Here is a 57671-nt window from a genome sequence, read left to right as displayed (position 1 = left end):
TGTGACTCCCAAAAGATTTTCTGCCTCTGCAAAGCCTTCGTCTGTCAGTAGCACGTTACGAGCTTTTTCATCCACCTCATAATGCTCGTCTTTTTTGAGTGTGACGGCTATTTCAGAAGCTTGGAGATATTTTTCTGTAGGTCTTTCCACCTGTCCTGAAATAATCAGCGGTGTCCGTGCCTCATCAATTAAAATCGAGTCTACCTCGTCAATGACACAGTAGTTAAATGGGCGTTGCACCACATCTTTCATATCTGTGGCCATGTTGTCCCGCAGGTAGTCAAAGCCTACCTCACTGTTCGTCACATAAGTGATATCACAGTTATAGTTTTTCTGACGTTCAGTGGGGGTCATGTTTGCCTGGATTAGTCCCACACTCAACCCCAAGAACCGATGCACCTGTCCCATCCATTCGGCGTCCCGACGGGCCAGGTAATCGTTTACAGTGATAACATGTACACCTTTACCAGTAAGGGCATTCAAATAACTCGGCAAGGTGGCTACTAGCGTTTTACCCTCACCCGTTTTCATTTCAGCAATTTGCCCTACGTGCAAAATGATACCGCCAAGTAGTTGGACATCAAAGTGCCGTAAGCCTAAGACTCGCCGTCCTGCTTCCCGGACAACGGCGTAAGCTTCTGGCAAAATATCATCCAGAGTTTCACCTTTAGCGAGTCTTTGTTTAAATTCTGCGGTTTTACCTTTTAACTCATCATCGGAAAGAGTGTTAATTTCTTCCTCTAAAAGGTTAATTTCAGTAACGGAAGGTTGGTATTTTTTCAGCTTACGAGCGTTGGGATCGCCCAACAAAAGTTTTAGCATGGCAGGTTATCGAACTGAATCAAGGGGGATGGCGATTAAAGATTTGGCATTGATTATAAACATTTAACCCACTCAACAGTCTTAGTTGTGGATGGGTACTAAATGAGAATTTACTCAAAAACAGGAGAAAAACTAGTCAATCAGTTTCTTAAATGATTGGTTTTAACTCTTATCTTATATTTACTCTTTCTTCATAGTATCATTTTGCCTCCAGATGGGGCGTTGAGGATTGGGGATTGGGGATTGGAACAGGCTGGGAGGCAGAGGAGAAAAACTCTTTTCCCCTGCTCCCTGCCCCCTTGCTCCCTGCCTCATCTCCCCAGTCCCTAATTTGAATTCTCCCACTCTGGGCTAAGGCGGCGGAAATTATAGTCACCCGCACTGGGATGACAGCTCACACAGCTACCAATTTCGAGGGGACGTGGCAGCTTAACTTTCGGATGCAAAGCTTTGAAATAACGTGAGTTACTGAGGCGATAGGGTGTTTCTTCATCGTTGAGTTTGACGCGGGAGAAAGTCGAAAGATATTTCCACACTAAAATGCGGGGCGGATCGACTAGAGGCTTGAGTTGTGCGCCGTAGTGCTGGGAGTCTTCCAGGAGATTTTTCCAAGTTTGGGTGGGGAAAACGGACGGTGGTAAGCCAATGTGGCATGTAGAACAATTTTCCAAATACAGTTCTTGCCCCAGTTGGTATTGTGCAGGTACTAGATCAACTGTGCCAATTTCGGAGGGGGGAGTGGCACTTTGGGCGTTAGTTACCAAGGCTAGAAGCCAGCCCATAGCTAGACTCCATGTGATAATTACCAAAAGTAAACCGAAAAATTGGCGTTTGAATTCGCGTTCGCTGCTTTGTCGTAGCACTTGCCGTTGACGCAGCCCGCCGTTGGCATCGCTCTTTGGCTTTGGCGATCGCTTTTCGCCATCACGAGATTTTCGCTTAACAAAAATTGACATTCCTCACATTCCCAGATTTTTAGAAGTGGCGCTTGTGTTAATCATAGGACTTACGTAGTATTGGGAGTGTTTCAGATTGCGCGTAAGGAGTTTTAACAAGAAATATAGCGATCGCAATTTTTTTGCTGGGTTTTCTCCGCGAAGAAGGTGCTAAGGATGACTGTTATGAGATATTTACTAAAATGGTAGCGCGAGGAACTTTCCCTGATAGTTTGGATGAATTTATCGTGGAGTGCGAACTGACGCAAGATGAACTGGAGTAGAAGCACAAACAAATATCCTCCACAGCAAGAAATACAGTTACCGCCACCCCAGATAGCTGTTTTTTAGTTCATCGAACTTACCTTGCATTAAGGAATAGGAACTGAGCGCAATAATCGCTCAACAATGGTTCTAGCGTTGCGTCCTCCTCTGGGAATCAGACGATGGCAAATAACATAAGGGACGAGAAATTTCACATCATCGGGAATGGCATAATCACGCCCTAATAGAAAAGCTAATGCTTGGGCAGCTCGTTGTAATGCTACTGTGCCACGCGGACTAACACCAAGGGCGATTTCCTCATCTTGGCGTGTCGCCCGCACTAATTCGAGGATGTATTGTTGCAAGGAGGTTGCTACTTTGACTTGAGAACAGAGGTAACGCAATTCCTGTACTTCTGCCAAGGTAATACAAGGCTGTAAATCAGCAACCTTGACACCATTTTGGAGATTTTGCAGCATTTGGAGTTCTTCTGCTTCGGAAGGATAGCCCAAACTCAAGGACAACATAAACCTATCCATTTGCGCTTCCGGCAGGGGAAAAGTACCTTGATATTCAATGGGGTTTTGAGTAGCAATAACAAAAAACGGTAGAGGAACTGCACGAGAGACACCATCAACCGTTACCTGATGTTCTTCCATAACTTCCAGCAAAGCTGACTGAGTGCGGGGTGTGGCGCGGTTAATTTCGTCAGCAAGTAACACATTGGTAAAAACTGGCCCAGGAAGAAAAGTAAATTCGCCACTTTTTGGGTTCCAGATGTTAGTACCAGTGATGTCAGTTGGCAATAAATCGGGGGTACATTGTAGCCGTTGAAACTTTCCATCCACTGAACGAGCTAGAGATTTAGCGAGTAGGGTTTTGCCAACGCCAGGAACATCTTCTAAAAGGGCATGACCACCACCTAACAGGGCTACTAGCATTAAGCGTATTGCCTCAGTTTTGCCAACGATGGTAAGAGTCAGATTTTGTGTTAAAGCGTCAATTTTTTCTCTCATGCAAGTGGGGAGTGGGGAATAGGGAATAGATAGTGGGGACTGGGGACTGGGGACTGGTTAAGAGTTTTCCGAACCCAATGCCCCATGCCCAATGCCCTATCTATTGTTCCCACTCAGCACTCAGCACTCAACACTCAGAACTTGTCTAGCGGCTACGCAATCGAGTTGAATTTGTGTTTTCAGGGCTTCGAGAGAGGGAAATTTTTGTTCAGGGCGTAAAAATTTGACTAGTTCTACAGCCAGTTTTTTACCATACAAATCACCAGACCAATCGAACAAATGTACTTCCACAGATGCAGAAACACCGTTTACAGTTGGGCGGTTACCAATATTCATGACGCCTAAGTTGGTACTGGGGGATAGATCTGGTGTTTCACTGAGAGTGAAAACTCGCACAGCGTAAACTCCTTGACGGGGTAAGAATTTTTCTTTTGGTAGCTGGAGATTTGCGGTGGGAAAGCCAATGGTTCTGCCCAGTTGCTGTCCTTGAACAACTAAACCAAGGAGGGTGTAGGGGCGTCCTAGTAGGAGATTTGCATTTTCGATATCCCCATGTTCAAGGGTTTGACGGATGAATGAAGTGCTAATGCGGGCATCCTGACTTGGAGTATTACTGGTGCAACTGGTTTGGGTAGGTGAGTCACCTGTATAAGTTTGCAAGGGAACGATGGTAACAGGAATATTGTATTTGGCGGCGAATAATTGCAAATCTTTAGCAGTACCACTGCGCTTTTTGCCAAAACAAAAATCTTCCCCGATACTAATTCGCTGGCATTGGAGTTGTTGGACGAGAATTTTTTCTACAAATTCTTCAGGGGTCAAAGCTGATAATTCTTTGTCGAAGGGTAGTAATACCAGTTGTTCTACTCCAAGCGATCGCAATTGCTGGACTTTTTCATCGAGTGGCGTTAACAAAGTCCGGGGTTGCCCCGTAAAAAACTCCTGTGGGTGGGGATCAAAGGTGACAACTGTCGAGTAAATATATTGTTGATTTGTCAGTTGTTGATTTTCATTAGACTGTGGACTACTGACCACTGAAAACTGACCACCAGCGTGCAATACTGGCTCAATTACCCTTTGATGACCAAGATGTACACCATCAAATTTGCCAAGTGCAACAGCAGTCGGCGTTAGTAGCCCTTCGCTGGAAGAAGCAACCCACACAGAACACCCATTTTGAGACAAATTTAGCACGTGGATTTTGAGATTTTAGGTTTATTTTAGCTATCAGCAGGAAGCTACCTTATGGTAAACCGCTTTGAGGAGGACAGCTTTTGACTAACTAGTCATTACTCATTACTCATTACTCATTAGTCGTTAGTCATTAGTCATTAGTCATTAGTCTAATGCCCAATGCCCAATACCCAATGCCCAATGCCAATGTGTGTTGTCGCTCTTATTCTGTAGTTGGCGCTGCGACAACTTGCTTGGGCAGCACTGTCTCAACGTATAGCCAACAGGTACAATCTCCTGCTGAAAGCTTCTGATCACCAATCTAATCTAAAATCTACAATTGCTTTGATCGCAAGCTTTAGACAGAAAACTTGCTAACAGGAAAAGATTCTGATAATGAAACTGAGGTAGAAACTTGAAGTACGATTCCTTCCCGTGCCATGATCGCACCAGGGAATTTCGCAGCTGCTTGTTTGCCTACACGATCCAAAAAGTCGTCATTATGTGCTGGGTCATGGTGGTAAATCACCAAAGTTTTGACATTAGCCGCTTGTGCCACTTTCACAGCTTCTTGCCAGGTAGAATGTCCCCAGCCAATTTTCGGGGACGTTGGCGAGTGATACTCCTCGTCAGTGTAGGTGGAATCGTAAATTAAAACGTCGGCATTACGAGCTAGCCAAAGCACATTCTCATCGAGTCGGTCGGGAAAATGTTCGGTATCAGTGATATAAACAGCAGCACCATCGCGCCAGTTGACGCGGTATCCTACAGCTTCACCAGGATGATTTAAAGGTGCTGTTTCAACGGTAATATCATCAATATCTATTGGTTGCCCCGGTCGAATATCATGGAAACTTAAATTGGCTTGCATGATTTGTAAGGGCACGGGAAAATTCGGGTGGAGCATCTGGTCATTGAGGCGCTGTTCTATGGTAGAACCATCAGGAGCGATCGCGCCGTAAATATGAAAGTCATTCCCCCTAACAAACCCTGGAACAAAGAAGGGAAAACCCTGCATGTGGTCCCAGTGGGAGTGGGTGAAAAATATATGAGCTTCTAACGGCATCTGGCGCAATAAAGATTGCCCCAAAACATGCAGCCCTGTGCCACCATCGAAAATTAAGCGTTTACCGCCCACTTGCATCTCAACGCAAGGGGTATTACCGCCGTAACGAACGGTGTGTGGTCCTGGACTGGGGATGCTGCCGCGAACCCCCCAAAATTGCACGGTAAATTGATTCTCTATCCTAGACATGGGTGTTGCTTGCTGGACTGAGCGGGCGATAAATGGAAAAATTGTTACCTGTGTGGTTTAAGTTTATGCTGTCTGATCGATTTTAGTAGGGGAAGGATTAGAGGGAAGATTTCTTGGTAAAACAGCATACCCTGTTTCCGGCTGATTGTGTAAATATCGATGAGGTACTCTAAGCTATTATTTTCAAATTTTTCAGGTGTATGTGTATCCATTATCTCAAAGGTGCCCCTACGTTATAGCCTACATTTTGATGTGATGCATTTAATTAATTCCAGTTTTTTCCTAATAATTCAATGATTCAGGAAAACTTGAATTCCCACTGAGATAATTTATCTAGTCCAGTTCCGTAGGTAAGATTGTACTGTAAGGGAGTTATACTGATGTAGTTATTACGTACAACATGCACATCTATAGGTACATTTTGCGGCAAATTTAACCCGATTGGCGGTTCCACATCCTCAATGACTTCTCCAGTTAACCAGTAGTACGTTTTTCCACGAGGATCGACTCGTTTATCGAATACATCTATATAACGCCGCACTCCTTGACGGGTGAGAGTCACTCCAGCAATTTCTTCCCACTCAACAGCAGGAATATTGACATTAAGCAACATCAAATCTGGTAGTGGTTTTTGGGCTAACTGGTCTAAAAGAATTTTGGCAAACTTAGCAGCAGGTTGAAAGTTTTTTGAGGTATGGCTGGTAAGACTCATCGCGACACTGGGAATGCCTTCAATTAAACCTTCCATTGCCGCAGAAACAGTGCCAGAATACAAAATTTCAGTTCCCAAATTGGCACCTTGATTGATGCCAGAAAGAACGAAATCTGGGGGAGTCTCTAGCAAAGCCCACAGCGCCAATTTGACGCAATCTGAGGGCGTACCATCGCAAGCCCAAGCTTTCACAGCCGGATCAAAAACAGACTCAATAATTTCAGCGCGAATTGGCTGGTGCATAGTTAATCCATGTCCAGTTGCCGATCGCTCTCGGTCTGGGCAAACTACAGTAACATCATGGCCTGCTTGTGCTAAGTAGTTGGCTAGGGTACGAATACCCAGAGCAGAAATACCGTCGTCGTTGCTAATTAGTAATTTCATATGCATTAGTCATTTATCATTAGTCATTTGTCATTGCTCATTGATCATTTGTCAATGACAGTTGTCACAAGCATCAGGCAAAAGAACACACTTACCGACCCAATGTTCTCTAACTGATAAACAGAGGTTTGGTTTCCACCATTGCCTTTGGTTTAATTCATGCATAGCTGTAAGTTTATCGATCGAGCAGTTCACAGCTTTTGACTATAGACTAATGACTAATGACCAATGACCAATGACCAATGACTAATAATTTAGAAGCTCAACTTTTAGCACTGCGGCATCAAGGAGAACAAGCGATCGCCGCCGCTGATACCCTAGAACGTCTAGAAGAACTCAGAGTTAGCTATCTGGGCAAAAAAGGAGAACTGGGGGCGCTATTGCGAAGTATGGGGCAGCTGAGTGCAGAGGAACGACCGATAATTGGGGCGATCGCCAATACAGTCAAAGAGTCCCTGCAAACTAGTCTAGACCAACAACGTGCCGCCTTGGAAGCCGCGCAAATTCGCTCCCAGCTGGAGGCTGAAACTCTCGATGTCACTATGCCGGGAATTTACCGCCCCCAAGGTCGTATTCATCCCCTGAATGGCATTATTGACCGGGCGCTGGATATCTTTGTCGGTATGGGCTACACCGTGGCTCAAGGGCCAGAGATGGAAACAGATTACTACAACTTCGAGGCGCTTAATACCCCGCCTGACCATCCAGCGCGTGATATGCAGGATACTTTTTATCTGCCAGACGGCAACCTTCTGCGGACTCATACATCTTCGGTGCAAATTCGCTACATGGAAACAGAGGAACCACCAATTCGGGTTGTGGCTCCAGGGCGAGTTTATCGGCGAGATAATGTAGATGCCACTCACTCAGCAGTTTTCCATCAAATAGAACTTTTAGCCATTGATGAAGGATTAACTTTTACAGACCTCAAAGGCACAATTAAGCTGTTTTTACAAGCAATATTTGGCGATTTACCTATTCGCTTCCGTGCTAGTTATTTCCCGTTTACCGAACCTTCCGCTGAAGTCGATTTGCAGTGGAATGGTCGCTGGCTGGAAGTAATGGGCTGCGGTATGGTCGATCCAAATGTACTGAAATCGGTGGGTTATGACCCAGAAATTTATACTGGGTTTGCTGCGGGTTTTGGTGTAGAACGCTTTGCAATGGTATTACATCAAATCGATGATATTCGTCGTTTGTATACCAGCGATTTGCGATTTTTGCAGCAATTTTAAGTAAGCGATCGCTTTAAATAATCAGGCATTTACTAAAGAGAATTGCATTTCGTAAAATTGCGATCGCACCCAATCTCATAAAACAGAAATAACTAACCGTGGTGTTTTCTAACGCTGACCGTTGACTGTTGAGTGTTAACCGTCAACAGTCAACGTGAAATCCCATCCTTTTTTAGGGGTGGGATGAACTTAATTAACAATTCCTGAATGACCTGGAATCTCTGTCAAAGGCTCAAATCTTCCACCTAAATATTGAGCGAGAAATTCTTCGGCGATCGCAAAAAAATGCAAGCGATTTTCTGGTCTGGCAAAACCATGTCCTTCATCGGGATAAAGTACATATTGCACTGGTAAACCAGCTTGTTGCATTGCTTTAACAATTTGGTCGCTTTCTGCTTGTTTCACTCGCGGATCGTTTGCACCTTGACCGATGAGTAAAGGTTTTTGAATTTTGTCAGCGAAAAATAAAGGCGATCGCGATTTCAAAAAATCTTCTTCTGTTTCTAAATTCCCAACACGGTGATAAAACATTGCCTTGAGTGGTTCCCAATAAGGCGGTATAGTTTGGATTAAAGTAATCAAGTTACTAGGGCCCACAATATCCACACCAGCAGCAAAAATTTCTGGTGTAAAAGTCAACCCCACCAGAGTCGCGTAACCACCATAAGAACCGCCCATAATCGCAATCTTTTGCGGATCAGAAATACCTTTTTCCACTAGCCAATTAACAGCATCAATTAAATCATCGTGCATTTTGGCAGCCCATTCCCGGTTTCCAGCATTCACGAATGCCTTACCATAACCAGTGGAACCCCGATAATTCACTTGTAAAACAGCATAACCCCGGTTAGCTAGCCATTGCGCTTCCGGATCTAAACCCCAGGTATCCCGCACCCAAGGGCCGCCGTGAACCAGCAGTACTGTTGGTAAATTCTGGCTGGGTATTCCCACAGGGATTGTTAGGTAACCGTGGATAGTCAAACCATCCCGCGCCTCATAGGAAATCGGTTGCATTGAAGCTAACTGCAACCCTTCGAGTTTCGGTTGGTTGCTAAACAGGAAAGTGCTAGTTTTTGACTCTCGCTTGTAGGCATAGTAATAAACTGGGCCATCGTCAGTGTTATAAGCCACTAACCAGTTTTTATCTTCTAAGTCACGGCTAATTATGGAGAACTCCCCAGAACGCACCTTGGCAATTTCTTCAAAATCAGCAGCAATACTCTGGTCAATTATCCGCCATTCCTGCTTGTCTTTGTAGAAAGAAACTGCTTGGATAACTCGCGTCACGGGCTGAATTACTACACCCACAAGATCGTACTGCTCATCTTCAGCCATGACGGTTTCTTGACGGGTTTTTAAGTCAACAGCTAGCAAGCGTTGGGCATTAGCATCATGATTGGCTTCGATATAAAGTGTTTTGCCATCAGCAGAAAAACTAACAGGACTTCCTTCTTCTTCTGGCCCCCAATGGCGCAGAATTTCCCATTGTTTATCTGTGGTTTCCCGTAATAACAAATCATAACCACCATCAGGAGTACCAGCCGTTGCTGCACGTACTAGGAAATCAGCGTCAGCTGTCCAGCTAATAATGTTTCCGGGGTTGTCGGTGTCAAACTCCACCGCACCATTTTTTAAGTTAATACGGTAAACGTCGAACTTTTGGGGATTGTTTAAGTTCAAACCTACCAGTACTTGGTCTGGAAATTTAGGGTCTATATCTACAAAGCCTACTTTTACACCCTGGAATGGCGTTAAATCACGCACAATCTTTGACTCAATATTGACTAAATAGAGGTGAAAGTTTTCATCACCGTCTGAGTCCTGCATGTAAATTAACTGGTCAGCATTATAAGTCCAAAAGAAAACACGGATACCACGTTTTTTATCCGCAGTCAGTATTTGGTCGTCTTCTTGTCCCACAGTTCGCAACCATACTTGCAAGACATTTTGTTCATTGGGGGCGATATATGCCAAATATTTACCATCTGGCGACAGCCTTGGGCTAGTTTTTTCGGGATTTCCAAAGAGAATTTCACGCGGAATCAGCGGTGGCAGTGAGGTTGCTGTTGCAGATGACATATTTTATCCTCTACTTGAGTGAATAATTCGTAATTAATTTATTCAGGTTTCATGCCTCTAAATAAATTTAGAGAAAAAGACAAATATTTTTCCTAGTTTCGAGGAAACGGATTTATCAGTGAGGTAGCAATTACGAATTATGCTAACTACCCCATTGTTACTTGCTGCTGAAAATGACAATTCATCCTATTGGATGAACCTAGCTGGGAAATAAAAGAGGTAAACAAAGATGGAAAAATGATTTGTATTTTTAATTTAGATGAGTTGTTTGTAGGGTGAGCATTATAATGTCCAGTCTAGCGTAGTCGTTCACTCGTGAATAAGTCTTTGATACTCGGCGACGAGTCTTTGATACTCGTGAACGAGTCTTTGATACTCGTGAATAATAAATTATGACACTTCTAAATAAAAAAATATTCAACTTTTCTTGTGGGGTGGGCGTCTCGCCCGCCGATAACAAAGGGCGGACAGGATGTCCACCCCACAAGATTGGATAATTAATTTCTTAGTAATCGTAATTAACTTTACAACAGCAACCCTCAACCAAGCGCAGGATAGGCGGCACAGAACAAAGTCTAGGCTAGCGACAATTATCGCAATGTCCGCAACGCCAGTTGGCTGCTTCTTTATCAAAACCAAAGGCGTGTAACAAAAACTGCCAACGACACTGCTTGCTTGTGAGATATTTATGCATTTGTTTGGCGGCGTGTAATTGCGTCCCTGGCTGATTTTTCGCTTTTTCCTCAATGGAGTAATGAAAAGGGTCAAGCCAGTTTAACTGACCGTTGCTGTGGAGTAAAGCTAAGGCTGTAGCAGCTTCGGGAAATTGTCGAGTTACTAGGTTTACTTCTCCCTGCTTTGGTAATTTTTTCATAAGTTGCTGCGCTATTTGTTGTTGCGATCGCATTTGTTCTTGAAAAAACTGCTGTCTTTGCTTATCTTCAGGATCTAACCACCCCGTAGGTTCACTTATCAATGTCAACGCTTGGGCCGGTTTGCCATCTCTGCCAGCACGACCAATTTCTTGCACATATTCTGAAAGCAGATGTGGCGGCTGAAAGTGGACAACCCACCTGACATTACTTTTATTAATCCCCATCCCAAACGCACAGGTACAAACCACAAATGGCATTTTCCCACTTAACCAGCTGGCTTCCACTGCACGGCGTTCTGTTGCACCTAATCCTGCATGATAACTCGCTGTGGCATAACCCATGTCTGCTAACCATTGGACTAAATCTTCACTATCTCGCCTGGTGCGAACATAAACTAACCCCGATTGTTGCGGTCTATTTTGAATAAACTTTAATAATTGTTGTTTTCTACCTCGTGGCGTCCAAGCGATGCGAACGCTAGGATGCAAATTAGGGCGGTAAGGATTCAGCCGAAAAATCTCTGGTTGCTGTAATTGTAAAACTGTTTGAATAATTTTTTGTGCCAAGGGGTCAGCAGTAGCGGTAAAAGCAGCAATGCAGATTTTTGTTCCTGGTGGTTTTGATTTTAGCAACGCAGGGCGCACCGCCCCTAATCTGCGGTAAGCTGGGCGAAAAGTATCACCCCACTGCACTAAACAATGAGCTTCATCTAAAATCAAACCATTAATTTGCAATTGCGGCTGAGATAATCTTTCCCATACTGGCGCACTCAACAAAGTCTCTGGCGATAAATAGAGTAATCTTAGCTGCTGGCGTTCCAAAGCTTGCAGAGTTGCACGGCGTTGAGATGAAGATAATTCACTATGCAAAAGTGCTGCCTTTTGGTGGTTTTCTCGTAGTTCCTGTACTTGATTTTCCATCAACGCCACCAAAGGAGAAACTACCAAAGTTAATCCTGTTTGTAGTAGTGCGGGAAGTTGAAAACAAATTGACTTTCCTCCACCTGTGGGCATAATAATCAGCGCATCTTTTTGCGCTAACAAACTGCTGACGATTTCTCCCTGTGGCGGACGGAAATCTTCATAACCCCAAATTTTTTGAAAAGCAGCGAGAACTTCTTGCCAAGATTTTGTTATTGGCTGATTCATAATTAATACTAGATGCACCTATATCCTTGAACACTGAATATAGCTTCTGCTTTGCAGCTAATGGTTCAGTAGTTTCATCATCTGAATATTGCAAGCCACTGAGTGCAACAATGAATTATAATTAATTATTATTTTTAAATTATTAAATAAAATATGAACGAAGAGTTAAAACATAGGTTTTACATCAACACAGATAAGTCTAAGTTAGATATTAAAATGATTTATGATTTTTTACAAACTTCTTATTGGGCGGAAAACATCTCATTAGCAATTGTAGAAAAATCAATCAACAATTCTTTATGTTTTGGATTGTATGAGAGCGAACAACAAGTTGGCTTTGCAAGAGTCATTACTGATTATGCGACTTCTGCGTTATTAAAAGATGTTTTTATTTTAGAGCCTTACCGAGGACAGGGTTTAGGCAAATGGTTTGTAGAATATATTTTAGAATATCCAGAATTGCAAGATGTTCAAAGGTGGATGTTAGGTACAAGAGATGCTCATGGGCTTTATCGGCGTTATGGTTTTAAAAATTTGACTGAGCCGGAGAAAATCATGATGCGTTTAAATCCTAATTGCGATCGCCCTTAATATCATGTTCGGTTGAAAACTTATTATTAGGACTACGCAGTGACGCAAAATAACCCGCAGCAGAGGCGATCGCATTGATGTAAGCATAGCTAAATTCCTCTTTCTGGGTAGTGATATACATTCAACTGAACTTTATTATTTATTCCTTATAGCAATTATCAATTGAATGGATACTGGGTAGGGGCATTCTAAATCCCTGTTAAATTACCTCCACCATCGCGCCACATCCACAATTGCACGGGCAATTTCTGCCGTTGCTGCTTCACCACCTAATGCAAAGATAACTGGAAACAATGCCTTGATATCTTGCAGCAAAACAGGGCGAGTCCGAAGAGATAGTTGATGAAGTGTATCTTGCCAAAGGGGAAAAAGTTCGGTGGATGGCATTTTTGACAAACCGGAAGCCAAGGCACTCAAGACTTTAACGCGATCGCTATCATCCTGAATTTCTCTAGCAACAACAAGGGCTTCTAGCAACAATTCTGGTGGTAGTTTCTCTGCTAAGGCACTCAAAGCATTGGCACGATTGCTCTCAGACTGAATCTCCCTGACAGCAGCAAGAGCTTCTGGCAACAAGTCTGGTGGTAGTTTCTCAGCTAAGGCACTTAAAGCATTAGCGCGCTCCTTCTCATACTGAATCGCCTTGGCATTAGCGAGGGCTTCTGGTAACAAGTCTGGTGGCAGTTTTTTTGCTAAGGCATTCAAAGTATTGGCACGATAACTTTCAACCTGAATTTCTCTGGCAGCAGCGAGGGCTTCTGGCAACAAGTCTGGTGGCAGTTTCTCTGCTAAGGCACTCAAAGCATCGGCGCGAGAGTCCTCATTATGAATTTTCCTGGCAGCAGCGAGGGCTTCTGGGAATAACTCTGGCAGTTTTTGTGCTAAGGCACTCAAAGGATTAGCGCGATGCTCCTCAAACTTAATCTCCCTGACAGCAGCAAGGACTTCTGGCAACAAGTCTAGTGGCATTTTGTCAGCTAAGGTACTCAAGGCATGGGCACGAGGATATTCATGCTGAATAGCTCTGACAGCAGCAAGGGCTTCTGGGAATAACTCTGGCAGTTTCTGTGCTAAGGCACTCAAGACATTGGCGCGATAATACTCATCCTGAATCTCCTTGGCAGCAGTCAAGGCTTCTTGCAACAACTTTCGTGGCAGTTTCTGTGCTAAGGCACTTAAAGCATTGGCGCGATACGCCTCATGCTTAATTGCCCTGACAGCAGCAAGGGCTTCTGGGAATAACTCTGGTGGCAGTTTCTCTGCTAAGGCACTCAAAGCATTGGCGCGCTCCTTCTCATCCGGAATCGCCATAACAGCAGCAAGGACTTCTGGCAACAAGTCTGGTGGCAGTTTCTCTGCCAAGGCACTCAAAGCATTGGCACGATACTTTTTAGACTGAATTTCTCTGGCAGCAGCAAGGACTTCTGGCAACAAGTCTGGTGGCAGTTTCTGTGCTAAGGCACTTAAAGCATTGGCGCGATACGCCTCATACTTAATCGCCCTCGCTGCTGCTAGGGCTTCTGGAAATAAGTCTGGTGGCAGTTTTTCTGCTAAGGCACTCAAAGCATTGGCGCGATACTTCTCATCCTGAATTTCCCTGACAGCAACGAGAGCTTCTGGCAATAATTTTGGCAGTTTCTGTGCTAAGGCACTTAAAGCATTGGCGCGATACTTCTCATCCTGAATTTCCCTGGCAGCAGCGAGGGCTTCTGGCAATAACTCTGGTGGGAGTTTCTCTGCCAAAGCACTTAAAGCATTGGCACGATACTTCTTATCCTGAATTTTCCTAGCAGCAGCCAGAGCTTCTGGAAATAACTTCGGCAGTTTCTGTGCTAACGCACTTAAAGCATTGGCGTGATAGCTCTCATTCTGAATTTTCCTGACAGCAGCGAGAGCTTCTGGCAACAAGTCTGGTGGCAGTTTCTGTGCTAAGGCACTTAAAGCATTGGCGCGATACTCCTCAGACTGAATTTCTCTGGCAGCAGCGAGGACTTCTGGGAATAACTCTGGCAGTTTCTCTGCTAAGGCACTCAAAGCATTAGCGCGATACTTGTTAGAGTGAATTTTCCTAGCAGCAGCGAGGGCTTCTGGGAATAACTCTGGCAGTTTCTCTGCTAAGGCACTCAAAACATTGACGCGATCATTTTCATCCTGAATTTTTCTGGCAACAGCAAGGACTTCTGGCAACAAGTCTAGTGGTAGTTTCTGTGCTAAAGCACTCAAAGCATTGGCGCGATAATACTCATACTTAATCTCCCTGGTAGCAGCAAGGACTTCTGGCAACAAGTCTGGTGGCAGTTTTTCTGCTAAGGCACTCAAAACATCGGCGCAATAGTTTTGATACCTAATCTCCTTGGCAACAGCAAGGGCTTGTGGGAATAACTCTGGTGGCAGTTTCTGTGCTAAGACACTCAAAGCTTTAGCGCGATCGATCTCATCTTGAATTTCCCTGGCAACAGCAAAGGCTTGTGGGAATAACTCTAGTGGCAGTTTCTGTGCTAAAGCACTCAAAGCTTTAACGCGATCGCTCTCATTGTGAATTTCCCTGGCAGCAGCAAGGACTTCTGGGAATAACTCTGGTGGCAGTTTCTGTGCTAAGACACTCAAAGCTTTAGTGCGATCGCTCTGATTCTGAATTTCCCTAATAGCAGCAAGGACTTCTGGTAAAACTTGTGGCAGTTTCTGTACTAAGGCACTCAAAGCATTGGCGCAATCGCTCTCATTCTGAATTTCTCTGGCAGCAGTAAGCACTTCTGGCAATAACTCTGATGGCAGTTTCTCTGTTAAGGCTCTCAAGGCATCGGCGCGATCGCTTCTCCCTGGCAGCAGTAAGGGCTTTTTGCAGCGCTAGTTCTTTAAGATTTGGTGGCAAATAGTTGACTAGTTCTGTCAGCGAGTTGACTTTCTGCTTTGGCTGTGGGTTTTGCAGGGCGTAAGCTAATCCTTGTTCAGGAGTCCAGAAATTATTTTTGACCAACGCAACCAGCAGCTTTACTGGTAAATTACCTGCCAAACTATTCAGAGATGCAGTCATCAAAGCATAGCGACACTGCAAACCTACAACTTGAGGCAAAGTTGATTCAGTCCAATTCGCTTCTACTAATTCCCAAGCACGAGAAATATCTGTTATGTAACCCCCAGCTTGTCCTAATTTTTCTCGCGTTTCAAACCAGCCATTGTTTGTTGTCTGCGACTCCTCCCGCAATAACTGATGAATTTCTTCTACCCGTTCAGCCTTCTCCAAATGCCAAACTAAATTTTGATGACTGTAACCATCATTAGGTAGGGTATGCCAAAGGTTTTTTTGGGTTTTTCCTTGATACCGTTCTAGCAGTTGGTTGTGAGCATCGAGTAAATTCAAACCCATTCCTGTAGGCGGAGATTTAATTAATCGGCCACGAGCTACATCATGCAATAAGTCATGTATCTTGTAGCCTTTCCACTCAACACCCCCGAGAGATATAGGTGAATCAGACTGAAGTAAGGCATCATTCCAAAGTAGCTCTAAACGCTCATTAGCTTCATCCTGCGATTCCATATCCCATAATGTCACTGCCATTGGTGCGGCTATGGTGACATCTTCCGGCAAAACTCCCAACCAAATAAAATTTTCCCAAGCTTGTTCGTCATAGTCCCACAAAGCTTTCAGGCTTAAATTAAAGGTTGCTTCTAAAGAGTTTTTTTGACGTGCCCCGTATAAAACTTTTAAGTTTTCAACCTCTTCTTTCAAAGCCGTTTCCAGCTTCACCCATGTAATTCCCCATTTAACTCTTGCTGCTACCAAATTCAGCGCGATGGGTAGGTATCCCACAGTCTGGGCTACTCTCAAAGCCTCTTGTTTCTCTACTTCTTTTATTTCTCGTCCTAAAGACTTAGAAAGTAATTCCAGAGATTCTGCTGGCGTCATCAAATTCAATTGTTGCAAATAAGCACCAACACTATCAGCCACATCAGCCCGCCGCGAAGTGATTAATAGCTGAGATTGGGAACTTGCTACCAGAAATGGTTTAACATGATCTGGTTCCCAGGCATCATCAACTACGAGTAAAACTGCCTTTTCATGTAGTAAACTTCGTAAATGGGCTGAGGTTGCTTCTATATTGATGGCACGAAATTCATAATCTCCCAATGCTTGCACCCAGCTACTCAGCAGCGCCAGAATATCTGGTTGTTGTCCCAAAGTTGCCCAAAGCAGACCACCAGAAAAACGTTTTTGGATATCTTCATCATGGGCAAGGGCAGTAACTAAAGTTGTCTTGCCAATGCCACCTAAACCGTGAATTGCACTGATGAGCAAAGCACCAGCATTAGATATATTTTCCAGTAGACGAGGTTTGATTTTTTTAGTAACTTCTGGGCGATTAACAAAATTGGCAGGTAAACTCGGTGCTTGAAAAGGTCTGTCAATCGGGCGACGATAATTAATAGTTAGGTGATCTGCCTTACCTATAATAATATTCTTGTCACCCGTGCTGCTTTGAGCAACATTGTCCTTCCCTGAAGTTGTTTGTTCAACCTGAGACGCAATATTGCGATCTAAACTGGTCACAACTGTTTTAACTCCTTATCTTCTGGCTTTTGGACTAATTGATAGTTGCACCACCTTCTACTTTTACAATCGACTTATTACCATCACCCAGAATATTCTGCGCTTGGTTGTCATTGCCAGATATTGTTTGATTAAAAGTATTAACAACCGGAGAAATTGCTTCTGAATCTTCCTGCATCAAATTGGCAATTTCAGCAGCTAAATTTTTATCTCTATCAAGCAATTTCTTGAGTTCATTCTGGAGTGTTTCTTTCGCATCCGGCTCATTAGGAGAGTTAGCTAATTCTTCAGCCGCAGCTTTTGCCATTGGCTTTGCCTCTACCTTTGGTTGCAGCTTAGTCCACAAAGCTTTGGCTTTTTCCCAGGCACTAGCGCCAAACCCTTCACCCAGTTTCTTACCAGCTTCTTCGGCTGCTTTCTCTCCTGCTTTCAGTAAGTACGGTAAAAAAGGAGTCAAGAAAGTAGTTAAAGTTACTATATCCATTTGCTTATTCTAATTTTGTATCAACACCTGATAATAAGCGGTCAAATAAGCGGTCAAACTCAGGGTAATCACTTAATGCAATAATTTTTTATGGCGATGCCTATGGGGGCAAGCTACGCACCGCTTGTGATAAATGCGGGTACAGCGTATTTCAAGTAAATTAATTACACGGGTAGGGGCACAACATGTTGTGCCCCTACGATTATCTGTACCTTACGCCTGTTGCAATCTGATGTATATTTATCTGTGGTTAACTATTTTTTTCTGTAGCTTACCCATGCCAGAATTACGCAGATTTCTTATTTTCATCTGATGTCTGCCGTGCATTACTTTTCAAGCGACTCAACCTGCTTTTGCGTATACGTTCGCTGTCACGAACGCCACCTGCTACTTCATATTCGCTGCTGTCTGTGCCATACTTGAAACCAACTCCCTTCAGCATCTTATCTGAAAGTTTACTCAACTTTTTTTCCATTTCATCGATTTTAGTTTTAGTAGAGTCAACCACAGCTAAAGCGTTGTTATAAGTATCAAGCATAGTGCGAAACTCCTCAATTGATTGAGTCAGATTTTCCAAATCGCAACTATTACCAAAATCCATGTTTGAATCAATTGCTTTGAATCCAGACGTTCTCAATTCAGCTTTTTCTAGAACCCGCGATGTCCGCTTTGTACGAGGCATAAATATACTCATTGAAGATATTTCTAGAACTAGCTTGCCTCAATTAAGCTATATTCTGTATCAGAAAAACTCGCAAATAATTATATTTTTTCTCATAATATTTATAGGTAATTGCAGTGATTTTGCTGAAGTCTAGAACTAGATGCTGATTTTGATTAGAGATAATATATTTTAACTTCATACAAGCTTCAGTTTATTCACGATCGCTTTCATGTTGATGACTAATGTTGTAATGTTGTTGACTGATGTCGTAATGTTTGATGACTAATGTCGTAATATTACTCACTAATATCGTAATGTTGGTGACTAATATTGTAATGTTGGTGACTAATGTCGTAATGTTTGATGACTAATGTCGTAATATTACTCACTAATATCGTAATGTTGGTGACTAATGTCGTAATGTTTTGGCAGTTGCTTAAGTCAGATTGACAGTAATAAGGATCTGCCTTGGTAATTAATTTCTAATATTGTTTACGATAACACTGGATGGGTGGGCGATCGCTGCGATCGTGAGTTAGGTGAATCAGATTGCTGCAACGGGCCGTCAACAATTCAAGGTGCGTTATAGTGTTTCACTTTAATTAACGTGAGTTCGATGAACCTCTCCCCAACCCCTCTCCGAGGCGGAGAGGGGCAGAAATATTTCCAGTTTGGAACTAAAAATCAAGGTTTCAAAGCCTCTTCCCCTGTGGGAGAGAGGTTTGGAGAGAGGTTTTTTGCATCCGTCGAATTCACGTTTAATTATGATACAAATACGTTGGTAGGGGCACAGCCATGTTCCCTACGCGAAATCTATATGTATCAGGGTTTTAGTGAAATGGTATTAGCCTACGGCGTAACGCACACTAGATCTACTGATTTTAGGAATGGAAGGGACAACCACCACTCGTTAATTTTTGCAGAAAAGCATTGTTATCAAAATAATGCTCTAAAGACTCAATCTTCAAATCATCAGTGACACGAGCAATACTAACTCCTACCATCTCTACTGTTTCTCCGGTAGGTGCATAGTCTTTATAGGAACCATTAAATGTTCCCCAATGTCGCCACTTAAAGGTAACATTAGGCGGCCCAGAAAGGACTTCTGTTAATTCCCAAAGAAAACCATTAGGAAAGGCTGTATGAAAAAGTTCAAATGAAGATTCAAAGGTTTCGGATTGAGAACTATACTGCTCACTTTCACCCAGAAATAAGTTATAAGTACCTTGTTCTGCAACCTCTTGGGCAGTGTATTGTTGTCCGCCGTTGCTAGTCATTTTAAACTTATCAGTAACAATCGAAAGCCATTGTTGAGGATTAGATTTATGAGAAGCTTCCATTTCAAAAGTGCGGACTAAATTTTGAGCGATCGCTTCTAAAGAACCTTCGGGATGCTGAAATTTCCTCTCTCGCTCGAGAAATTCATTGGTGAATGAATAATCTGGACGTTTTCCTTCTCGCCACTGTACTTCTTGATCGTGAGTAATGACTATATCTCTATCTTGTACCCACAGCGGCAATTCTGTAGTTTTTTCGTTAACCATATAAATTGATTGATATAAACATCACTTCTTAGAATAAAATTTTCTGGATATTAGGTAAATCACAAAATATACAAAGTAAAGAATATTCATAATAAACAGAATTCAGGATATAGACAAAAAAGGTAGGGTAGTACAGTTGTGCTACCCTACTTTTGCTTTCCAACTAACTGCAAATCAAGACAGAAGTGTTTTTACACCTTCTGTGCAGATACACCTTCTGCTTTTTCTTGACTTTGCAATCCTACATACAACCTATTTAATGCATTTACATAAGCTTGCGCTGATGCCACGATGATATCTGTGTTCGCCGCATGACCAGAAAATACTCTCGATTCATAGCGTAAGCGAATTGTTACTTCCCCAATGGCGTCAATACCTGCTGTTACTGATTGCACAGAAAACTCTATCAATTCGTTGGGCACATTCACCACACGGTTGATTGCTTTGTAAACTGCATCCACTGGCCCAGTACCAATAGCTGCATCGGTCAATTCTTGACCCTCTGGGGTACGCAGAGTAACTGTAGCGGTGGGACGGGCGTTACTACCACAGGAAACTTGCACCAGTTCTACACGGAACAAATCTGGCGCTTGTTGGATTTCATCGTTAACGATCGCCTCTAAATCGCGATCGGAAATTTCTTTCTTTTTGTCTGCAACTTCTTTGAATCTGACGAATGCTTTATTTAATTCAGTATCTGACAATTCAAAGCCCAATTCTTTTAACCGGGTACGAAAAGCATTTCTCCCTGAATGTTTGCCCAAAACTATTTGATTGTCTGTTAAGCCAATCAATTGGGCATCCATAATTTCATAGGTGAGTTTATTTTTTAATACCCCATCTTGGTGAATGCCAGATTCATGGGCAAAGGCATTTGCCCCAACGATTGCTTTATTCGGCTGCACTAGCATTCCTGTTAAATTGGAAACTAGGCGTGAAGTTCTATAAATTTCACGGGTGTCAATATTTGTCAGGGATTCTTGAGATTCCTCTGGTCTTCCCAAATAAGGATTAAAATATTGTCGGCGCACATGCAACGCCATTACCAATTCTTCTAATGATGCATTTCCAGCGCGTTCGCCAATCCCATTAATCGTACATTCTAGTTGGCGTGCGCCATTTTTTACGGCTTCTAAAAAGTTAGCAACTGCCAAGCCTAAGTCATTATGACCGTGAACTGAAATAATCGCTTGATCGATGTTGGGGACATTTTCTTTAATGCCTTTAATAATCGCTCCAAATTCGCTAGGTGTGGTGTAACCAACTGTATCGGGGATGTTAACCGTTGTTGCACCAGCAGCGATGGCAGCTTCTAATACTTGGTACAGAAATTCTGGATCGGAACGGGCTGCATCCATCGGCGAAAATTCCACATCTGCCATGAAGGATTTAGCATAAGCTACCATTTCTTGGGCGATCGCTAATACTTCTGCCCGTGACTTCCGCAACTGATATTCTAAGTGAATATCTGAAGTCGAAATAAATGTGTGAATTCTCCCATGAACTGCTGGTTTTAATGCTTCGGCAGCAGCTTCAATATCTGCTTTAATCGCTCTTGCCAAACTGCAAATTACAGGGCCATTTTCTGTTCCTACAATTTCAGCAATTTTGCTAACTGCTTCAAAATCTCCGGGACTGGCAAAGGCAAACCCCGCCTCAATTATATCGACACCCAATCGTGCCAATTGCTTGGCAATGACTAACTTTTCGTCTATATTCAGGGTTGCTCCTGGACACTGCTCTCCATCTCGCAATGTGGTATCAAAAATCAGGATTTTATCTGTTTTACTTGTCATTTGCGCTTTGTTGTTTAGTTTTTACTTTTGGCTCAAAATATCTTCAAACTTAGTTTTTCTTTTACCTTTGTAAATAATTGTTAAATCTACTAGCCATCGGTTTTTTCTATTTGATCTCTGATATCATTTAAATCTATATATCTATCCGTAGCATTCCGTAGTTCTCTAGCAATCATTCCTTCTGTTGATACTACTGTAATATGTGTATTTTTGGAACGTAATAGTTCTATTGCTCTTTCAAAATCTCCATCACCACTAAATAATACCACTCGATCGTACTGGTCTACTGTATTGAACATATCGACAACAATTTCAATATCTAAATTTGCTTTTTGCGAGTAACGACCAGAAGTATCATCATAGTATTCTTTGAGAATTTTAGTTCTAACTGTATATCCCAGACTAATTAGAGCATCTCTAAAACCTCGTTGATCTTGTGGGTCTTTTAAGCCAGTGTACCAGAATGCATTGATTAATGTTGTTTCTGACTGCTCATGTTTGAAGTATTCTAAGACTCGTCGCGGGTCAAAAAACCACCCATTTTTTTGTTGAGCATAGAACATATTGTTTCCGTCTACAAAAATAGACAGACGATTCATTGGAGAACCCATACAAATTTACACCTAATAATATAAATGAATTTAGATCGAACAATAGATTATAGCAATTTTCAAATGCCTTGTTTGCTAATATCTATAAAGTAGCTTTTCATCTATAGCTTTGATGCTACATGTTTCAAAGCATAAAAACGGCTGCAACATTAGAGTTGAGAACTTGGGTGCTAAGCCTTATTCACCTCCGGTACTGCAAGAGCCACCCTGTAATCAAAATCTACCAATAAAATTGACCCAGTAACAGCATTCATAGCTGCATAACACTAAAGTTTACTCCTAAAGAGGTATGACATAAGCTCATGGAAGAATATAAGTTAATGCCCATCTATAAGTAAAGCTTTTAGTATCAGGACATACTTTATGGGGAATACCAATAGTTGCGCCAAAGACAGAAGACGGACTTGTAACAGCTTCCGGTAAAGCACCCAGTTGAGAGTATACCTGTTGGTTAGGTTGGGAGAAAATCTCACAGTAAACAAGTGTACAGTCAGAATATATTAGCTCTGATCTGTGGGACAATCACTAGTTATAACTCACTCAACAGACAAGAAATAACTTAGGCAGTGCCTGAGAAATAATCTCTTGGGGGCTAACTTTGCTGAGGGAAGTTTCTTGATGAATAGAAGATACTTTACAAATGTATAAGATTAACATTTTAAGTCTTATTTCAATGTGCTTGTAGTAAAAGGTGGTTTTAATAAATAAAAATGTTGGACTTAAATCAATCAGTGACATGATATGGCAGAAGAATCTACATCTACCTTAACCAAAAATTGTGTCTCTGCTGCCAACAGACTGTCCAGTAAACCCACAAAAGTCACGTCTACAGCAGCAGCACGTCGGTCTAGGTGGATAGTTCGTTTAGGTCATCTACTAGCTGGCACTTGGGCAATAGGAGCAGCATTGCTAACTGCTTCTGGTTGGGATTTGGTTCAATTAATGGAAAATCAGGCACTTTCTCTGTTTTTTCAAGTGCGTGGGCCGATTGTGCCTCCAGAAGACATCGTAATTTTAGCAATAGACGATCAGTCAATATCAGTTCCAGAACAGTACTATAAAACAGATCCGCAACAGTATGCCTACCTAGAAACACTGAAATCTTTTCCTTACAAACGTGCTGCATATGCCCAGGTAATTACAAAGTTAATGAAAGCAGGTGTCCGTTCTGTAGCGATAAATCTTGTTTTTGATACACCAAGTAGTTATGGAGCAAGTGACGATCGCCAACTCCAAGCAGCGTTGGAAAAATATGGCAGCAAAGTTACCTTAGCAGCCCTCTACGAAAATTTTGAGACGCACCAAGGGTCATTTACTCAACTGACACCGCCACAACAGATGTTTCACAGAGGGTCAGTATCCATTGGTACAGTTAATTTTCCTGTGGAGGTTGATGGTAAAGTTCATCGATTGGCCAATGAGTTTCCCAAGTTGTTAGATCTAGAAAATTTATTTACAAACAGGCTACTTTCTTTTGATGAAGCAGTACTGAGGGCAGCACAAGTAAATTATCCGCGACCAAAAGGCGATCGCATTCATTTTTGGGGGCCTGCGGGGACATTTGAGCAAATACCCTTTTGGCACGTACTTGACCCAGAAAACTGGAACACTTATTTGCAACAGGGAAAACTATTCAAAAACAAAATAGTTTTGATTGGTTCAACAGATAAGTTGAACAATGATTATTATCCAGTAGCAGCGAGTAAGAGTCCTGAACCAATGTCGGGGGTGGAAATTCACGCCAATGCCATTGCAACTTTAATGACAGGTAAAGCCATCACCCAAGAAATTCAGACTCTACCATTGCGTGGTTTCTTTGTGCTAGTCTTAGTAGGCACTACAGGCTTAATTATTAGTAGAAGTAAGCATAGTATCAATCGATTTCTGTATAGTCTAGTTTTATCTGGCACTTGGTTAGGAATTAGCTATGGGTTATTTGTCTACGAGGGGTTAATTTTCCCTACTAGTGTACCAATGGTGGCGATCGCTTTTTGCGGACTGAGTTACCTGGGAACCTCAGTGGTTAGAGAAAACATTAGAAAACGCCAATTAGTAGATATATTTCAGAAATATAAAACTTCTCCTGTTGTCCAAGAAATTATCAGCCAACAAGATGACCTGCAAGACCTAATCGAGGAGCGAGATTTAGCTTTATCAGGTAAAATGTTGGCTCTACGCTACAGAATTGTCAAAGTTCTCGGTGCAGGAGGATTCAGTGAAACTTACATTGCTGAAGATATCCAACGTCCTGGTAATCCGCGATGTGTTGTCAAGCAACTAAAACCAAGCAACACCAAATCAGGAGGATTGCAACTTGCTAGACGTTTATTTAATTCAGAAGCGCAAACACTAGAAAAATTGGGAACTCATCCTCAAATTCCGCAACTTCTGGCGTATTTTGAAGAAGATGAAGAATTTTATTTAGTACAAGAATACATACTTGGGCATCCTCTGAGTCACGAACTACCACCAGGCAGAGCAATTGAAGAAATTGCAGTTATCAAAATTGTCAAAGACTTATTGCAAACATTAACATTTGTCCATGAAAACAACGTGATTCACCGGGATATTAAACCCAGCAATATCATCCGGCGACACTCAGACGGAAAACTCGTACTAATTGACTTTGGCGCAGTTAAAGAAGTCAGTGCCAAATACTTTGAGCCTCAAGAGCAAACTGCCTTCACCATCGGTATTGGGACTCAAGGTTACGCACCAACCGAGCAATGTTTCGGCCGTCCACAATACAGTAGTGATATCTATGCAGTGGGTATGCTTGGGATTAAAGCCTTGACTGGCATCACACCACGTGAGTTAGAGAGAGATGCTGATGGACAAATTCAATGGAGCGATCGAGCGCAAGTCAGCCACTCTTTAGCTCAGATTCTCAGTAAAATGGTGCAGGATGACTTCAGAGTGCGATATCAGTCTGCATTGGAGGCTCTTAAAGCTGTGGAAGCTGTTGAAGCTTCTGGTGATTTGCTAAATCCCCAAAGCGGATACCCTATGTTACAACATGACTCATTGATGAGTACTTTAGGCGAATTAAACGCTCCCACAAAATCTTACCCAGCACCATCGTCAGAAACAACTTGACGGAGACACGGGGACACGGAGACGCGGGGACGTTGGGAGAACATTTGATAATTTCAACGCATCAGAGCCTCTCCCATTTCCTACATCTTCTTGATTTTCCGCGTCTCCCCCTCCCCGTGTCCCCGTGTCTTCTTCAATTTAACGACAGAAACTCTTCTCCTGCCGTGGGATGAATGCCTATTGTTTCATCTAGTTCCTGCTTAGTAATGCCCTTACGAATTGCAACACCAAGAGTTTGAATGATATCTGCTGCATTTTCACCCACCATATGAGCGCCCAAAACTTCCTCAGAATCACCATTTACTACTAACTTGATACTTGCTTGCTTATCTTTTTCGGTTAGCTGATAAAACAGTGGTTGGAATTCGCTGTAGTAGGATTTTACAGACTCACCAAATTTTTCCCGTGCCTTGGCCTCAGTCATCCCCACACTAGCCGCTTCTGGACGGCAAAAAACAGCAGAGGGCACATAATCATAATTTAGTTTTTGTGGCTTGTTGCCAAAAACTGTATTGGCAAAGGCAATACCTTCTGCCTTTGCCACAGGAGACAATTGGATGCGGTTGGTACAGTCACCAACAGCAAAGATATTTTCTTGGTTGGTGCGGCTTTCTTCATCTACTTTGATTGCACCATGTTCGCCAATTTCAACATGGGCATTTTCCAAGCCTAGATTTTTAGTATTTGGGGTGTAACCCGTGGCAACTAGGATGGTATCTGCTGCAACTATTTCTCTACTCTCGCTATTAATAGTTAACAACAAAGACTCTTCTGAATATTTGATTTTTTGAACGGTGGTGTTGGTAAATAACTTAATTCCGCGTTTACTCAAAGCCTGTTGCACATGAGAGCGAATGTCATCATCAAACCCTGATAAAATCATTTTCTCTTTTTCAATTAGCGTCACCTGACAGCCAAAAGCGTGCATCATGCTGGAAAATTCGACGCCAATGTAGCCACCGCCAATTATGGTCAAACGTTTCGGCAGATAGGGTAGCTGAAACATCTCACGGGATGTAATGGCATATTCTATACCGGGGATATTCGGCTTGAGGGGTTGGCCGCCTACAGCAATTAAAATTTTGTCTGCTGTAACTTTGCGTTCACCAATACTGATAGTATGAGCATCAATAAAACTGGCACGTTCAGAAATTATTTCAACTCCAGCTTTCTGCAATTGCTGAAAATAGGATTCGTTGATGCTGTCAACATGCTTGTATACAGATTTAATAAATAATGTCCAGTCAAAGTATGTTGGACAATCACTCCACCCGTAAGTTTGCGCCATTTTATTTTGCAGCGCGAAGTCAGCAGCACAAACAATCAGTTTTTTGGGAACGCAGCCACGATTTACACAAGTTCCACCAAGGGCTTCTTGTTCGGCAATGGCAACACGCACGCCATAACTAGCTGCTTTTTTAGCTGCTGCCAATCCCCCAGGCCCAGCACCAATGACAAACAAATCATAATCAAATGTCATAAAAATCTGTTCCTTTTCAACTTTTTGGAAAGCAGAGCTATTTCATCCCTTATAGTTATTCAGACAAAACTTCATCTACTGTCTTTGGGTGGACAAATCGATACTGAAACAAGCTGATATGTAGCAGATTGCCGCTTCAACTGCAATTACTACAAAAATAACAGCGTAGGCGCAGCCCCCCGTAGGCATCGCTCCATTATTGCTAAGTTACATGACATTTTGTTGTGGAACAGACAGCATACTCATTCTACAAGAGGTCGATGTTGGCGATCGCTTTTCCCTGGGCGTAGTTCATTGCCTAATTTGGCCCAGTAGGTGATTAAATAACACCGTAATTTTCAGTATACTTTATTAAGTACTATTGCTAATATTACTTAAACTACGTATAATTTCTTCTGACTAAAACTTGGGAATTTTTAAGATAAATTTTTGTATTCCTAGGCAGAAGAGTATATAATCATACCTTGGTAAAAGCGATCGCTTAATTACGGAAAGAAGAAAGCGATCGCTTTTAGCGGGCGGGGTCACACTTTTATGCAGCAGCCACACTGTAGAAAAACTTCAGCCGACAAAGCCACTGATTCCAGTAATGAATTAGTCTTGTACGATCAAATTCAAAAATCTCTGCTTGTTCATGTGGCAAAGCTACGACAATGAGAGCATGTTGAATCTTGGAATTAAAGAGGCGATCGCTATAATATCGATTTATTCCACCAGTATAAGCAGCTACTTGTAAAGGCTTATCATAAAGCTTATCAAATCTCAGTTTTGGTTGCTCTGCTGTCGTCCATTCAATTAGATGGGGAACACCTTGATAACGAGCAACTAAATCAACTTTCCCAGCGTAGAGTTCTTGATAGTTAGGCACAACTTGTTCAACCAATTGAACATCGCTAAGTTGATTTAGCACAGATTGAACGCTATCCCAGTAAGGTTGAATTAGGCTGTTATCAGGTTTGGGTGAATAGCCTTCCAGGTATTCCTTAATTAACTGATGCAAAGCATTTCCTCGACGACGACTGTTAGCTGCAATTCGATTTGCTTCTGTGTTGCCAACTTTATTACGCCAATAGGAAAGGGCGGCTAGAGACTCCGGTGGTTGTGTTGCTTTTAAAACTGTGGTGACCGCAGGAAGTAGAACGCCACCATTGCCTTGATAGTAGCATCGTCCGTTGATGTAAGTAGATTTCATAATTTGTGAGTAATGAATTACTACATCAACTTTTGCGTTAGCTTAGTACACAAGTAATACACATGCTGTGAGTCTTTGTGACTATATAGAGTACACAGATGTGTACTGTGGTTGTGATGCGTTAATACTTATGAATCAACAACATTTCAATGCAGTATTTAATGGCTTAACTGAAAGGCGGCGAGAGGTACTGCTAAAACTACTGGCTAACGAAACAGATGAAGCGATCGCTAAATCTTTGCATATTCAGAAATCAACTGTCAGAAAACATCGTGAGGAAATTTGTAAATTATTTGGTTTGAATAATGAATTTCCAGACGAACGCCGTTCAAAGCTTCCAGAATTAATCGCTCTATTTGCTAAGTACAAGCCTGAGTTATTAAATCAAAATACTTCAGAGTTATCACAAACTGAAAATTTCAGTCAAGATAAAACGACATTTGAAGATCCTAATTTTGTGGGGCGTGAGGAAGCGATCGCACCTGTTAATTCTCAGGAGTTTTTTTTCGCTGAAGTTATGAGAATTGAGGCTCGAATAAAACAATACGAACAGAAGCCTAATTCTTCGGCTAACTTAATTCACTATCCACCAACGCTTAAAAACTGGCAAGGCCGTGACGAAGAAATCCACCAAATTACTAGTTGGTTAGCTGATAACCATATCAACATTATTGGAATCCAAGGTTTAAGTGGTATAGGTAAATCCTGTCTAGCAGCCAAGGTGTATGAATCTCAGCTATTTGAAGCAAGATTTTGGGCTGATGTTAGAGAAGGCACTGATTTCAGTGTGTTTGCCAAGAAAGCTTTGACTGAACTAGCTGGGAAATCTTTAGAAGAGTTGGTAACACTGCGGGAACCAAATCAACTCATATTTGCTTTGTTGGACATTTTGAGACAGCGACCATGCTTGTTAGTATTCGATAACTTAGAAACATTACTTGATAAGGAGCGTAATTTTCAGGAAATTTACAAATACTTCTTCAATCGCTGGATTGAACATGGAACAACCAGCAAAATACTGCTGACAACTCAGATTCAACCAGAACTCATGGAAGGTCATGGTCATTGGCTATCGTTGTCAGGACTCAAAGCTACGGAAGGAGCAAAATTATTATCAGATTTAGGTATTGTCGGATCTGAGGAAGAATTACAAGATTTTTCTAGATATCTTGATGGACATCCAATGATGTTGCGGTTAGTGGCATCAAAGTTAAAACCAGGCACTCATATCCTGAAGTCCAAAAAACTGGGTTTTACGGAACTTGACTTATTGTTGAATAAGGTTCATATGACTTATCGAGATCAAGAAAGATTTCGGTTTATCTGGATTTTGGAACCACATTTTGAAGATTTAACACCGAAGCTGAAACGTTTTTTTCTCAATCTCAGCATATTTCGTAATGAATTTGATCTATATACAGCATCTGAAGCTTTAATTGAGACAGAAGAACTTACTAGTATTTGGGAAAGTCTAAAAAATGATATTTCTGTTGAGCTAAAACCTTCAGATAATCAAAATATAGAAGAACCTGCTAATGCTTGGGAAACTCAACAAGCTTTAGACGATCTTATCAGTCGTTCATTACTAGATGTCTTGCCAGAAAGACATAAATATAAGTTACACCCGTTTGTTGTACAGTATGCCAAACAGAAAACATCTAATGAACAAGAAGCCTTCTACAAAAAAGCATTTGCCCGAAAATTGATGATTTATTATCTGTCAATTACTCCAACTTTAGATAGTTGGAGGACACTAGAACATGCAATGCCATTTATAGAAATTTTTTATCTTTCGTGTGAAGTAGGGGCTTTTTGTCACGCTTATGAAATACTTGTTGTATATATCGATCAATATTTATATTTAAGAGGTGATAATATTTTACTAAGTGAAATGTATGAAGATTTGTTACAGATATTCGATAAAAGTCATTTAGGAATAAAAAAAATGGCAGTACTCTTAAACAAATTAGGTAGTGCCTATTTTTATAGTGGACGACCTCAAGAAGCTATAAAAACTAGTTTACAGGCACTTGAGATTGCACGGGAATTAGGCGATTGCCAAACTGAGACGGATGCATTATGTAGTCTGGGTAATGCATATGAACGTCTTGATAAATATGAAGAAGCATTACAGTGGCATGAGCAACATCTGGCAATAGCAAGTAAGATTAGCAATCAATCATGGGAAGCAGTTTCACTTCATAATATAAGTAATATTTATTTGCGGCAAAATAATTCGGAAAAAGCAATTGAATATGCAAACAAATCTTTAAGAATTTGCCAAGAAATTAGTAATTTAGAATTAGAGGCAACTGCACTCGCAAGTTTGGGAAATATTTATCTTTTTATCAAGGAACATCAGCAAGCAATTGATTACTATAATAACTCATTAGAAATGCTAGAAAAAGTTGGTACTCAGTTTATAAATAACGTTGGTAATTATTGCTTTAAGGGTGCTATTTTGAACAATATAGCATCTACTTACAATCAAATTGGACAATACGAACAGGCAATTCAATTTTTTAATAAAGGCTTAGAAGTTGGACAAGATATTGGTGATAGTAGCATAGTTTATTTTGCTCTAGAAGGTTTGGGTGAGGCTTTAATTGCTCAAGCTAGCCTCCTTAACAACCTAGCTTTTAAATTTAAACACACTTTGCTTAATCTGTATAACCAAGCGATTGATTTTTATGAAAAAGCATTGGCAATTGCAGAAGATATTAGTAACTTGAACCTTAAAGCTTCGGCACGACAGGGCTTACATATTACTTTTTGTAATTTAAGTCATGCTTATCGTGCTTTAGGAGAATATAAGCAAGCAAATGATTACTATCAAAAGGCTATAGAAATAATAGAATCAAAAACTGTTTAATAAAATTCTCGATCAAAATATTTAATAAGTAATATAAAATTCTAAAACACCCTACTCTTACCCATCGCTGAAATAGAAAAACGACGATTTAAAAATTAAATCGCCTTCTTCTTTGCGCCTCTGCGCCTTTGCGTGAGATAAAAAAGGCGGGTGCGGGGATTGAACCCGCTAATCCCCACAATGGTGGAGATGTAACCGATAACCCTAAATTCTTCGTCCCCGAAAGGCAAGTTGCGAACAAGGGTAACCCGCCATAAAGTATGAAGGATAAAGGAAAACTTTATCCTCCACAAATGTCTACAACTCACCCGTAGCCAGCATTTGGATAATGCGAGGTGTACCCGGGTCGAATCCCGCCAAATCCCAAGACAGCGGATCTTGAGGATCTACCAAGGTAATTTGGTAAGGTGTCAGGGTGACATACACCGCCTTAGCCTCAGGATTTACCTTTTTGCGGTACTCCTTCAATGCTTGACTTGGATGCTTATACCCAGCCCATGACTCGCTGTCAGTCCAAAAGCAGACAACATCTGCCTTAAACTTATTCTTAATCATCCACTCGTAAGCCACAGATGCATCTGTCCCGCCGAAGTTCTGATTTCTAGCTTTCGCTACAGCAGAACTAAAACTATCTTTGGCAGTGATATCCAATTCGCGGAATTCTGTAGCAAAGCCGCGAATCATGTAGTTTTTCTCTGCTTTTGCTGTGACTAATGCCATTGTGGTGGCAATTTCACAACAACTCAGCCCCATATCTGCAACCAAGCTACCCATAGAACCAGAAACGTCTACAGCGTGCATGAAGACTTTGCCTGTGGGTTGTACAACATCAAAAGACAGTTCAACCGCCTTTTCTAAGATGTCTACAATCCGAGAAACTGGGTTCCAAGTCTTCTGGCTGCGTCCTAATCTACCACCAGATTGATATGTTTTGAGTGCTTTCAAAACATCAATTGGATGAATGCGACCTTTACGCAGATGTTCTTTGTTGTTGAGAACTGCTTCCACTCGCTGCAAGTTGGCAGTTTCGTCAGTTCGCAACACACCCAGTTCAGTCAAAGAACCCAGGTTACGCAGCATTGCACCTATTGGCATTTCCTGAAATAACAACTGCCAAGCAGCTTTGTCCATTTTGCCCACGGGTGCAGCCATTTCATGGGTTAGGCGTCCTTGCAAAATAGCTTCATGGGTTTGGGTAGGGTTCTGCTTGAGCCACTCATACCACCAAATCTGCGCTAACGCTTCTGAGGGAATGTCGGCTGGCAATTCTTCCCAGCCTCTAACCACCCACTCAAATAGTTGACGGTGATTTTCTGTAGGCGGTTTGACATGGAACAACCGCAATGCATCTCGGTGGGTAAAGCCTTGACGCTGTTGATATTTCAACAGTTGATAAGCTAAACCTTTGACATCTTCCCGTGAGAGCCAAGTTTTACCAGCTTCTCGCACCACTTTGCCAAATCCCCGCAGAGATTTGGTGTAGTTCAGCCATTCGTAGAAGTGGCTACCTGTGCGGACAACTTGGGGGAAAATTTCACCAAATGCTCGTTTTGCCTCTGGTGTTTCACCCATTGACAGCAAAACTAAAGCCAAGATAGGCGCACTGTTATTGATGGCGCGTCCATCGCTTGCATAAAGAATTTCTTCTGCCACATGGCTGGGATTTTCAGCAACAGCTTGTCTGACAACTGCCACAAAATCTTCAGTTAATTCTTGTTTCCCAGCATAGTAAGTGCTTTTCGCTGTGCCAACCAAAAGACAACGGCGCAGCATTTTCCAAATGCCAGCATCAAACATCCAACCACCGGAACGTCCCTGAATCATCTCGGCTTCTCTTCCAGGGATAGGCTGATTTTGTGGTGTAGTTGTTTTCTTTTTAGTGAAGAAGTTGTAATTCATCGCTTCATCTCCCGGCCTTTGCAGGCAAAAATCAAAGGTGGCGGAGCAGGATTTGAACCTGCGACCTCTCGAACCCTAATCGATAACCCTAATTCGTCGGCCTTTGCAGGCAAGGGGTGAACAAGGATGTTTTAGCGCTCTACCACTGAGCTACCCGCCACATAAAAATTCAAAATTCAAAATTCAAAATTAAATACAGCCACCCACAAGGGTAACTCTTTACTGAATTTGGTGTAGTGGAGCGGGATTTGAACCCGCGACCTCCCGCTTGGCAGGCGATAACCCTCAATTCGTCGGCCTTTGCAGGCAAGGGGTGAATAAGGATATTTAGGCGCTCTGACCACTGAGCTATCCACCACATAAAAATTCAAAATTCAAAATTCAAAATTCAAAATTTAAATTTCAGGACTAGATTTGGTTTAGCGGAGCAGGATTTTCACCTGCATCTCCAGAAGTTGTATCAAGGGTGTTTTAGTTATCTGTATGCGATAACCCTCGATATATCGGCCTTTACAGGCAAGGTGGGGACTCTATTATTTGAGCTATCCGCTACTGACAAAAGCTAACTCCTTGATGAACATCAGCTTGTATTATTAATGTAGTTTATGTAATACGAGGTGTCAAGTGTTTGGCAAGCTAATTTATTTGTATTGGTGTACTCAGGTGCGTAGGCGTAGCCCGCCGCAGGCATCGCTACAGCTCACTACACAAGGCAAACTATTTTTGCCGGATTTTTCACTTTTAGTGTTCAATTTGCTGGATTTTGGTGACTATAACACCTATCAAGGAAAATTTTTGCCGACAAATTTGCCAAACTATACAAAAAAACGTCCCAATTTTTGCCAATATAATAATATTATTTTCCAAAATTCACTTGGCAAAAATCGGCATGAGTGAAAAATCCATAGAAGGTAACGGTAAGGCTTTTCTCGTTATACTTTTGCCCCTCTCGTTTTTGATTATTTTCCTAGTTGCCACGTGGAGAATTTTACTGGCAGCAATTGTGCTGGTAATTGCCTTCAAGCTTTGGCAGGAATATCAATGGCAACAGTGGACTCGGCGAGTTAACCCAATTTTTCATCAGTTGGTTCGGGAAAATCAGGGCAAACTGACGCCAATGGACTTGGCAATCAGGGGTAATTTTCCTGGAACAACGGCAAAACGCTACTTAGATACTAAAGCTCAGGAATTTGGCGCTAGTATCGTAAATTCTGAAGACGAGAGCCAGTATTATTACTTTATAACTGGCAGTATTTTGGGCAATATTCTTGACAGTAGTGAGCCTGTCAAGCAACTTCCTGCTCAACCAGTTACCAAAACTGCGCGATCGCTTTTAGCACCACCGCCACCAACACTACAGGAGGAAGAACTAGAAACTGAATCACTCCCACAACTAAGCCATAACGAAGTAACACGAACGCTAGAAAAACAATTAGTTTTTGGCTCTTTGATTCAATCTGAATTAGCCAAGCGACTAAATGTCTATTCCAGCACGGTTTATAAACGGCGCAACGATCCAGAATTCCCTGAGTGGAGTCGCAGCAAAGACCCCGATGGTATCGCCTGGTCATATTCAGAAAAAACTAAAGAGTTTTTTCCTGTGGAGGGAGAATAAGAAGGCAAAAGGCAAAAGGTAAAAGGCAAAAATAAAGAAGCTTCAGGCTTTACTTTTTACTTCTAAACCCACGGCTTCGCTGATGGAATTTAATCCGCTTTGTTCTAAATGGGAAAGCAAACCTTTAAGAATTCGGCGTACCATCAGTGGACCTTCATAAATCCAGCCTGTATAAACTTGGATCAAGCTAGCACCAGCAATAATTTTTTCCCAGGCATCTTCTGGGGAAAAAATGCCACCAACGCCGATAATGGGAATTTGTCCTTGAGTTTGCTGCCAGATAAAACGAATTACCTCAGTGGAGCGATTCCGCAATGGTTCACCGCTAATTCCGCCAGCTTCTGACTGGGGTGTATGCTGTGTTTGCTCAATCACCTGAGTTTTGAGTCCATCACGACTGATAGTAGTATTAGTGGCGATAATTCCGGCTAGTTGGTAGGTTTTGGCTAAAGAAATAATGTCAGCGATCGCTTCCCATTCTAAATCTGGCGCTATCTTGACAAAAATAGGTTTTTGTGCAACGTTTTCTGTTTGTAATAATTCTAAGATGGCACTAAGCATGGCAGCATCTTGGAGCGATCGTAGCCCTGGCGTATTTGGGGAAGAAACATTAACAACAAAATAATCTCCCAAATCCTTGAGCAAGCGAAAACTCTCAAGATAATCCTGTGCCGCAGCTTCGAGAGGAGTTACTTTAGATTTACCCAAATTTATTCCTATGGGTATTGACCGAGTTAACTCCTTGTTTTCCCCTGCCAATCTTGCTGCCATTGCCGCTGCACCACTATTATTAAAGCCCATCCGATTGAGAGCAGCTTTATCCAACGGCAAGCGAAACAAACGGGGACGGGGATTTCCTGGCTGTGAATGAAAAGTTACAGTTCCTAATTCCGCAAAGCCGAAACCCAGGCTAGACCAAATGTTAGCAGCAACACCATCCTTGTCAAAGCCAGCGGCTAAACCTACAGGATTGGGGAACTTTAGCCCAAACAAATTTTGTTCTAGGCGTGAATCGTGCAAACACAAAGATTTTTCTAAACGGCGATTTACCCAACTTGCAGGGGGGTAAGTGCCTGTTTGGGATAGCCAATTAAAACTGCGAATTGTCTGTTGATGTAACCACTCTGGGTCTGCTTTTACCAGATTGAAAAACAGTGGACGAATTGCAACTTGATAAATATCCATTAGCTTTGATATAAACAGAATTCAGAACTCAGAATTCAGAATTCAGAATTCTGAATTGTGGGCTTTTGATTTTAGCTTTGTTGAAAAATTTTGTAGGAGTTCTATTAAGTCCGCTTAAAGACTTATCATTAAAATCTCTTTGTGTCCCCGCGTTCTTCCATCTGCGCGTTTCTGCATCAGCCTCAACGATAAGTCTTTAAGCTTACATGACATCACTGCTAAGAAGCAAAATCTTTTAAGAAGCTAAGTAAGGCTTCATTAACTATTTGGGGAGACTCTACGCTTACCCAGTGACCGACACCAGGAATGATAATTTGCTTTTTCAAGTTAGGAACCCAGTTGCTCATTTCATCGAGATTCATTCCAGGAAACTTGAGTACTACGTCTTTTTCACCAGCAATGAACAATGCTGGTTGTGATATCTTTTTATCTTGCAGTTCAGGGGTAACTTCCATGTTCCGGTCAATGTTCCGATACCAATTTAATCCCCCACGGAAACCGCTGCGTTTATATTGCTCTACATAATAATCTAGATCCTCTTGGGTTACCCCCGAAGGTTGCTCCTCAGGATCGATTAACCCGTCTAGAAAACCGGAGGTTGATGGTTTAGGTTTGAAGAAAATTCCTTGAGAATTAGAGCCACTACCCATACCATAAATCATCCGTAATGAACGACGGATGTCGGCTTCAAATTCAGCTTCGGCAATCCCAGGCTTTTGGAAATATACCATGTACCAAAAGTTGTCTCCAAAATTCTCTTGTTTTGTCAATTCTCCCACTGGGTAACGAGAGTAGGGGACGCTCATACCAACAACAGCATTTACTCGTTCTTCATGCAGTAATGCTGTATTCCAAGCTACAGGCGCACCCCAGTCATGGCCGATAACAGTGAAGGTTGCATGGCCGAGGGCATCAGCAATGCCAATAACGTCTCCAGTTAAATGGATGATGTCATAAGCATTAACTTCTTCTGGGGCATCGCTGCCACCGTAACCTCGTTGGTCGGGAACAGCCACCTGGAAGCCTGCTTCCACAAGCGGGTCGATTTGGTGACGCCACAGATACCAGCATTGAGGCCAACCGTGAAGCAAAATTAACAGAGGTCCCTCACCCTCAACAACTGTCCTCAGACTAACTCCGTTTGTCTTGATAGTACGAAAGTTGCGTTGTTTCATAATTAAAACCTTTTGTATTTCACTATTGACCTGTTAATAACTGTTTTGGTGACTAGTTTAATACCTGTGGCGATATTATTCAGAGTGCTTTTCTGGGCATCTTATATATTACAAGTTATGTAAAACGATAAATCAGATGGGGCAGCCGCAAAAAACTATAGCCGCTGAACAGCAGATCCTTTCATTGGGGCGCGTCCTACAGAGCCTCAGGGAAGAAGATGATGTTGATGTTCTGATTGAAATTATTATTTCTTATCTTCAAGAACAGTTTGACTACAAATTAATTTGGATTGCTCTTTACGATCGCCTCAACCACATATTGTTTGGTAAAGGTGGTATAATTCCTAACAAAGATACAAGCCTTTTACACCAAAAAATTGTTATTAGTCCTGGGGATTTATTAGAGCAAGTAGTAATTGAACAGCATCCCTTGGGCGTAGCTGATTTGCGAGCTGAAACCCGGGCCGCTGAATGGCGAAAAGTCGCAGAAAAATTCCAAATCCAAGGAACGATTGTTATCCCAATTCGCTATAAAGACCGTTGTTTAGGTTTGCTGTTAATGGGTTCAGAACGCTGGGGCTACCTACTAACAGGCGAAGCAAAAGCACGTTTGATGATGGTTTTAGGCGAACTCGGCGCAGTGCTTTATCAACGTGAAATGCATTTGCAGCAAAAGCAAGTTAAGCGAACCGAAGAGCCATTATTAGAATTGCTAGAAAATTTACGCAACCTGAGTAACCTGAATAAAAAACTAGAAGCGGCGGTGCAAGCAACCCATAAATTTGTCTCTCCTAACCGAACAAATGTCTATTGGTTTGAGCGAGAAGGGCGCTATTTTTGGTGTCGCATGAGCAATCAACTTGTAAAAATCGATCCTAATTCTAGTACTCAGCCAGCGGCAGGAATGACGGTGCAGGAATTGAGCGATTTTTATTATGCTTTGTCAGTGAACCAAATTGTTTCCATTGGTGATGCTCGTAGTTCCTTAAAAAGTCATTTTACGGCAAAATTGCTACAACGATTGAAAGTGCGATCGCTCTTGGCTGCTCCAATTATCTGGCAAAAAAACTTGCTGGGTTTTTTGGCTGTGGAAAGTAATGAACCCCGCATTTGGACAGAGATAGATAAAAATTTTGTCCAAGGTGCAGCTGGATTAATCTCGTTGATTGCTCCCATTGAAAATAGCGAAAGTACTATCAAACAAATTCAAGAAGATGCTCAACTGACTAGCCAAGTTGCCCAAGGCATTTATAGCGAATATGAGCTTCAGGAAACCTTAGAAATTTTTGCTAAAAAAGTTTTAACTCGATTTGCTGCTACGCGCTTTTTGCTATTGCAGTATGACTCAGAACAGAATAATTATCAATTTATTTATCAAAGTCAGCCCCATAATCGCCGACCGTTAAAATTTGGTCTCGATACTCTCAAAGAATTAGATGGACAACTTTTGCAACGTTCAAATGAAGCAATAGAAATTGAGAACTTAGATGAGGATTTACGCTTTTTTAATTGGCGTGGTTTGTTGTTAGAAAATGGAATGCGATCGCTATTGATTTGTAAATGCCTCCAGGGTCAAATCCCACCAGCAATTTTAGTCATCGCTCACGAAAGCCATCGTTGTTGGACAACTCTAGAAAAAGAATTGCTTGGGGCTGTAAGTCAACAAATTGGTGTAATTATTCGTCAGTGGCAATTGCACAACCGCACCCAGCACCAGCAAAAAATTTCCCAAGCATTTGAGCGATGTCTAGATATTTTGCCACAATCCTACAACAGCAAAATTGACGCCGGAAAAAAACACCTAGAATGTACAGTTCTAGAACAAATAGCAGCGATTCTTAACTGTCCGCTAGCGGTACTATTTTCTTGGTCGCCTGGTGAAGATTGGGCAGAAATTATACCTGGAGTCACAACCAGTAGCCAATTTGGAATTTTTGCCGATGCATCAATTTCCACACGAAATGAGGCGATAATTCAGTGGTCACTAGATACAGAAAGTTACCTGATCCTCAAGGTAGATGATTTACCTGCGGAAACTCGGAAATGGTTAAATACGCCAGACAAAGGTCAAATTTTCATCATGGCCTTACGTACTAATATTGAGCATGAAACCACAGGTGTAGTTTTGTTAGCAGACACTCAAGAGCGTCGCTGGTCAGAACAAAGCCTGAATACCACAGCAACTCTGATTTCTCAATTAGCTTGGTGGCGTCGTCAAAAGCAAATTAATCAACTTCTAGAGTCCACAACTGAAGAATTACGACAACTCAATTGGTACAAACACCGTCGCCTAGAAGAAATCCAAAGAATAACAGCGGTGTCTCTGAGTCAAATACGCGATCTAGGGATTCCTGCAAATGAACTGACTCAGATGCGCTACCAGCTGTTGCTACGGCAGTTAGACCACACAGCCACCTCCATGAGTGGATTGCTAAAACTAGAGCAATGGCAGCTACACAAGAGTTGGGAAACTATGCCCATAGCCAGTTTATTAAAGCGATCGCTCGAACGCATCGACAATTTACTCAAACAACAAAAACTCTGGATTGGCGTGCATGGATTGGGACAACCGATTGAGGATGGAGAATCACCAAAAAGCTGTTTATTACCCAAAAGTGTTCCTAGCGCCAACCCTCAATCAGCAATGGCGATCGCAGGCGATATTATGAAAATTGAATTAGTTATCCATGAATTGTTGATTAATGCCTGTAACCGTTCTGCAATCGGCGGCAGAATTGACATTTGGTGTCGGCGTTTAACTGACCATCAACCCACAGATCCCAAGAGAAATCCATCGGAACTTCGGCTAGATTCTGCTGTCAGAGTGGGAGCTGCTCATCAGACATCCCTAGAACTGTCGATTACACACAATGGTGCGATTGAACCACAGCTACTAACAGAGTTAAATAAAAATCCACTCAAAGATGTCCTTGCTCCCTCTAGCCTCGACCAACCACCAGGCTTACACCTGATAATTTGCCAAAACCTCATGCAGGAACTAGGAGGAGAATTGAACTTCTATCAATTACCCGATAATCGGGTAGTCAGCCGATTGGTTTTACCGTTAGCAGGTAATGATTCTTAAACAGCAGAATTGAGGAGTCACGTCGCTTCGCTCCGAATTCAAAATTCAAAATTTAAAATTCAAAATTTAACCCTGAGCGGATTCGTACCCCTACGGGGAAGCAAGCTACGCGTAGCGTTTCGCAGAGAAGGGTCAAAATTAAGCAAATATACCAAGCGATTAGAAATCGCAGCTACACAAACGAAGTCCGCCTACGCGGACTCTAAGAATTTGAAACCCACGAAGGTGGGTTTTGCCTGTATAGCCGCGAATTCCATTCGCTAGGGCAAACGTGTTTTTACAAAAGTGAGATGCTCCCAGGAGTATGTATCTGTCAGATTCTTTTTTCAAATTGCTATAACCTTCTCAAAGGTAATCTAAAAGCCTAACACCTCCATTGATTTTTCAAGTACTTCTTTGGGGCGAAATGGTTTAGTCAGATATAAGTCTGCACCAACCTCAATTCCCTTTTGTTTATCAAATTCCTGTCCCTTAGCCGTCAAAATTATGATGTAAACGTCAGTCATTTGCAGTTCGTGTTTTACAATCTGGCAGACTTTTAGACCATTCATTTTAGGCATCATCACATCGAGAAAAACTAGGTTTGGTTTTTCAGTTTTAATCATTTCGAGAGCTTCTTCACCATTTTTAGCAGTTAAAAGTTCAACCCCCTCATCTTCTAAATCTTCTAGGGCTTGTTCCATCAAAATCAAGATATTGGGTTCATCGTCAACAATCAGAATTTTTTGAGTCATAAAATTGGGGAGTAGGAAGAGGCAAAGGAGTGGAGGGGCAAAGGGGCAAAGGGGAAAGAGTGCTGCAACTTATCCCTTATGTACCCTACTCCCCATTCCCTAAATTAGCGATCGGACAGCATAATGAAGAATACATTCTCCAAGCCTTTCTCAAAGCGTAGAGTTTTGACCAAATCGGTTTCTTGAGAAAACATAGAATCAATAATGATCATGTCAGGTTTAGCTGACAAAGCTTTATGGATGCATTCTTGAGGATTAGAAGCTTCTATTACGTTGTATCCCTGAGTTTGTAGCACATCTGATATGGTTTTTAAAGTTGAGGCATTTTTATCAACTACCAATACCTTTTTACTGGAAGTACCTTGAGAAACTAGTAAGCCAATTTCAGCAAGGAGTTTTTCTGTGTTGATGGGTTTGGTAAGATAGCGGTCAATGCCAATATGGTAGCCGCGTTCTTTGTTTTCAATAATTGACAAAATGATGATAGGAATATCTGCGGTATGAGGATCGTTTTTCAGGACAGCTGCTACGTCAAAGCCGTTGATTTGAGGCATCATTACGTCCAAAAGAATCAAATCAGGGCGGGCTGTTTTGATTTGATGAATTGCATCCATGCCGTCTTTGGCTTCTCGAACGTTGTAGCCTTCGTTTTCTAGCTGTTGACGCAGTAGTTCTCGAATGTTGGCATCATCATCTACCACCAAAATGGTTTTGCGATTTTCGTTCAAGACGGCGGTTGTTGTGATGACGTGTTCTTTGAGTTGTTTTACTAGGGCATCTAGATTGAGCTTGGCACTGGTTTTGTGGTTAGTGGTGTAGATGGGAATGATGAACGAAAACGTACTACCTCTGCCATACTCACTCTCTACCCAGATTCTACCGCCATGATGTTCAACGATTTGTTTGCAGATGGGCAGCCCTAAGCCTGTACCTTTGGGTTTGTCGGTGAGGGTATCGCCAACTTGCCGGAATTTCTCGAACACTTTCGGCTGGTCTTCGGGTGCAATGCCAACGCCTGTGTCAATAACACTAATACAAATGGCGTTGTTCTGTTGTTTGATGCGACAGGTGATAGAACCGGATTCGGTAAACTTGATAGCATTGGAAATCAAGTTGATCAAGACTTGTAACAGACGGTTGCGATCGCCTATTACTTGAGGTAATCCTGGTTCAATCTCTGTGATTAACTCTAAGCCATTGGTTTCAAACAATGCTGCTGTGGAAGTAGTTGCCCAATCTAGTAACTCAGTTGGATCGAGGGGTTGCATTTGCCATTCCACTTTACCTGCTTCCATTTTGGCAATGTCTAAAACATCGTTAATCAAAGATGTCAGCCGTTCTGCTTCAGACACAATAATGTTGAGATTGTCACCCACCCGTTTAATTGTTTTCTGAAGCTTGCGGTCTTCGGTAGCAAGCATGGGAAACACATCAGTTTCTAGCTTTTCTTTAATAATGGATGCAAAACCAAGCACAGAAGTCAGTGGTGTCCGCAGTTCGTGGGAAACTGTAGAGATAAAATCGGTCTTCATCTTGTCGATTTCCTTTTCCGCAGTTACATCTCGAATCAGTAACGCCGAACCAAAGCAGGCATTAGGTTCATTGCCCGCCCTTTTAAAAATGGCGCTGGCTACTGCCTGACCGATACGTTCTTTTACTAAGGCAACTTCAGCAGCAAACACTTCTTGGGGCTGGGACTGAGTTTTTTCAACCAAATTTGCTAAACCAGCTATCGGTAGTTCCCGATAGTGACCTTTGACGATGTTGGCTGTCAATCCATACATAGCTAAAAAGGCAGGATTGAAGTGGGTGATTTGTCCGGTGATATCTGTTACTAACAAACCATCTGCTAAGTTGTCTAAAATGGCGTTTAAACCCTGAGCTTCTGCTAAAGTATTTTCCAGGGCAGCCGTCCGTTCTACAACTCTGGCTTCTAGTTCCTGATTCAGTTGCCGCAGAGCGATTTCTGCTTGTTTGCGGGCAGTAATATCAGTATTGATTTCCAGGGTAGCGCAAGGTTGACCAGATGCATCCAGTTGAACTGTCCAGCGACTCTGGACAGCGATCAATCTGCCATTCCGGGTGGTGTGTTGCAGTTCACCTTCCCAAGTACCCTGCTGCAAACACTCAGCCTGGATTTCGGCTAGCGGTTTAGGAAATATTGTGTCTAGCAAGTTATGAATAATGGCTCGGTTTTTCACCTCTTGACAACTCCAGCCGTAGAGTCGTTCTGCTCCCTGGCTCCAGTGGTGAATAATATTGGTGGTGAAGTCGCGCACAATGACGGCATCGCTGGAATGATTTAACATATCCATCAGCCGTTGATTTTCCGCTTCTGCGAGCTTGCGATCGTGAATATCGGTGCAGGTGCCAATCCATTCTCGGACGCTGCCGTCTGGTTCCAGAATGGGAGTGCCACAAACAGAAAAATGACGGTATGTACCATCCTTTCGACGCAGGCGGTATTCGCTTTGATATAAATTCCGGTTTGCCACAGCCTCAGTCCAGCTTTCTGCTGTGTGCACACGATCTTCGGGATGAATAGCATCGAGCCAGCCCAATCCCTGAAATTCTGCTTCAGTTTGACCAGTGTACGCCATCCAGCTGTGCATTTCACTGGTTATTCCCACTCCTTCAGGTGTAGCCACCCAGACAATTTGTGAAATAGTAGTCACCAGAGAGCGAAACCGTTGTTCGCTCTGTTGCAGAGTTTGTTCTGCTAACTTGCGATCGTCAATATTAGTGCAAGTGCCAATCCATTCGCGAATGCTGCCATCTTCTTCCAAGACAGGGGCACCACAGACAAAGAAGTAGCGGTATATGCCATCTTTGCCACGTAGTCGGTATTCAGTTTGGTAGATACCTCGGTTTGCCACAGCATTATTCCAAGCTTCTGCACTGTGGGCACGATCGTCAAGGTGAATCGGATCTAGCCAGCCCCAACCTCCGACTTCCTCTTCTGTCTGACCTGTGTAGCCCATCCAAGTCAGCATTTCACTGCTGATTCCCAGCCCTTCCGGAGTAGCCCCCCAGATAATCTGTGAAGTAGTAGTTACTAAAGTGCGATATCGTTCTTTAAGACGCTGATTTTCGGCTTCTGCCAGCTTGCGATCGTGAATATCGGTGCAGGTGCCAATCCACTCCCGGACATTGCCGTCTTCTTCGACTACTGGAGCACCCCAGACCCAAAAGTAGCGATAATTACCATCTTTCCCACGAATTCGGTATTCAATTTGATAAAGACTGCGGTTGGCTACGGCAGCACTCCAGACTTCTCCGGTGTAGGCGCGATCATCGGGATGAACGGCATCAATCCAACCTCCATTCTCAGCTTCTGCTAAACTTTGACCTGTATAAGCAATCCAGCTTGCCAGTTCAAAGCAAATTCCTTCTGGTGTGCTGACCCAAATAATTTGCGTGTTAGTTGTTACCAAAGACCGGTATCGTGCTTCGCTCTGTTTCAAGATTTTTTCGGACTCTTGGCGTTCTTGATGGGCACGCTTGAGGTTGCTAATGTCCTCCACAGTTGAGAAAATTAGGCGATCGCCATTCTGCTCAACCAACACTCCAGAAACCCTGACTGGAATCAAATGCCCATCTTTGTGAATGTACTCTTTCTCACAAGGTTCGTAGCGGCCAGTCCGTTTTAGGCTTTCTAAGGTCGCTGATTCATCGGCATAGTTTTGGGGCATCATCTCCCAGTAGTTAAGATTCAGGGTTTCTGGGACAGTCCGCCCTATAATCGCCGCATAAGCAGGATTAATGTCAATCAGTGTGCCATTCATTCGGCACAGTACCAGAGCAACTGGACATTGTTGAAATAGCTGACGGTAGTATTCATCAACTTGGCTAGACATGGTTGAGGTTTCCTCAGTCATTTAGATGGGTGGGATTATGACAACAGAACCAAGACAACAAGGTGGCATAAAGCTTTAAGGAAATTGGGTGGCGTTGGAACAGCTGGTAAATTTGATCGGGTGATGCACTGCCAAACTCTGGACTCTGCTGGGAAAGTCTCTGGATTAGTTGAGTATGGCGGATGAGCAAATCCGCTGGTTTGAGCATTGGTATTGTTGATGAAATGAAGCCCTCGCGATCGGCAGTGGGGCATAGTTCGGCTCTGGGAGTGGGTGAAGTAGAATTTGTGTCACTTTGCGCTGCTAAAGCTTCTACTACTGAATAATTCATCGGAATTTGAATCCAGAATTCTGTGCCTTCGCCCAATTGAGAACGACATTTGAGAATTCCTCCGTGTCTATCTACAACAATTTGGCGGCTGATTGCCATGCCTAACCCAGTTCCTTTACCAATCTCTTTGGTAGTGAAGAAGGGATCGTAAATGCGTTGGATGAGGCTTTCCTTCATGCCAGGCCCATTGTCGGCAATGCGAATTACAACCCACCCGTTATCTAGGGCTTGGGTGCGGATGGTGATTTGGGGAGTAGGGGAGTGTTGAGTTGTGATTTGTAAATTGTGAGTTAATTCTGACTCGTGTTTTCGCCATTCTCCATTTCCCATTGCCTCTTCGAGTGCATCAATGGCATTTGCCAGGATGTTCATAAACACTTGATTTAATTGTCCTGGGTAGCATTCAATTAGGGGAAGTTTGGCATACTCTTTGACGATTTCAATTGCCGGACGATGAGCAGATGCTTTCAGGCGATGGCGAAGAATCATCAGCGTCCCGTCGATGCCGTCATGGATGTTAACAGCTTTGATTTGAGCTTCGTCATGGCGGGAGAAGTTTTTTAGGGATTGGACAATTTCCACAATGCGATCGCTACCCAATTTCATCGAATCCAGCAGTTTGGGAAGATCCTGCATGATAAATTCCAAATCGATACTGTCTAACTCTGATTGCAGATCTGGAGGAGCCACAGGTAAAAATTTCTGATAGTCTTGCAGCAGGTGTAATAAGTCTTTGGCGTACTCTGCAACATATTTTAAATTGCCGCAAATAAAGTTCACTGGGTTGTTGATTTCGTGGGCGACTCCAGCAATGAGTTGCCCCAAAGAAGACATTTTCTCGCTTTGGATTAACTTAGTTTGTGCCAGTTGCAAGTCTTGGAGAGCTTGTTGAAGTTTTTGTGTCTGCGCTTTTGCTTCGATGGCTGCTTGGGTGCTTTGCTCATAAAGTAAAGCTTTTTCGATCGCGATCGCTGTTTGAGAGGCAAAGATACTCACAAGTTTCAGGTGCTCAGCCCTGTAGGAGTCAGTTTTGTCTGTGCCAATGGCGATCGCTCCGATTACTCGCTCTTTTGCTCTTAAAGGTACACAAATCAATGCCTTGACGTTTTTCTCTTTACATAATCGAGAATCGGCTTGCACGTCATTGACGAGTTCTGCTCGACCTGATTGCACAATGCTGCCAATAATTCCCTTACCGGGTTCTTGCTGATTCTCCTTAAAAAACACTCCAAATTCGGCAATGATTTCAAAGTCAGCTGCATCGGAACTTAGCAGTAAAATCATGCCTGCTGACGATTCAATCAATTGGCTCATTTCCTGAAGCACGAGTTGGGCAATCTGTCGCCTATCCAAACTCGTTGTCAGTTGAGTCGAAATATCTTCAAATAAATCAATTTCCTGGTATCGTTCTAGCAATTCTTTAGCGAGTATTTTCTTCTCAGCCTCTTGTTTTGCCAAAAGGGAAAGCAAACTTGCTACTAAAGTTGCCTGTTGTTCGCCAATAACCCAACCGATGGTTTCTCCTGAAACCTCAATTGGATATCGATTTTCTAATATTTGCTTGCCAATACTAATTAGTTTTGTGCCGTCTAGCAGTTCAACATCAATTGCGATCTTCAATTGGTATACTAAGTCCTGAAGGAGAGATGGCAACTCTTCTTTATTAAGAATCTTTCTCAAACTAACTGCCGACATGAAACACCTCTTTTTGAGTGGCTTGCAAATTTCCGGCAATCAAAACAACCGAGTGATTAATCTTATGTACCATCCCTGCAAGTAACTTTCGCAAGGCAGGCATTTTAGGAATTTCCATAAAAATCTCGGAAATATAATAATTTGCTAATAAGACTAGTTTTCCCAGAAAGATTGGTGGCATAACAGTGAAATGAAGCGGCGGCTAATACCTTTAAACTCTGCAACAAAGATCTGCTTCATTCGTGTAGCTTCCTTAGCGTTTAGCGATCGCTTGTGCCGATCAACAAGTCCCAGCGGGGATGCATATAGCCCAGAATCACCTAGCTGCCATTGAAAATTACCTCAAAACAGCTACAGCTAGCCCAAGAAAACTATTTTCGTTCTGAGTATCTGAAGAAATTGGTACAAGTAGGGAATTATATCAAGTTCGGATAATCACTTATTATTAAAGTTTCTCCGCGTCAGAGCGTCCCCTTCCGCGTCAGTCCTAATGATAAGTCTTCACCCGAACATGATATTAAAGCTAGCTGAGCAAACTCTACTGTTAGCGATCGCTTGGGAAATATTATCCTCAGATGCTTAAGGGAGTTATTAGTTCAATAGTCGATTACTTGGTAGAGAGTGACAACAAATTACCTTAGCTTTAGCCACTGAATTTACCTGCCAAGAGGTACACAGTAAAATTAAAGCCATCTAATATCAAATCCTATCTTTCCAGATAGCTACTTCAAAAATAAGTCTCAGGAGAGATTAATACGACATTTATTTGCTTAATGTATCCTCCCTTCGTAGCAAACTGGTTATAATTATTTTCCATCCCTCTCAGAAAGCAAATTCTCATCTACACAGTATTGATATGGGGCGTGTTCGTTCTAAATCTGACCTACCTACAAAAATCTGTCCGGTATGTCAGCGTCCTTTTACATGGCGTAAAAAGTGGCAAGATTGCTGGGACGATGTGAAATACTGCTCAGAACGTTGTCGTCGTCGCCGTTCTGAAGCTCAAAATGAAACTAACCGTAACACAGACGCAAATAGCGCAAAGGATCAATGAAGTTACAGGTGCAACCTAAATTAATTATTCATGGCGGGGCTGGTAGTTCTCTCCACGGTAAAGGAGGATTGGAAGCGGTACGCCGATCGCTCCATATAGTAGTAGAACAAGTCTATTCTTCGCTATTATGCGGAGCCACAGCTTCTGAAGCGGTAGTACAGGGTTGCCAAATGCTGGAAGATGACCCCCGCTTTAACGCTGGTACCGGTTCAGTACTGCAATCTGATGGACAAATCCGCATGAGTGCTTCGTTGATGGATGGCGCATTAGGGCGATTTAGTGGCGTAATTAATATCTCGCGGGTGAAAAATCCCATTGAGTTAGCACAATTTTTGCAAAGCTCGCCAGACCGAGTGCTGTCAGATTTTGGCTCGGCTGAATTAGCACGGGAAATGCAAATTCCTAGCTATAACGCTTTAACTGATTTACGATTGCAAGAGTGGATACAAGAACGCCAGGACAATTTTAAAAGCACAATGGCTAACGTCATAGCAGAACCCGAACTGGTAGAAACCAGTAATGCTGGACGGGGCACTATCGGCGTGGTAGCTTTAGATGCCTATGGGGGGCTAAGTGCTGCTACTTCCACTGGTGGAAAAGGCTTTGAGCGCATTGGACGGGTAAGTGATTCTGCTATGCCAGCAGGTAATTATGCTACCAAGGAAGCTGGAGTTAGTTGTACTGGTATTGGAGAAGATATTATTGATGAATGTTTAGCAGCCAGGATTGTTGTGCGTGTCACAGATGGGATGTCACTCAAGGATGCGATGCAGCGATCCTTGGGGGAAGCGTATCAAAATAAACGAGATTTAGGAGCGATCGCTTTAGATGCTAGTGGGGCGATCGCTTGGGGTAAAACCAGCGAAATTTTACTCGCTGCCTACCACGACGGCGAAAAAATTGGTGACACCTTGGAATGGACTGACAATGAACTAATAGGCTATTGCTGAATTAATATCAGCGCTTCAGACAAAATGTCGTGCTGGTCAACCATTGTGGCTAATTCTTGGGCTTCATAACGCCCTTTCCTGCGGAACGCTGCGCGAACAAAAGCTTCTAGCGCTGCTCTTTTGAGTGCGACTTGATATCCTTGTTGCAAAATATCCATTAATTCTGCGGGATTCAAGTACACGACACCAGATTTGCGGCGCTTATTTATTTTGTTGATTTCCCGTACCGTATTTTCAATAGAAACATCCCAAGAGCGAGTAGAACGTTTTTCAGCCTTTTATTTAATTAATATGGATGAGAAGAATCACCCCATAACTATCAATTTTATTGATTTTGTCACTCAGGCTGATTTCTTCTAACTCATCCACCAACACCAGCGCCTCATGGATTTTGCCTTGTTCTAGAAGTTGGCTAAGTTCTAGCAGTTCTTCCATTCGTTGAATCAGCTAATCTGATGATTTAATTATCGCTTTACTAACTCTTCCTACGCCAACCTAGTTTCACCACCTGACGACTACGGCCGATCGCCAAAGCATCATCAGGAACATCTTCTGTAATTGTGGAACCAGCAGCCACATACACATCATCACCCAAGGTAACTGGAGCTACTAAAACGCTATTAGCACCAGTCTTAGTGCGATCGCCTATTTTAGTCCGGTGTTTCTTAACGCCATCATAATTGGCAGTAATCGTACCTGCACCAATATTCACTTGATGGCCGACAACGCTATCGCCTAAATACGATAGATGTGCTGCATTCGTGCGATCGCCTAAGTGTGTATTTTTCAATTCCACAAAATTTCCGACACGACAACCAGCACCCACTTGTACGTGACCCCGCAAATGGGCATAGGGGCCAATTCGGCTACCTGCTTGTACAGTGCTATCTGTTACTACTGAATACTGGACTGTGACATTTTCAGCCAACTGGCTATTTTCGATTAAAGTTCCCGGTCCAATGTGACTTCCTGTTTGAATCACCGTTTTTCCGCGCAGATGAGTTTGGGGTTCAATAATTACATCTGGGTGTAATTTGACTGTTTCATCGATGGTGATACTTGTGGGGTCGATGAGAGTCACACCTGCTAACATCCATTTTTCCTTGACTCGCCTTTGCAAAATTTCGTAGGCTGTGGCCATTTGCAGGCGATCGTTGATGCCGAGAATTTCTTGATGATCTTCCACATCCACTGCCATTACTTGTCCGACCTGAGTCACGGCATCAGTGAGATAGTATTCTTTTTGGGCGTTGTTTGCTTGTAGGTGAGGGAGTACCTTAGCTAAATTTTCCCAGCGAAAGCAATAAACCCCAGCGTTAATCCGGTGATTTTCTCTTTGAGCGGGATTACAATCCTTGTGTTCGACCATTTGCTGGACGATATTTTCATCGTTACAAAAAACGCGCCCGTAGCCCGTGGGGTCGGGTAGTTGTGAGGTGAGAATAGTGGCGGCGTTCTGATTTTGGGCGTGAGTTTGTAACATCTGCTGAAGGGTTTGACTACGTATTAACGGTAAATCACCATTCATTACGAGCAAATCCCCAGTGTAATCTTGTAAGTAGGGAAGTAATTGCTGGATGGCATGACCTGTTCCCAATTGCACAGTTTGTTCGACAAACTCTAAGTTGGGGATTGAATTCATAGCAGCTTTCACTTCCTCGGACTTATACCCTACAATCACAATTCGCCGTGAAGGTGAAAGAGGTTCTACACTTTCAAGAACTCTCTCTACTAGCGATCGCCCACCCAAAGAATGTAAAACTTTGGGTAAGCCTGATTTCATCCGTGTGCCGCGTCCGGCTGCTAAAATTGCTACAATTACCATAATTAGCTATCAGCTATCAGTAAAATTGTGATTAATGCTGTTGGTACTTCAAAATCTAGGCTCAAATCATACCAGCTAATCATAGAACCCTGAAATCGGCAAAGCAGTAAGAATTCAGAATTCAGAAGAAGTTCACTGATCAAAAGCCTAAAGTATAATAGTACTAATTAGCATTAGCATTGATTACAGTAGCTATAGATCGTTACTCCCCACTCCCTCTATTTTTCTTGACAACAGTGAATAAACTCAGCAAACTGCTGCACTAGTTTGGGATTGCGCCAACCAGAATCAGCTTCTTTGAGCATTACAGAAAGTGCTTCTTGCGTTGTCATCGCTTCTTTGTAAGGTCGTTCGCTGGTTAGGGCATCGTAAATATCAATTAACTGAAATACTTGCGCCAAATATGGTATCTCATCCCCTTTGAGTCGATCGGGGTAGCCTGAGCCATCCCATCGTTCGTGGTGATAGCGAATAATGGGAATTACGCCCCGCATACTACGTAGTGGCTGGCAGATTTTTTCTCCGATTAAAACGTGCTGCCGCATAATCTGCCAATCTTCAGGGGTGAGTTGGCCTTTTTTCAGCAGCACCGCATCAGGAATACCCACCTTGCCGATATCGTGGAGATAACCCCCCCACATCAAATCTCGAATTTGATACCGTGAGAGATTGAGGTATTCACCAAAAGCTTGTCCGAGTTTTACCAGTCGTTCACAATGCCCGCCTGTGTTGGGATCGCGGCTTTCAATAGACATGGCAATGGAAAACAGTACTTGTTCGGCATGATCTAAATCTTCGTTGAGACGTTTTTGCCGCACCAAGGACTTGACACGTGCCGCGAGTTCTACACGGTCAAAAGGTTTGGTAAGAAAATCATCTCCACCAACTTCAATGCCTCGAATGCGTGATCGCCTGTCATTTAATGCTGTAATAAAAATTACTGGTATTAGTCTGGTTTGTTCATCCTGTTTAAGTAATTGACAGACTTCAAATCCATCCATTCCCGGCATCATCACATCCAGCAAAATCAAATCTGGTTGCTTTTGCGTCACCAATCCCACAACAATAGAACCACTGTCGGCCTCAATAACTTCGTATCCTTCCATCCCCAACAGGGCAACAGCAGTCATGCGACTGGCAGCATGGTCATCAACCACTAAAACCTTTGGTGGATCTAAATCAAACCCATTCACTTTGGAACCTTTGGCTTGTAGTGTTTTAGAGACCAATGAATCTTGATTACAATTAACATCAGTTTTCATCCAAGAAGACACTGCTTGGTCATCTTCAAGCATCAAGTCTTCTTGAGATAAGCCTAAAGAATAACCCTCTATATTTTGCGATCCTACGGCATGATTTGAACCGATACTTTTCACTTTGCTTAGGGGGTTTGACCCATTATCAATTTCTTCTGTAAAGCCTCTATGGTTGGATTTCCATTTAATCACAAAGGGACTCCAATTATTTCCACAAGTTAACAGTGTCAGATTTCAAAAATAAATTTAGTATTCGACTGTATTTGAGTTAGGGTTTCCATAGAGGTTATGTGTGATGTAAAGCTGCCGAACGGGATTTTTCACCGGATGTATTTTTTATGTTACGAATAAAAAGGATATTGTTGTCAAATTTTTTTCTTCTAATTCCAGTATCATAAATTACTACAAATGTTAAATCAGGCTTTTTACGGAGATTTTTCACGTAGCAACATCAGAAAAGCTTGTAATTTGGTGCTTTCGAGAAAAATCTGAGCTTTGTAGTTGGTAGTATTGTAGGTAATCATTAGGTATACACGTTTTTACTTACTCAGTTATAGCAATAGTTAAATACTGTTAACAAACATGTAATATTGGCTACTTATTATAGTTTAAATTATTTGGCTCGAAAAAACTCGTTGTCTAGGTATTAGAAAATGAAATCAGAATTTTCGGGGCAAATGTCTAAGTTTTCTGGAATCTATCGCTGACGATCGAGGCTGTAGTCGCGTAGGCCTAGCCCGTCGTAGACATCGCTATGCAACTACAAACTAGTTCCGATAAAATCCCTGCCTTGTGTTGTCGATAGCCACCTTTTTCGCCAATGGGAGGTAGGTTCAAGTGAAGAGGCTTGTTGCTCTTGTTGTCGTCGCCTGATTATCACCTGACTAGGATCTCCCAATTCAGGATCGCGGTAGGGAATGGCAGCACGAGTTAGTAAGTGTTGTTTCTCAGCTTGAGAAAGGGGGGAAGAGGAGGGGCACAGAGGAAATTTCTGTTCCCTGCTCGCGTTCTCTCCTGCTGCCCATTCTCTGATGTGTGCTGCCAGAGTACCAGGCGATCGCCTGCCCACCGGTGAGGTAGAACCGATAGCCAAGCCAGCAGACAAAAGTGCTGTGCGTACAGCCGCCGCAGAAGAATAAGTAGCTAAGAAACCATCTTGATGTAAGCACAATGACAGTTGTTTAATAAATTCAACAGTCCATAATTGGGGACACTGTGGTGGTGAAAATGGATCGAGGAAAATTGCATCAGCCCAGAAATCTGATTCACGTACTACTGCGATTGTTTTTCTCGCATCGCCAATCAATAATTTTGCTTTCAGACAAGCTGTTTGTACTTGATTCTCAAAAGCTAGCTGGGACAAAATTTCAATGTAGTTGCAGTTCCAATTGTCGAACAAATTATGAGCGATCGCAGCTTGTGGTACTGCTGGATTCAGTTCTAAACCGATTACTTCAACTTTACAATTAGGATTCACTGCCCAAATTGTTTGCAAAGCAGCAGCGGTGTTGTATCCCAAACCATAACAAACATCTAACAGCCGCAAGACAGGTTTTTGCGCTGCTTTAGTCAGCTGAGTTGGTTCCACAAACTTGAAAAAACTTTCCTGTTTCGCACCATAATGACTGTGAAAGGATTCACCAAACTCTTGAGAAACGAAAGTGAAGGAACCATCTGCTGTGAGCTGAGGTGTAAAATTTTCTAAGTTAGTCATTTGTCATTAGTCATTTGTCATTGGTTATTCCCCGCGTCCCTACGTCCCCCTCATTTCCTCATGCCCAATTCCCAATTTGTTGTTTCCCCAGCTTGGTTGTTTGAACATCTAGAAGATCCGCAGGTAGTCATTGTGGATTGTCGCTTTTCTCTAGCCGATCCACAACTAGGACAACAACAGTATGAAACAAGTCATATTAAGGGTTCATATTACTTAGATTTGAATCAGGATCTTTCCAGTCCAGTGGGTAAGCATGGCGGGAGACATCCTTTACCTAACCCTAATGATATCGCTAACAAATTTGCATCAATTGGAGTAAATTACCAAAAAACCCTGGTTGTAGCTTATGATGATTCACGCTTTGCTTTTGCAGCTCGTTTGTGGTGGCTGTTGCGCTATCTAGGACACGAACAAGTCGCAGTACTTGATGGAGGCTTTAGCGGATGGCAAAAAGCTGACTATCCTATTACGGATGTTATTCCTCAGCCGCGAATGGCGACGTTCGTACCTCAAGTGCAAACAGAAAAAGTTGTAGATATTGCAGCGGTAAAAAGCCATAAAGATAGACCAGATGTGGTACTGGTAGATTCTAGAGAAAGCGATCGCTACCGAGGTGAACGTGAGCCAATTGATAAAATTGCCGGACATATTCCTGGTGCGGTTAACTATCCTTGGCAAGAAGTTACAGATTCTTCAGGTTACCTACTTCCCCAAACAGAACAACGCCGTCGCTGGGAGAAGCTACAAACAGCCAAAGAAATCTTAGTTTATTGCGGTTCCGGCGTTACCGCTTGTGTAAATTTGCTTTCCCTAGAATTAGCCGACATCAGTAAAGGTAAACTTTATGCTGGCAGCTGGAGTGATTGGATTTCTTATTTATAGTTATGAGTTAGGTGTGAGGAGTTAAGAATTAAAACTCCTAACTCATAACTCAGCACTGTTTTAAAACCGGCCTAATTGCAAATTGTAATTAATACTGAAGAACCAGCCATCAAAATCAATGTTTTGGGCGGTTGAACTACCCAAAGTAACCCCAGTCTGGACATTCATGCTGCTAAAATCAGATATTCGGTAATTTAAGTGTGCGAATAACCGATGAAATTGGTCTTCTCGATCGCGCTGTGTAAAGTCAGAAAAGTTGACTTGGTAGTCAATACCAACTTGGAGAGGCTTTTGCAAGTAGTAGTTTAGAGAAAACCAAAAAGAATTGATAATCCGACTGCGACTTTGAGGATCGGCAAAACTGACGCTCAATTCGTAGAAGCTATCTAGCATTAATTTTGAGGTTAAGGGATCTCGCCGTCCGAAAGACAGTTGCACGGAATTTTCGTTTAAAAAGCGATCGCCTGCTTTGAAGCTATTGGGGCGATCGCTGTTGTTGCCATAAAATAACTGCTGATTGCTGAAACTGACTTCTCCGTACATTCGCCGCGATAACTGCTGGTAAAGACTGAGATTAAATCTTATCTGGTTGTAATGAAATTGTGATTGATCTAGATATCGAATGATATTGGCATCAATTGAGCCGTTTAAATAAGTTTTAGATCCTACAGGTAAATATGCAGAGGCTAGTGTCAGCCCAGAAATGATTAAACCATCTTCTGTTGGATCATTTTTTGAGGAAAAAATATTAGTTGTCTGGAAGTAACCTACACGACCCTGTAAATAGCCAACGGGTTTAAATTTACTTACAGGTTGCGGTGGCAATGGCTGTTGTTCTAGGGGTCGTAACCGCACGCGTAACCCCAATTCGCGATCGCTATCAGACTCAGGCGGCTGTTTTGGCTGTTGCAGCAGCTTTCTTAGCCTTTCTAGCTTTTGAGAACGATTTATCTCAGGTAAATTCAACAATTGGTCTGTTGAGTCTGGAGGAGATGTAGGCAAATTACTTGGCTGAGATTCTAGCTGTGGCGGATCATTTTGTTCTAGAGTATCGCCACCTTCTGGGGTTGGTGTTGGTTGTGCTTGTGTAACTTCTGGTGTTTCCTGTGCCAAATTTAACGGCGTCTGCAAATCCAAAGTCTGCGACTGACTCGAGTCCTTGCATGAGGAGTTAATTGTGTCTTGTTCTAAATCCTGACATTGCTGATAAGTTACCTGTGTAGTTGCTAATGATGCAATTTTTGAACTGGGAACTGGAGATTCATACCCCAACCAAATCTTAAAAGAATTTCTTCCCCGATACTCAGTACCCAGTAACCAATCTTGAGGCGGCCATTCCTCCCCCACTTGCTGTGCTGTTGGCGTAGCGCCTTGTCGAGAAGTTGGGGAAGAATGGGTGCGACCCATTGGTGCCAAATCATTATTTGGAGATTCTGCCGCATCTACTCTGATGCAAAACCAGCTTCCAGTTGTGGAAGCTAACAAAATCCAAAAAAACAAATTTTTCCAGTTCTTGAATCGCATCTGTTAGATTGCGTTGAACGCGTTTGGCGAATATAGACCTAGAGGCTGTATTATAAGTTCCTACTCAAAACATACAATTTAGTGTATGTAGCTCAGCTTTTTAGGTATATACTGATATCTACAAAGCCAAATTGCTGCTTTTCGGATTTACTGTCAGATTTTTTTGGTCATAATCATCTGTTCTGATATCAGTTTCCCTCAATTATTGTTAAATAATATAGATTGGAACAAACAGAACTAGATTATAAAATGTAAACATCCTAAAATCTTTACTAATGACAAATGATAACTATAAAAGATTAATTTTGATTGTGCTGACCTAAATTACCGTTCTTCTATCACATTGAAACTTATAGTTTCTACAAATTACCTACTGTACCATTTACAGTAATTGTTAACAAATGTAATCCTAACCTAGGCTCTCTTAACTCAAAGAAAATCTGGCAAAGGATTTGTGAGACTTTCTCATAAAAATATTATGAGAGTAATAGAAGAACGCTAATGAAATACACCTGTCAATTGACCTGGTAACAGGCATCCAGAAACTTCTCGTTGGTTGAAGTGAAAATAAATAATTATCTGTCAGAGGATATCTGCAAGCTTCTTAGTGTTGTATTCAATACTTATCTTTGTCCGCAAATCCACGTTTACCGAGAGTAATTTCAGATTTTTTTACTCCTTTTTCAGTGGGTCATGGTGAATATGATGAAATATTCAATACTTTCAAAGATATCCTTGAAATCATTATTCATTTAATGATTTATATTGAACGTCAACCTTTAAACCTGTCTAGACTTTATTGCATAAAACGTAAGTTTTAGAATAAAAAACTAAATAAAATAGATACATACTTATTATTTGTTTATTTTACTTATTAAGTGTAAGCTAAATTGCAAATAAATTTACCTCAAACAACTGGTTATAACCATTAGCCGCAGCCTAAAGCATTAGTGTATTTGGTATTAGTTGAAGTTTATAAGTTATCAGATTATGTTTAATAAATCGTTACCGCTGTTAGTAATTGGTCTATGGGGAATTGTGGTACTGCCTTTGCCAGATCGGGCAAGTGCTGTAACTCCTCTAACACGAGCCGAGATTCAGAACCTCCGTAATTTAGTACAACTAATACCCAAAAATAAACTTAAGAAGCGTCCTGCACAAAAATCAGATGCAATGATTCCTGGGGATGGGTTAGCAACTGGTCGAGCTTCTCTAGCGGATTTACGGTTTAACGACGGCTCATTGGCAAGAGTAGGGGAGCAGGCTATCTTTCAATTTTTACCCAAAACTCGCAGCTTTAGACTGTCAAACGGAACCGCGTTGTTGCTTATACCACCTGGCAGGGGGCAAACACGTATACAAACCCCAAGTGCAGCAGCGGCAATTCGTGGTTCAGCATTATTTGTACGCTATGACCAACAAACAGATACCACGGTTGTAGGTGCCCTGACAAATAGTGGCATTGAAGTTTCTAACAAGGAAGCTTCTCAAACTCAGGTGCTGCAAGCAGGACAGCTGATGGTTATAGTTAAAGGCAAATTTCAGGGTTTATACGATTTTGATCTGAGAAATTTTTATGAAACTAGTGATTTGGTTCGGGGATTGGATTTAAATAGGCAAAATGCTACACCTACTGCTGACCCAGCGATCGCCAGCGTTCAAGCTGAAACTGTTGCGGCTTTACAAGCACAGTCCCCACTGACAGGTCAGGGAGTAGTGGAAAACCCATCTTTCTTAGAGTTAACTAGTAGCCCTTCAAATAACACAACTAACGATGTTGTTACAAATGATTCCTCAATAGATTCTATAGCGAATGAGTCTCCAGTAAACTCCTTTGAAGAAACCGGGCAAATCCTTTCAAACACTGAGCAGCCCACTCCGAGCAGTAATAATAACAACACAATTCCCCCGAACAATAATGTTTCTGTTGATTCTACTGGAACCACAACCAGACCTCAGACTCCTGTTGTAAATATAGGTAATGAAAACACTGGTGGAGGCATAGGTAATGAAAACACTGGTGGAGGCATAGGTAATGAAAACACTGGTGGAGGTATGGGTAATGAAAACACTGGTGGAGGCATAGGTAATGAAAACACTGGTGGAGGTATGG

At 42.3% G+C, this 57671-nt stretch carries 40 protein-coding genes, 2 tRNA genes and 1 pseudogene (1 of these 43 running past the window's edge); 11 read left to right on the top strand and 32 right to left on the bottom strand.

What is annotated here, in order from left to right; translation table 11 throughout:
* A protein-coding gene (gene secA, locus ACM0OY_RS17890) for a preprotein translocase subunit SecA (RefSeq protein WP_414570191.1) crosses the window boundary here: on the bottom strand, nucleotides 1-822 show its 5' end (the start). The gene continues 1971 nt to the left of window position 1, outside the view; only the first 822 of its 2793 coding nucleotides appear in the window; it begins with the start codon at nucleotides 820-822; its stop codon lies off the left edge, out of view.
* Nucleotides 823-1148: 326 nt separating this feature from the next.
* Complete coding sequence (locus ACM0OY_RS17885; protein ID WP_414570190.1) at nucleotides 1149-1778, bottom strand: cytochrome C; 630 nt, start codon at nucleotides 1776-1778, stop codon at nucleotides 1149-1151.
* 122 nt (nucleotides 1779-1900) lie between these two features.
* On the opposite strand from ACM0OY_RS17885, the gene ACM0OY_RS17880 reads away from it, so the two are divergent.
* Nucleotides 1901-2041 carry a type II toxin-antitoxin system YhaV family toxin gene (locus ACM0OY_RS17880; RefSeq protein WP_414570189.1) on the top strand — a complete coding sequence of 47 codons (141 nt, stop codon included), beginning with the start codon at nucleotides 1901-1903 and terminating at the stop codon, nucleotides 2039-2041.
* A gap of 87 nt (nucleotides 2042-2128) precedes the next feature.
* Here ACM0OY_RS17880 and ACM0OY_RS17875 read toward each other — a convergent pair whose 3' ends face one another.
* From ACM0OY_RS17875 to surE, 4 genes are all read right to left on the bottom strand, one after another.
* A complete protein-coding gene (locus ACM0OY_RS17875; RefSeq protein WP_414570188.1) occupies nucleotides 2129-3037 on the bottom strand; it encodes an AAA family ATPase in 909 nt (302 codons plus the stop codon).
* 120 nt (nucleotides 3038-3157) lie between these two features.
* Nucleotides 3158-4231 carry a bifunctional riboflavin kinase/FAD synthetase gene (locus ACM0OY_RS17870; RefSeq protein WP_414570187.1) on the bottom strand — a complete coding sequence of 358 codons (1074 nt, stop codon included), beginning with the start codon at nucleotides 4229-4231 and terminating at the stop codon, nucleotides 3158-3160.
* Nucleotides 4232-4568: 337 nt separating this feature from the next.
* Complete coding sequence (locus ACM0OY_RS17865) at nucleotides 4569-5465, bottom strand: MBL fold metallo-hydrolase (RefSeq protein ID WP_414570186.1); 897 nt, start codon at nucleotides 5463-5465, stop codon at nucleotides 4569-4571.
* A 298-nt stretch (nucleotides 5466-5763) separates the two neighbouring features.
* Nucleotides 5764-6561: a 5'/3'-nucleotidase SurE gene (gene surE / locus ACM0OY_RS17860; RefSeq protein WP_414570205.1), complete on the bottom strand. Its 798-nt coding sequence runs from the start codon at nucleotides 6559-6561 to the stop codon at nucleotides 5764-5766.
* 242 nt (nucleotides 6562-6803) lie between these two features.
* On the opposite strand from surE, the gene pheS reads away from it, so the two are divergent.
* Nucleotides 6804-7796, top strand: a complete 993-nt coding sequence (gene pheS, locus ACM0OY_RS17855) for a phenylalanine--tRNA ligase subunit alpha (RefSeq protein ID WP_414570185.1) — start codon at nucleotides 6804-6806, stop codon at nucleotides 7794-7796.
* Between the two features lie 189 nt (nucleotides 7797-7985).
* Here pheS and ACM0OY_RS17850 read toward each other — a convergent pair whose 3' ends face one another.
* Both ACM0OY_RS17850 and ACM0OY_RS17845 read right to left on the bottom strand, forming a co-directional pair.
* Nucleotides 7986-9875: a S9 family peptidase gene (locus ACM0OY_RS17850; protein WP_414570184.1), complete on the bottom strand. Its 1890-nt coding sequence runs from the start codon at nucleotides 9873-9875 to the stop codon at nucleotides 7986-7988.
* 580 nt (nucleotides 9876-10455) lie between these two features.
* On the bottom strand, nucleotides 10456-11898 hold the full coding sequence (locus ACM0OY_RS17845; RefSeq protein WP_414570183.1) for a RecQ family ATP-dependent DNA helicase: 1443 nt from the start codon (nucleotides 11896-11898) through the stop codon (nucleotides 10456-10458).
* Nucleotides 11899-12051: 153 nt separating this feature from the next.
* Between ACM0OY_RS17845 and ACM0OY_RS17840 the strand changes: the two genes are divergently transcribed.
* Entirely contained in the window at nucleotides 12052-12489 is a 438-nt protein-coding gene (locus tag ACM0OY_RS17840; protein ID WP_414570182.1) for a GNAT family N-acetyltransferase, read from the top strand.
* Here ACM0OY_RS17840 and ACM0OY_RS17835 read toward each other — a convergent pair.
* The 8 genes from ACM0OY_RS17835 to ACM0OY_RS17800 all read right to left on the bottom strand — a co-directional run bounded on the left by ACM0OY_RS17835 (nucleotide 12470) and on the right by ACM0OY_RS17800 (nucleotide 22137).
* A complete protein-coding gene (locus tag ACM0OY_RS17835; protein WP_414570181.1) occupies nucleotides 12470-12610 on the bottom strand; it encodes a hypothetical protein in 141 nt (46 codons plus the stop codon). The two genes, ACM0OY_RS17840 and ACM0OY_RS17835, sit on opposite strands and share 20 nt — an antisense overlap.
* Before the next feature lie 83 nt (nucleotides 12611-12693).
* Nucleotides 12694-15285 (bottom strand): hypothetical protein, encoded by a 2592-nt coding sequence (locus ACM0OY_RS17830; protein WP_414570180.1) that lies wholly within the window; start codon nucleotides 15283-15285, stop codon nucleotides 12694-12696.
* Nucleotides 15209-17038 (bottom strand): NB-ARC domain-containing protein, encoded by a 1830-nt coding sequence (locus ACM0OY_RS17825; RefSeq protein WP_414570179.1) that lies wholly within the window; start codon nucleotides 17036-17038, stop codon nucleotides 15209-15211. The genes ACM0OY_RS17830 and ACM0OY_RS17825 overlap by 77 nt, the downstream gene beginning before the upstream one ends.
* Nucleotides 17039-17072: 34 nt before the next feature.
* Nucleotides 17073-17522 carry a hypothetical protein gene (locus ACM0OY_RS17820; protein WP_414570178.1) on the bottom strand — a complete coding sequence of 150 codons (450 nt, stop codon included), beginning with the start codon at nucleotides 17520-17522 and terminating at the stop codon, nucleotides 17073-17075.
* A gap of 286 nt (nucleotides 17523-17808) precedes the next feature.
* The gene (locus ACM0OY_RS17815) at nucleotides 17809-18204 is read right to left on the bottom strand and encodes a hypothetical protein (RefSeq protein WP_414570177.1); all 396 of its coding nucleotides are present in this window, start codon (nucleotides 18202-18204) and stop codon (nucleotides 17809-17811) included.
* Nucleotides 18205-19067: 863 nt separating this feature from the next.
* Complete coding sequence (locus tag ACM0OY_RS17810) at nucleotides 19068-19730, bottom strand: ester cyclase (protein ID WP_414570176.1); 663 nt, start codon at nucleotides 19728-19730, stop codon at nucleotides 19068-19070.
* 191 nt (nucleotides 19731-19921) lie between these two features.
* Nucleotides 19922-21526, bottom strand: a complete 1605-nt coding sequence (locus ACM0OY_RS17805) for a 2-isopropylmalate synthase (protein ID WP_414570175.1) — start codon at nucleotides 21524-21526, stop codon at nucleotides 19922-19924.
* Nucleotides 21527-21615: 89 nt separating this feature from the next.
* Nucleotides 21616-22137 (bottom strand): NYN domain-containing protein, encoded by a 522-nt coding sequence (locus tag ACM0OY_RS17800; protein WP_096535107.1) that lies wholly within the window; start codon nucleotides 22135-22137, stop codon nucleotides 21616-21618.
* Nucleotides 22138-22878: 741 nt separating this feature from the next.
* Here ACM0OY_RS17800 and ACM0OY_RS17795 point away from each other — a divergent pair.
* Nucleotides 22879-25233 carry a CHASE2 domain-containing protein gene (locus ACM0OY_RS17795; RefSeq protein ID WP_414570174.1) on the top strand — a complete coding sequence of 785 codons (2355 nt, stop codon included), beginning with the start codon at nucleotides 22879-22881 and terminating at the stop codon, nucleotides 25231-25233.
* Between the two features lie 133 nt (nucleotides 25234-25366).
* Here ACM0OY_RS17795 and gorA read toward each other — a convergent pair whose 3' ends face one another.
* On the bottom strand, nucleotides 25367-26713 hold the full coding sequence (gene gorA / locus ACM0OY_RS17790) for a glutathione-disulfide reductase (RefSeq protein WP_414570173.1): 1347 nt from the start codon (nucleotides 26711-26713) through the stop codon (nucleotides 25367-25369).
* A gap of 532 nt (nucleotides 26714-27245) precedes the next feature.
* Nucleotides 27246-27905: an exonuclease gene (locus ACM0OY_RS17785; protein WP_414570172.1), complete on the bottom strand. Its 660-nt coding sequence runs from the start codon at nucleotides 27903-27905 to the stop codon at nucleotides 27246-27248.
* Between the two features lie 130 nt (nucleotides 27906-28035).
* On the opposite strand from ACM0OY_RS17785, the gene ACM0OY_RS17780 reads away from it, so the two are divergent.
* Entirely contained in the window at nucleotides 28036-30777 is a 2742-nt protein-coding gene (locus tag ACM0OY_RS17780) for a tetratricopeptide repeat protein (protein WP_414570171.1), read from the top strand.
* Between the two features lie 297 nt (nucleotides 30778-31074).
* Here the strand turns inward: ACM0OY_RS17780 and ACM0OY_RS17775 are convergent, their stop codons facing one another.
* The 3 genes from ACM0OY_RS17775 to ACM0OY_RS17765 form a co-directional block, all read right to left on the bottom strand.
* Complete coding sequence (locus ACM0OY_RS17775; RefSeq protein WP_414570170.1) at nucleotides 31075-32676, bottom strand: TROVE domain-containing protein; 1602 nt, start codon at nucleotides 32674-32676, stop codon at nucleotides 31075-31077.
* A gap of 37 nt (nucleotides 32677-32713) precedes the next feature.
* Nucleotides 32714-32836 (bottom strand) — tRNA-OTHER (locus tag ACM0OY_RS17770).
* 69 nt (nucleotides 32837-32905) lie between these two features.
* Nucleotides 32906-33035 (bottom strand) — tRNA-OTHER (locus tag ACM0OY_RS17765).
* 530 nt (nucleotides 33036-33565) lie between these two features.
* Here ACM0OY_RS17765 and ACM0OY_RS17760 point away from each other — a divergent pair.
* The gene (locus ACM0OY_RS17760; protein WP_414570169.1) at nucleotides 33566-34291 is read left to right on the top strand and encodes a hypothetical protein; all 726 of its coding nucleotides are present in this window, start codon (nucleotides 33566-33568) and stop codon (nucleotides 34289-34291) included.
* A 42-nt stretch (nucleotides 34292-34333) separates the two neighbouring features.
* Here ACM0OY_RS17760 and ACM0OY_RS17755 read toward each other — a convergent pair whose 3' ends face one another.
* Together ACM0OY_RS17755 and ACM0OY_RS17750 are read right to left on the bottom strand one after the other, a co-directional pair.
* Nucleotides 34334-35476, bottom strand: coding sequence for a quinone-dependent dihydroorotate dehydrogenase (locus tag ACM0OY_RS17755; protein WP_414570168.1), 1143 nt, complete (start codon nucleotides 35474-35476; stop codon nucleotides 34334-34336).
* A 218-nt stretch (nucleotides 35477-35694) separates the two neighbouring features.
* Nucleotides 35695-36651 carry an alpha/beta fold hydrolase gene (locus tag ACM0OY_RS17750; protein WP_414570167.1) on the bottom strand — a complete coding sequence of 319 codons (957 nt, stop codon included), beginning with the start codon at nucleotides 36649-36651 and terminating at the stop codon, nucleotides 35695-35697.
* A gap of 136 nt (nucleotides 36652-36787) precedes the next feature.
* Between ACM0OY_RS17750 and ACM0OY_RS17745 the strand changes: the two genes are divergently transcribed.
* Entirely contained in the window at nucleotides 36788-39736 is a 2949-nt protein-coding gene (locus ACM0OY_RS17745) for a GAF domain-containing protein (RefSeq protein ID WP_414570166.1), read from the top strand.
* 356 nt (nucleotides 39737-40092) lie between these two features.
* Here the strand turns inward: ACM0OY_RS17745 and ACM0OY_RS17740 are convergent, their stop codons facing one another.
* From ACM0OY_RS17740 to ACM0OY_RS17725, 4 genes are all read right to left on the bottom strand, one after another.
* The gene (locus ACM0OY_RS17740) at nucleotides 40093-40470 is read right to left on the bottom strand and encodes a response regulator transcription factor (RefSeq protein WP_414570165.1); all 378 of its coding nucleotides are present in this window, start codon (nucleotides 40468-40470) and stop codon (nucleotides 40093-40095) included.
* Between the two features lie 104 nt (nucleotides 40471-40574).
* Entirely contained in the window at nucleotides 40575-44327 is a 3753-nt protein-coding gene (locus ACM0OY_RS17735; RefSeq protein WP_414570164.1) for a PAS domain S-box protein, read from the bottom strand.
* A 13-nt stretch (nucleotides 44328-44340) separates the two neighbouring features.
* Nucleotides 44341-46353, bottom strand: a complete 2013-nt coding sequence (locus ACM0OY_RS17730) for an ATP-binding protein (protein ID WP_414570163.1) — start codon at nucleotides 46351-46353, stop codon at nucleotides 44341-44343.
* Entirely contained in the window at nucleotides 46340-46534 is a 195-nt protein-coding gene (locus ACM0OY_RS17725; RefSeq protein WP_414570162.1) for a hypothetical protein, read from the bottom strand. The genes ACM0OY_RS17730 and ACM0OY_RS17725 overlap by 14 nt, the downstream gene beginning before the upstream one ends.
* Nucleotides 46535-47209: 675 nt before the next feature.
* Here ACM0OY_RS17725 and ACM0OY_RS17720 point away from each other — a divergent pair.
* Nucleotides 47210-47407 carry a DUF2256 domain-containing protein gene (locus tag ACM0OY_RS17720; protein WP_414570161.1) on the top strand — a complete coding sequence of 66 codons (198 nt, stop codon included), beginning with the start codon at nucleotides 47210-47212 and terminating at the stop codon, nucleotides 47405-47407.
* Complete coding sequence (locus tag ACM0OY_RS17715) at nucleotides 47404-48357, top strand: isoaspartyl peptidase/L-asparaginase (protein WP_414570160.1); 954 nt, start codon at nucleotides 47404-47406, stop codon at nucleotides 48355-48357. The genes ACM0OY_RS17720 and ACM0OY_RS17715 overlap by 4 nt, the downstream gene beginning before the upstream one ends.
* Here ACM0OY_RS17715 and ACM0OY_RS17710 read toward each other — a convergent pair.
* The 4 genes and pseudogenes from ACM0OY_RS17710 to ACM0OY_RS17695 all read right to left on the bottom strand — a co-directional run bounded on the left by ACM0OY_RS17710 (nucleotide 48348) and on the right by ACM0OY_RS17695 (nucleotide 53152).
* Nucleotides 48348-48792: pseudogene (locus ACM0OY_RS17710) on the bottom strand (DUF29 family protein). The gene ACM0OY_RS17715 and the pseudogene ACM0OY_RS17710 sit on opposite strands and share 10 nt — an antisense overlap.
* A 40-nt stretch (nucleotides 48793-48832) precedes the next feature.
* A complete protein-coding gene (gene glmU / locus ACM0OY_RS17705; RefSeq protein WP_414570159.1) occupies nucleotides 48833-50182 on the bottom strand; it encodes a bifunctional UDP-N-acetylglucosamine diphosphorylase/glucosamine-1-phosphate N-acetyltransferase GlmU in 1350 nt (449 codons plus the stop codon).
* A 218-nt stretch (nucleotides 50183-50400) separates the two neighbouring features.
* On the bottom strand, nucleotides 50401-51630 hold the full coding sequence (locus ACM0OY_RS17700) for a two-component system response regulator (RefSeq protein ID WP_414570158.1): 1230 nt from the start codon (nucleotides 51628-51630) through the stop codon (nucleotides 50401-50403).
* A 568-nt stretch (nucleotides 51631-52198) separates the two neighbouring features.
* Nucleotides 52199-53152: a tRNA (5-methylaminomethyl-2-thiouridine)(34)-methyltransferase MnmD gene (locus tag ACM0OY_RS17695; RefSeq protein ID WP_414570157.1), complete on the bottom strand. Its 954-nt coding sequence runs from the start codon at nucleotides 53150-53152 to the stop codon at nucleotides 52199-52201.
* 60 nt (nucleotides 53153-53212) lie between these two features.
* On the opposite strand from ACM0OY_RS17695, the gene ACM0OY_RS17690 reads away from it, so the two are divergent.
* Nucleotides 53213-54034, top strand: coding sequence for a sulfurtransferase (locus ACM0OY_RS17690; RefSeq protein ID WP_414570156.1), 822 nt, complete (start codon nucleotides 53213-53215; stop codon nucleotides 54032-54034).
* Nucleotides 54035-54094: 60 nt separating this feature from the next.
* Here ACM0OY_RS17690 and ACM0OY_RS17685 read toward each other — a convergent pair whose 3' ends face one another.
* Nucleotides 54095-55558, bottom strand: coding sequence for a hypothetical protein (locus ACM0OY_RS17685; protein WP_414570155.1), 1464 nt, complete (start codon nucleotides 55556-55558; stop codon nucleotides 54095-54097).
* Between the two features lie 990 nt (nucleotides 55559-56548).
* Between ACM0OY_RS17685 and ACM0OY_RS17680 the strand changes: the two genes are divergently transcribed.
* Nucleotides 56549-57671: FecR domain-containing protein (locus ACM0OY_RS17680; RefSeq protein ID WP_414570154.1), on the top strand; the 1123-nt coding region annotated here is incomplete at its 3' end.

The sequence above is a fragment of the Nostoc sp. CCY 9925 genome (genome assembly GCF_963920935.1).
Classification (GTDB): Bacteria; Cyanobacteriota; Cyanobacteriia; order Cyanobacteriales; family Nostocaceae; genus Nostoc.
The sequence above is the reverse complement of the archived record's forward strand: the minus strand, read 5'-3'. Positions and strand labels throughout refer to the sequence as shown.

Excerpts from the sequence above, each read along its gene's own strand:
- ACM0OY_RS17885 (WP_414570190.1), bottom strand. The coding sequence starts at position 1,778 with ATGTCAATTTTTGTTAAGCGAAAATCTCGTGATGGCGAAAAGCGATCG.
- ACM0OY_RS17875 (WP_414570188.1), bottom strand. The coding sequence starts at position 3,037 with ATGAGAGAAAAAATTGACGCTTTAACACAAAATCTGACTCTTACCATC.
- ACM0OY_RS17865 (WP_414570186.1), bottom strand. The coding sequence starts at position 5,465 with ATGTCTAGGATAGAGAATCAATTTACCGTGCAATTTTGGGGGGTTCGC.
- surE (WP_414570205.1), bottom strand. The coding sequence starts at position 6,561 with ATGAAATTACTAATTAGCAACGACGACGGTATTTCTGCTCTGGGTATT.
- pheS (WP_414570185.1), top strand. The coding sequence starts at position 6,804 with ATGACTAATAATTTAGAAGCTCAACTTTTAGCACTGCGGCATCAAGGA.
- ACM0OY_RS17850 (WP_414570184.1), bottom strand. The coding sequence starts at position 9,875 with ATGTCATCTGCAACAGCAACCTCACTGCCACCGCTGATTCCGCGTGAA.
- ACM0OY_RS17845 (WP_414570183.1), bottom strand. The coding sequence starts at position 11,898 with ATGAATCAGCCAATAACAAAATCTTGGCAAGAAGTTCTCGCTGCTTTT.
- ACM0OY_RS17840 (WP_414570182.1), top strand. The coding sequence starts at position 12,052 with ATGAACGAAGAGTTAAAACATAGGTTTTACATCAACACAGATAAGTCT.
- ACM0OY_RS17835 (WP_414570181.1), bottom strand. The coding sequence starts at position 12,610 with ATGTATATCACTACCCAGAAAGAGGAATTTAGCTATGCTTACATCAAT.
- ACM0OY_RS17820 (WP_414570178.1), bottom strand. The coding sequence starts at position 17,522 with ATGGATATAGTAACTTTAACTACTTTCTTGACTCCTTTTTTACCGTAC.
- ACM0OY_RS17815 (WP_414570177.1), bottom strand. The coding sequence starts at position 18,204 with ATGCCTCGTACAAAGCGGACATCGCGGGTTCTAGAAAAAGCTGAATTG.
- ACM0OY_RS17810 (WP_414570176.1), bottom strand. The coding sequence starts at position 19,730 with ATGGTTAACGAAAAAACTACAGAATTGCCGCTGTGGGTACAAGATAGA.
- ACM0OY_RS17805 (WP_414570175.1), bottom strand. The coding sequence starts at position 21,526 with ATGACAAGTAAAACAGATAAAATCCTGATTTTTGATACCACATTGCGA.
- ACM0OY_RS17800 (WP_096535107.1), bottom strand. The coding sequence starts at position 22,137 with ATGGGTTCTCCAATGAATCGTCTGTCTATTTTTGTAGACGGAAACAAT.
- ACM0OY_RS17795 (WP_414570174.1), top strand. The coding sequence starts at position 22,879 with ATGGCAGAAGAATCTACATCTACCTTAACCAAAAATTGTGTCTCTGCT.
- gorA (WP_414570173.1), bottom strand. The coding sequence starts at position 26,713 with ATGACATTTGATTATGATTTGTTTGTCATTGGTGCTGGGCCTGGGGGA.
- ACM0OY_RS17785 (WP_414570172.1), bottom strand. The coding sequence starts at position 27,905 with ATGAAATCTACTTACATCAACGGACGATGCTACTATCAAGGCAATGGT.
- ACM0OY_RS17780 (WP_414570171.1), top strand. The coding sequence starts at position 28,036 with ATGAATCAACAACATTTCAATGCAGTATTTAATGGCTTAACTGAAAGG.
- ACM0OY_RS17775 (WP_414570170.1), bottom strand. The coding sequence starts at position 32,676 with ATGAATTACAACTTCTTCACTAAAAAGAAAACAACTACACCACAAAAT.
- ACM0OY_RS17760 (WP_414570169.1), top strand. The coding sequence starts at position 33,566 with ATGAGTGAAAAATCCATAGAAGGTAACGGTAAGGCTTTTCTCGTTATA.
- ACM0OY_RS17755 (WP_414570168.1), bottom strand. The coding sequence starts at position 35,476 with ATGGATATTTATCAAGTTGCAATTCGTCCACTGTTTTTCAATCTGGTA.
- ACM0OY_RS17750 (WP_414570167.1), bottom strand. The coding sequence starts at position 36,651 with ATGAAACAACGCAACTTTCGTACTATCAAGACAAACGGAGTTAGTCTG.
- ACM0OY_RS17745 (WP_414570166.1), top strand. The coding sequence starts at position 36,788 with ATGGGGCAGCCGCAAAAAACTATAGCCGCTGAACAGCAGATCCTTTCA.
- ACM0OY_RS17740 (WP_414570165.1), bottom strand. The coding sequence starts at position 40,470 with ATGACTCAAAAAATTCTGATTGTTGACGATGAACCCAATATCTTGATT.
- ACM0OY_RS17735 (WP_414570164.1), bottom strand. The coding sequence starts at position 44,327 with ATGTCTAGCCAAGTTGATGAATACTACCGTCAGCTATTTCAACAATGT.
- ACM0OY_RS17730 (WP_414570163.1), bottom strand. The coding sequence starts at position 46,353 with ATGTCGGCAGTTAGTTTGAGAAAGATTCTTAATAAAGAAGAGTTGCCA.
- ACM0OY_RS17725 (WP_414570162.1), bottom strand. The coding sequence starts at position 46,534 with ATGCCACCAATCTTTCTGGGAAAACTAGTCTTATTAGCAAATTATTAT.
- ACM0OY_RS17720 (WP_414570161.1), top strand. The coding sequence starts at position 47,210 with ATGGGGCGTGTTCGTTCTAAATCTGACCTACCTACAAAAATCTGTCCG.
- ACM0OY_RS17715 (WP_414570160.1), top strand. The coding sequence starts at position 47,404 with ATGAAGTTACAGGTGCAACCTAAATTAATTATTCATGGCGGGGCTGGT.
- glmU (WP_414570159.1), bottom strand. The coding sequence starts at position 50,182 with ATGGTAATTGTAGCAATTTTAGCAGCCGGACGCGGCACACGGATGAAA.
- ACM0OY_RS17695 (WP_414570157.1), bottom strand. The coding sequence starts at position 53,152 with ATGACTAACTTAGAAAATTTTACACCTCAGCTCACAGCAGATGGTTCC.
- ACM0OY_RS17690 (WP_414570156.1), top strand. The coding sequence starts at position 53,213 with ATGCCCAATTCCCAATTTGTTGTTTCCCCAGCTTGGTTGTTTGAACAT.
- ACM0OY_RS17685 (WP_414570155.1), bottom strand. The coding sequence starts at position 55,558 with ATGCGATTCAAGAACTGGAAAAATTTGTTTTTTTGGATTTTGTTAGCT.